We start from the raw sequence: 49,168 nt of genomic DNA, 5'->3' as shown, positions 1-49,168 counted from the left end.
GGGTGGTTTGACGCCGGCGGCCTACGCCAAATCACTCGCTGAGAAATCAGGTAAATTAGCCTCGGACTCTAATGCTCAGTGCTACTGAGAATGGGGGGACGTCGCCGCTGCCACGGGCTATGCAAGTCGGCAAAGTAGACGCGGATATACGACTGTGTTTATGACTCACACTAACAAATCTTCCACCACAGCCCTGGGGCCGGAGCGCCACCGTCGCTTGTCCGGCAAAGAAAACTGGCCATGGTCCGTTACAGCTTTGCCCCCAGCCAGACGGTGCCGCTGACGGCACTACGGCACGGCATCAACCCAAATCAACTTTTCACATTGACGCAAGCCCTATCAGGACGGCGACCTGCCGGAGCCTGCGAAGCCGTGTACCCGCGATGAAACAAATCTGCGAGCTGCAGCGCCTGCTGGGCAAAAAGGCTATGGAAGCGGAGCTGCTCAAGGAAGCGGTGGAGGTCGCCCACTCGCGCAAATGGACTGAGCGCTCGATTTTGTCACCTGGAGGGGCAATCAGTGGAGCTGGTTCAGTGACTGCCTTGGTGTCGCCGACCATCTAGCAATTTGAAACAAACGCGCTGCAGACTAGAGAGAAAGTCATCAGGTCATGAAGCTGTTTGGCTGACTATCGAATCGCCAAGTGAAGTCTCCTGAAGAGGAGACACGTCAGCATTATAGTCGTGTAGCCATGGCTACTGGCTCTGCTGAGTGACAAAATCAGCCCACCTCTCCATCAAACGCCGCCTTTCATCAAGGTACTGCGCATGGTTGTAGGTAGCTTTCATCTTGTTTTCTTCAGCGTGCGCCAGTTGCATCTCGATGAGATGTGATGGATAACCCTGACCATGAAGGTGGGTGGAAAAAGTAGCGCGAAGCCCGTGAGGGCTGGTGGGAGCCTCCAGCGCGATCATCACCTTGCGGAGCGTTGCCTCTGACATGGCCTCACCAGGGCTACGCTGATTTGGGAAAACATACGACCCATCACCACTCCAGTCGATGGCCGTCTGAATCAGCGTTATAGCCCGGTCAGGCAATGGTACGACGTGAGTACGTCTCTTCTTCATTTTCGCCGCTGGAATAGTCCACAGTTTTTTCTCCAGATCAAGCTCGCTTTTTTCCATGCGCCGCAGTTCATTGGTCCGCACGGCCAGTAGCATCAGCAGTTGTAAAGCAATGCGAGTAGTGCCGGTACCGCGATAGGTCTGAATCTTACGCCACAATGCCTGCGGATCCTCTACAGGTTGATGATGTTTGACTGGAGGGGCAACAATGGCACGCTTGATGGAAGCCGTAGGGTCAACATCACAACGCAGGGTAGCAACACCATATCGGAATACTTGGCCGCACACATGGCGAAAACGGGATGCCGTATTGGCAACCCCGCGCGCCTCCAACTGTTTCATGATGTTAAGAATGATGATTGGCTTGATGCTGGCAAGCGGCAAGTTACCGAACTTGGGAAAGCCATATAGCTCCAGTAGCCGAATAGATTGAGACGCGGTGGTTTCCTTGCCCTGTAATCTCACCCGCCCATAAAACTCACGTGCGACAGCTTCAAAGGTCGACAAACCTTGCTCAATGTTCTCCAGCCTTTCCGCTTGCCGAACAGCTACAGGGGATCGGCCTTCCGTGATCAACAGCTTTGCTTCATCTCGTGCCTGGCGCGCAGCGGACAAAGAGACCTGCGGGTATTGGCCAATGGCGTAGAGTTTTTCCTTACCGGCGAGTCGATACTTAAGGCGCCAAAGTTTGGCTCCGTTCTTCTTCACCAGCAGGTACAGGCCGCCCATGTCGGCGAGCTTGTAATCCTTGTCTTCGGTCTTAGCATTGCGTACTTTGGCATCGGTGAGAGGCATGGCGATATCGCTAATGTTTTTGTAGCAGATGTTGATAATAGCGATTTGATACCCCCAACGATACCCCCAAATCGACTGGATGCTTAAGGACCCGCATGGACATCGATAGATTTTTAATTCAACAAAATCATAAAGTTACATAAATCTCAAAGATGCACATAGATGCCGATGGAGCAGCTTACCGCTACATGAACTTTGACCAGATTCAGGAGTACAAGGAAGTTGCTGCAGGCGTAAACGCATAAGTGAATCGGCAACTTAATTCGCTGTAGTTTTGGCTAGCCAGTGAGGGCGCCATGACCGACATCCTCACTGGTCACCAAAACGCTCCGATGCCCTGCTCATGCAGGGCATTTTTCGTTGTACGGATGGCAGCCGCGACCTGCCACTAGCGACAACCTATACTGGCCGCATGTGCATCAACTTCACCCCAACCACCCGGCAACAACTCGAAGATCAGTTTCTGGTAGCTGTGCCTGACTGCGAGTGGAAGGCCGAGACGTGGCAAGACTATCCAGCCCCAGCCATCATCGACACGGGCGATAGCCCCTTTGCCTTCATGGCAAGCTATGGGTTCGTGCCGAAGCGCCACATGTCCGCTGGCAAGCGATTCACCACCATGAATGCCAGGGCAGAAACCATCGGCCAGCTTCCTACCTATAAGCAAGCATGGCATCAGTCCCAGCTGTGTCTGATCCCGATGCAGGCACTCCATGAGCCATGCTACGAAACAGGGAAGGCAGTGCGGACACGTATCGAGATGGCGTCAGGAGAACCCTTTGCCGTCGCCGGGATGTGGCGCGGGTGGCAAGAGCAGGATGGCTCCACAAGCTACAGCTTCACCCAGATCACCATCAATGCGGACCACCACGCACTCATGGAGCGAATGCACAAGCCAGGGGAAGAGAAACGCAGCCTGGTAATCATTCCGCGTGACCAGTACCACGCATGGCTGAACTGCAAGAATCCTGAGCTGGCCCGCAGCTGGCTGGTGAATTACCCGGCCGAATTGATGATGGCCAGCCCTGCCCCATTGCGCGCCTAGCGCGGAGCTTCAGGTTGCTGACAATCTATTCAGAGATGGATTACCGTGCTCGACAAAGCCAGGCTGCCCCGGCCAAGTGTTTGAATCGGCAGCCCTCCTCCCTAAAAAAACAAAGTCCTTCCGCGTAGCGAAAGGACTTTGCCAATACTCTCAAGCTCCGCGTCCAGCGCGAGCCTTACTGTGGGGGCAAGAACCAAACCCGGGTCACATCATCCCCAGGGCCCTGGGCAACCACAACGAGATAGTGGGCACATACGTCACCAGCCCCAGGAAGGCCAGCATGGTGAGCAGCCACGGCCATACCGCCACGGTGAGCTCGGTAATGCCCATCTTGGTGATGCCCGACGCCACGTACAGGTTGAGGCCAACCGGCGGGTGGCACATGCCCACTTCCATGTTCACCACGATCAGGATGCCGAAGTGCACCGGGTCGATACCCAGTGCGGTGGCCACCGGGAACAGGATGGGGGCAAAGATCAGCACGATGGACGACGGCTCCATCACGTTGCCAGCCAGCAGCAGGATCACGTTCACCACCAGCAGGAAGGCTACCGGGCCGAGGCCGGCGTCGATCAGCCAGCTGGCCATCGCCTGCGGCACACCTTCGCTGGTCATCAGGAAGGAGAACAGCACCGCGTTGGTGATGATGTACAGCAGCATCGCCGACATGCTGGCCGAATCCAGCAACACCTTGGGCACCTGCTTCAGCGTCAGATCCTTGTAAACGAACACCGCCACGATGAAGGCATACACCGCGGACATGGCAGCCGCTTCGGTGGGGGTGAAAATGCCGGTGTAAATACCACCGATCACCAGCACGATCAGGGACAGGCCCCAAAAGCTTTCGCGCAGTGCTTTCAGCCGCTGGGCAACACTGGCCTTGGGCAGACGCGGGTAGTCGAACTTGCGGGCACGGTACCAGGTGGTGAGACCAAGGAGTGCGGCCAACATCAGGCCCGGAATCACACCAGCCATGAACAGCTGACCCACCGAGGTATTGGTGGCTACCGAATACATCACCATGGCAATAGACGGCGGAATCAGGATGCCCAGTGCGCCGGAGGTGGTAATCACCCCCGCCCCGAAGCGTGGCGGAAAGCCCTGCTTGACCATGGCCGGCAACAAGATGGAGCCGATGGCAACCACACATGCCGGACTGGAGCCGGACACGGCGGCAAACAGTGCGCAGGCCAGTACGCCGGCCAGGCCCAAGCCTCCATGCCAATGCCCCACCATGCTGGTGGCAAAGTTGATCATCCGCCTGGCCACACCACCATGGGTGAGGAAGTTACCTGCCAGGATGAAGAACGGAATCGCCATGATCTCGAACTTCTCGATGCCGGTGAACAGCTTCAGCGCCACTGACTCGATTGGCACTTCGGTCATGGTGAACAGGAAGGTGAGTACCGTCAGGCCCAGCGAGATGGAGATCGGCATGCCGGTGAGCATCAGCGCGATCAGCAGGCCAAAAATAATCAGGGTGCTCATTAATGGTGTCCTCCGCGATTGACGTCGTGCGGATGCAGGTTGTCATCCATGGCATACCAGTTGCTGTCGGCGCTCACGTCGTCCATGCCCTCCACATGGGTGTGGTCGTGCTTGGGCAGGGTGCCGGTCTTCAGGAACGCCACGGTGACTTGCAGGAAACGGAAGCACATCAGGTAGGAGCCTAGCGGCACTGCCAGATATACCAGCCACATCGGAATTTCCAGGTCGACCGAGGTCTGGTCGGTATGGGCAATTTCCCACACGAAGCTGGCGCCAAGGGTGCCGACGATGCCGGTGAACAGCGCGCCGGACAACAGGCCGATGACGATGAACTTGGCACGATTACGATCCGACAGCTTGTTGATCAGCACATCCACGCCGACGTGGATGCCGGTACGCACACCGTAGGCGGCACCGAACTTGGCCATCCACACAAACAGGTAGATGGTGAGTTCTTGTGCCCAGCTCAGGTGAAAGCCGGACAACAAGGGGTTGAGCAAGGCAACACCGCTACCGTAACGGTGCAGCACAGCCACAAAAGTGATGAGCGTAGCTGCGCCCATCAGGATGGCAATCAGCCATTCCTCCAGATGATCCAGGAATTTCACGACAACCTCGCGGGATGCAGGTAGGAAGCGGGGAGCAGGAGACTCCCCACCCGGAACAACTTACTTGCCGATGGCGCCGCGAACGGCGTTGATGGTAGCCATGCCGATACGCGGGGCAATATCGTTGAAGGCGGGCTGCATGGCTTTTACCCATTCGCCCTTCTCTGCCGCAGTGGGTACATAAATCTGGGTCTTGCCACTGGCCTTGATACGTTCGTAGGCAAGGTTGGTATCTTTTTCCGCCATCTGGTCGTTGTACACGGTCGCATCACGCATCGCGCCTTCCAGCGTGGTACGGATAGCCGGTGGCAGCTTGTCCCAGAACGGTTTATTCACCACCACGGCGTAGCCACTGTAGGAGTGACGGGTATCCACCATGTACTTCTGCACCTCGTACTGCTTTTGCGTGTACAGGTTCGAAACGTTGCCATCCGCCCCGTCCACTACCCCCGTCTGCATGGCCTGATATACCTCCGACAGCGCCATGGTCTGCGGCAGCGCGCCTACCGCCTGGATGATGGCCTGGTTTACCTTGGACGAGTTGATGCGGATCTTCTGGCCCTTGATGTCGGCCGGCACCTTCAGTGGCTTGTTGGCGCTGAACACGCGGAAACCGTTATCCCAGAACGCCAGCCCCTTGATGCCACGGGTTTCCAGCCGCTGCAGCAGGCTGGCGCCCACCGGGCCGCGCGTCACCTTGTGCACCTGATCTTCGTTCATGAACACATAAGGCATGTCGAAGACCTCGAATTCCTTGAAGCCCATCGGACCAAACTTGCTGGTGGTCGGCGCCAGCATCTGTACCGAACCCATCTGCAGCGCCTCCAGCTCTTCCTTGTCCTTGTACAGCTGGCTGTTGGGGTAGATCTGTACCTTCACCTGGCCCTTGGTGCGTTCCTCCACCAGTTTCTTGAAGTACTCGGCCGCCTGCCCCTTGGGCGTATCGGTGGCAACTACGTGGCTGAATTTGATCACGATGGGTTCTGCCGCCAGTACCGCCTGGGAACCCAGCAGCAAAGTCACCATTACCAGGGGGGATGTCAGTTTGTTCATGGTGCCGTCTCTCCGTATTGTGTTTACCTTGCAGCGTAAGCGGTTGCCAGCTGCTTGTGCTGCATTGTGGTGGCGTCTTTTTGTTTTGTTAAATGCATTGTTTTCTATGATTATTGCTAAAAGCTGATAAATATCACGTGAAAAAAATTGGCCACCCATCACGGTGGCCAACACAAGGGAGTACCTGTCACTGCCCTGTTGCTGCAGCTGCCGCTGAGTGTGCAAAGCCGTGCAGCCAGTAGTAAAGTAAATTTATCTGCCTGATTATTGAGCTAAACGCATGAAAATCGACACCATCGGCGTACAGGCCTTCATCGCCATTGCCGAAAGCGGCAGCTTCCAGACTGCGGCGGAGAGCCTGTTCCTGTCGCAGGCCGGCATTACCCGCCGCCTGCAGAACCTGGAAGACTACCTGGGGGTAAAACTGATAGAACGCACCACGCGCTCGGTGGCCCTTACCCGCGTAGGCGAGGAATTCCTGCCACACGCCAAGCGCCTGCTGGGAGAGCTGGCCGGCTCGCTGAGCGAGATCCGCGATAGCGGTCGCCTCAAGCGCGGCAGCGTCACCATTGCCTGCGTGCCCACCGTGGGCGTGCGTTTCCTGCCACGCATCATCCAGGCCTACTCAGCGCAGTACCCGGACAACCACATCAAGATTCTGGACCACACCTCGGCCGGGGTTTCCAGTGCGGTGCTGCAGCGTGAGGCCGAGTTCGGCATCACCATTGCCGGCAGCCACCACGCCGAGTTGCTGGGGGTACCACTGATCGAGGACGAGTTTGTGCTGGTCTGCCGCGATGACCACCCACTGGCGGCGCTGACCGAGTTGCGATGGCGCGATCTGGAACCCTACCCGCTGATTTCCATCGGCCAGTTCAGCGGCAACCGCCCGCTGCTGGACCGCGCGCTGCAGGAAAACCAGGTCACCCTGCAGTCGCTGTACGAGGTGCAGCGCGTGTCCACCGCCCTGGGACTGGTGGCCGAAGGGGTTGGCGCAGCCGTGCTGCCCGGCCTTGCGCTGCAGCGAGACGCCTACCCGCACATCCGAGTGATGCGGTTGCAGAACCCGGTGGTATCGCGCGGTCTGGTGCTGATTACCCGCAAGAGCGCCGAGCTATCACCGGCGGCGCAGGCGCTATACAAGATGGTGAAGGCCTACCCGGCCCAGGAAGAATAATTTACAAAAACGCATCAATTGCAGAAATAAATTCATTTCTCTTGCGACATGGCTGTGCCGAGAATGCCCGGTAAGTGATCCATCTACCGAGGTAACAGCCATGTTGATCCCCATTCCCTGCGTCGTGATGCGCGGTGGCACATCCAAGGGACCGTTCTTCCTGCAAAGCGATCTGCCGCAGGACGAGGCGCGCCGCAACCAGGTGCTGCTGGCAGTAATGGGCTCTCCCGACCGCCGCCAGATTGATGGCCTGGGCGGCGGCGACTCGCTGTCCAGCAAGGTGGTGATGGTGTCGGCCTCCAGCCGCCCCGGCATCGACGTGGAATATCTTTTTGCCCAGGTCTCGGTAGACAGCGCCACGGTGGACACCTCACCCAACTGCGGAAACATGCTGGCCGGGGTGGCGCCGTTTGCACTGGAACATGGCTTGGTAGCCATCGACAAGCCGCAAACCTCGGTACGCATCTACAACCAGAACACCGGCAAAGTGGTGGAAGCCGTGGTGCAAACGCCCGGCGGCAAGGTGAACTACGAAGGCGAGGCGCACATCGATGGCGTACCCGGCAGCGGTGCTCCCATCTTGCTGAACTTCATGGATGCCGCCGGCGCCAAGACCGGCAAGCTGATGCCAACCGGTCAGGCCATCGACCTGATTGACGGCGTAGAAGTGTCTTGCGTGGATTTTTCCTCCCCCATCGTGTTTATCGCCGCCTCGGCCTTGGGCAAGACAGGTTATGAAAGCAAGGCGGAGCTGGATGCGGACAAGGCCTTGATCGCCCGTATCGAAGACCTTCGCCGCCAGGCTGCGCTGCGCATGGGGCTGGGCGATGTCGCAGGCAAGGTGCTGCCCAAGGTGGTACTGCTGGCCCCGCCGGTGCAGGGAGGCCAGATCAGCTCCCGCTACTTTGTCCCCTGGAACTGCCATGCCGCTCATGCCGTAACCGGCGCCCTGTGCGTGGCCGCCGCCTGCCACATCCCCGGCACGCTGGCACAACGCTTGGTACAGTTGGATGCGGCCGCACCACAGCATGTCACCATCGAGCACCCAAGCGGCCAGCTACACACCCAAATCACCCAGGAAGGCATGGATGCCGAAGGTTGGCCGCAAATCACCAAGGCTGGGGTGATACGCACCGCACGGCCATTGGTGGCGGGCGTCACATATATACAAAGCAGTGCCTGGGACTAGGTTTGATTGGACGGTTTGGACGCTAATCCTCATTGCCTCTGAGAATGGGCAGGCGTCGCTTACGACCCTTGTTTCACCTAGCAACAAGAAAGCCCCGACCAGCGGGGCTTTTTGTCGCCATCTTCAAGCTACCAAGAGCTTGCTGAGGCTGTGCTAAATGCTTGTCTTTATATTGGCGGAAGCTCAGGGATTCGAACCCTGGAACCCTTGCGGGTTGCCGGTTTTCAAGACCGGTGCAATCGACCACTCTGCCAAGCTTCCGAATTCATTTCATGGAGGCTTCAAGACCGCTGCCTTAAACCACTCGGCCGCGCTTCCACTTGAAAAATATGCAGTCCGCACCATTTGTGCGGCTGGAGGGGTGGTGCGAAAGGAGAGACTCGAACTCTCACGCCTTGCGGCGCTGGAACCTAAATCCAGTGCGTCTACCAATTCCGCCACTTTCGCCTGGCCGGAGCTTGCATCCGGCAGGAAACGAATAGTAGCTTGAGGCTACGCGATTGGCAAGTACTTGCCAGCAGCGCTGGCAACATGGAAACTTATGTAACAGAATGTAGTCGTATCGCTGCACAACCACACTAATCAGCGCGAGGAGTTACGTCGCCATGCAACAACAATTTCAACCCGCTTATCAGAACACTGCCTACGCAGCCAGCCGTAACAAGGTGCTGCGCAATACTTATGGCCTGTTGGGCCTCTCCATGGTGCCCACCGTCATTGGCGCTGCCGTTGGCACCAATATGAGCTTTGCCTTCCTGGCGGGCAGCCCGATCATGGGTTCACTGGCCATCATGGCGGTGTTCTATGGCCTGGTGTTTGCCATCCAGGCCAACCGCAACAATGCACTGGGCGTGCCGCTGATGCTCGGCTTCACTTTCCTGATGGGCCTGCTGCTTGGGCCGTTGCTGCAATATGCACTCAAGTTTGCCAACGGTTCGCAGCTGATCATGGTGGCCGGCGGCGCCACCGCGGCGGTATTCGCGGTAATGGCAGGCATTGCCACCACCACCAAGCGCGACCTGTCCGGCATGGGTAAATTCCTCACGGTAGGCGCCATCGTGCTGATGGTGGCCGTGGTAGCCAACCTGTTCCTGCAACTGCCCGCGCTGCATCTGACCATCGCTGCAGGCTTTGCGCTGTTCAGCTCGATGATGATCCTGTGGGAAGTGAAGAACGTGGTGGATGGCGGCGAAACCAGCTACATCTCTGCCGCACTCGGCATCTACATCAGCATCTACAACCTGTTCACAAGCCTGCTGCAGCTGCTGCTGGCCTTCGCAGGTGATCGCGACTAGCTGTGCAAGCAGTCATAACAGAACGCCGACCAGCTGGTCGGCGTTTTTTATTGCACGCATGCGGCCAACGTTGGCCGGATGGCATCAGTCGCGGAAGTTGTTGAACTGCAGCGGGAAGCCGTTTTCCATGTCGGAAACGATATCCTTGCGCAGCATGGCAATCACTTCCTGCAGGTTGTCGCGCTTGGGGCCGGTAACGCGCACCGCCTCGCCCTGAATCGCTGCCTGCACCTTGATCTTGGCATCCTTGATCATCTTGACGATCTTCTTGGCCAGCTCGCTGTCCAGCCCTTCCTTCACCGTTACCACTTTCTTGACCTTGTTGCCGCTGACCTTTTCCAGCTTGCCATAGTCCATGCAGCGCACGTCGATGCCACGCTTGGACAGTTTACCTACCAGGATGTCATTCACCTGGTCGAGCTGGAATTCGCTGTCTGCGTAAAGAGTCAGCGTCTTGTCCTTGGTTTCGATGCGGGCGTCGGTACCCTTGAAGTCGTAACGGGTCGACACTTCCTTGTTGGATTGATCGATGGCGTTATGCAGCTCGACCTTATCGATCTCAGACACGATGTCAAACGACGGCATGTAAAGCTTCCTTTCCCTGGCAGCCAACCGGCTACCTGACAACGTGGTGGCGATCCCTTACGGAATCAGGAACTCCACCAGAATATTCTTGAATACAAACCCGCCCACCCCCAGGCCCAGCACCAGGAACAGCACGAACATGCCGAACTTGCCGGCCTGCGATTTCTTGCCCAGGTCCCAGACGATGAAACCCATGAAAATGATCAGGCCAGTCAGCAGGATACCCATCGACCAGTTGGTAAATTGCTCTTCACTCATGACACCAGCTCTGCAGGATTGCGGTTGACCCGCGATTATACGGCGCACAAACAAAAACCGCACCCCGAGGGGTGCGGTTTGGCTTGATCAAAGACAGCTTACTTGCCGTGCAGACGGCCGGCAATGCGCATGCGCAGTGCATTCAGCTTGATGAAGCCGCCGGCGTCAGCCTGGTTGTAGGCACCGCCGTCATCGTCGAAGGTGGCAATGTTCATGTCGAACAGCGAATCGGTCTTGGAGTCGCGGCTCACCACGATCACATTGCCCTTGTACAGCTTCAGGCGCACCCAGCCGTTTACGGTCTGCTGAGTGGCGTCGATCAGTGCCTGCAGCGCCTTGCGCTCCGGCGCCCACCAGTAGCCGTTGTAGATGATGCTGGCGTAGCGCGGCATCAGGTCATCCTTCAGGTGCGCTACTTCGCGATCCAGAGTGATGGATTCGATGGCGCGGTGGGCCTTCAGGATGATGGTGCCGCCCGGGGTTTCGTAGCAGCCGCGGGACTTCATGCCTACGTAGCGGTTTTCCACCAGGTCGAGGCGGCCGATGCCGTGCTTGCCGCCCAGCTCATTCAGCTTGGTCAGCACTTCGTGGGCTTTCATGCGCACGCCGTTCAGTGCCACGATGTCACCCTTCTCGAATTCCACGTCCAGGTATTCCGGCGCATCCGGAGCAGCTTCCGGCGACACGGTCCAGCGCCACATGGCTTCCTCGGCCTCGGCGGACGGGTTTTCCAGGTGACGGCCTTCGAAGGAGATGTGCAGCAGGTTGGCGTCCATGGAGTACGGCGCGCCGCCGCCCTTGTGCTTGGCTTCCACCGGAATGCCGTTCTTCTCGGCATAGGCCAGCAGTTTTTCGCGGGACAGCAGATCCCACTCGCGCCACGGGGCGATCACTTTCACATCCGGCTTCAGGCCGTAGTAGCCCAGCTCGAAGCGCACCTGGTCGTTACCCTTGCCGGTAGCACCGTGCGATACCGCGTCGGCGCCGGTGAGGTTGGCGATCTCGATCTGGCGCTTGGCGATCAGCGGACGGGCGATGGAGGTACCCAGCAGGTATTCGCCTTCGTACACGGTGTTGGCGCGGAACATCGGGAACACGAAGTCGCGCACGAATTCTTCGCGCAGGTCGTCGATGAAGATGTTTTCCGGCTTGATGCCGAATTGCAGTGCCTTCTGGCGTGCCGGTTCCAGTTCTTCGCCCTGGCCCAGGTCGGCAGTGAAGGTCACTACTTCACACTGATAGGTGTCTTGCAACCACTTCAGGATCACCGAAGTATCCAGGCCACCGGAATAGGCCAGTACCACTTTATTGATGTCAGCCATCGTTTTCTCTTTCCACAGGTGTGAGTTTGCGCCGGTTCAGTCGTTAACCTGACCCAGCAACAGATATTCGATCAGCGCCTTCTGGCCGTGCATGCGGTTTTCCGCTTCGTCCCAGACCACGCTTTGCGGGCCGTCAATCACTTCGGCCGCCACTTCTTCACCGCGATGTGCCGGCAGGCAGTGCATGAACAGCGCATCCGGGTTGGCCGCACGCATCAGCTCGGCGGTCACCATGTAACCGTCGAACGCCTGACGCCGTGCCTCGGCTTCGGCTTCGTAGCCCATGCTGGTGAACACATCGGTAGTCACCAGGTCGGCACCTTCCACTGCGGACAGCGGATTATGGAATGCCTCGAAGCAGTCGCTGCCATAGTGCTGGCCATCCAGCACCGTCAGCTCGTAACCCACCGGAGTGGCCACCTTGAGCTTGAAGCCCAGCAGTTTGGCCGCCTGCAGCCAGGTACGCGCCATATTGTTGCCATCGCCAATCCAGGCCACGGTCTTGCCGCGAATATCCCCGCGATGCTCAATATAGGTCAGGATGTCGGCCAGAATCTGGCAGGGATGATACTCGTTGGTCAGGCCGTTGATCACCGGCACGCGGGAGAACGCAGCCAGGCGCTCCACCATGCTCTGCTCGAAGGTGCGGATCATGATGATATCGCTCATGCGCGACAGTACGCGGGCGGTGTCTTCCACCGGCTCGCCGCGGCCGATCTGCGAGCTCTTGCCATCCAGGAACATGGCGTGGCCGCCAAGCTGCGCCATGCCGGCCTCGAACGACACGCGGGTACGCGTGGAGTTCTTCTCGAAGATCATCGACATCACCTTGCCCTGCAGCGGCTGGTATAGCTGGCCGGATACCTGTCGTCGCTTCATTACCTGGGCGCGCTGAAACAGGTATTGGTATTCCGTCGCGGTAAGGTCGCTGAACTGCAGGTAATGTCTGGCTTGGCTCATGATGAATTCCGAAAAAATTAATGCCACCGCAGCGTGAAAACATGGCGTTTTCATGCGCAGTGGCACATTACTACACGCAAATCATCCGTCATTAGGTATGAGGGAACACAATTTCGCCAATCATGGATCGTCGATTTACAAAATTGCGACATGGTTATATGTATCCGAAATCCAGTGCGCTGACAACCCCGCCAGCCCTGCCCGCCCTGCACCGCATGGCAAGCGGCAACAGCAAATCCATATAAAACAGTCAGTTAGAAAACCACCTCCTGTTTAGTATTATTAACAAGCATGTCAATGACCACACCACCCTGCCCACACCCCGTACCAAAGATCAGTTGAACCATGCCGAACTTGGCAATGCGGCCAACTCTTCCGGCCGCAACACCCGCAGGCAATATTCGGTTTCCTCCAGCAGGCCGTGCATTTCTATCGACTTCTGCGTTTTCAGCAGGCGCACCAGGTAGGCAATAATGGGCGCGGCTATCACCTGCCCCGGCACCAGCACCGGGATGCCCGGAGGGTACGGCACGATCTGGTCGCAACACACCCTGCCGTACAGCGCGGCATTGGGCAGGCCGTCGTCATCCAGCAGCGGCAGCCGCTCGCCGGCTTCGTAAAAAGCATCGCGTGGCAGGCAGGCCAGCCGTGAAAACCCGGGGATCTCCGGCAGCCGGTGGTAATGCCGTGGCGGGCGTAGCTCCTTGGCCAGCCGCAACAGCGCATCGAACAGCCGCGACACCTTGCTGCGCGTCGCACCCAGCGTCAGCAGCAGGGTAATGGTGTTGAAGGTGGACTTCTCCACCTGGATGTTGAAGCGCGCAAACAGCGCCTGCTGCAGCTCGTCACTGCTGTAGCCCGACTGCGAAATGTCCACCGTGATCTTGGTCGGGTCCAGCTGCACGCCATCGCCACTCACTTCGGGTGGCAGCAGGTCGTCCAGCTCCAGCGCGCGGAAGGCACCGGTGGAGTTGATCTTGCCGCGCAACTCCTGTGCCAGCCGCAGCGCGCGGCTGAGCAGCCGGTAGCCTTCGGTTACCGCCTGCTTGCGCGCCACGTCCAGCGAAGCGATCAGGTTGTACTGCGGGCTGGTGGAGGTGTGCATATTGAAGTTTTCGCGGAACAGATGTTCGTCGAACGCTGGGTCGTTGACGTGAATCATGCTGGCCTGCGAGAACGCCGACAGCACCTTGTGCGTGCTCTGCGTCACGTAATCCGCCCCCGCCTCCAGCGCCGTGGGGCGGAAGGCGTGGTGAAAGCGCGCATGCGCGTACCAGGCCTCATCCACAATCACCTTGATGCCGGCGGCGTGCGCGGCGGCAACAATGGGCGCCAGGTCGTAGCGCAGGCCGTCGTAGGTGCAGGAGGTCAGGATCAGCACCCGCGCATCGGAGTTGGCCGCAATGGCGTCGAAGATCACCTGCTTGGGCACCGGTCCGAAGATGCCGTAATGGCGGTTCACCGAGGAATCCAGGTATACCGGCAGCGCGCCGGACAGGATCACGCCGTGATGCACCGACTTGTGGCAGTTGCGATCCAGCAGCAGCTTGTCACCGGGCGCCAGCAGGGTCTGGAAGATCACCTTGTTGGAGGTGGAGGTGCCGTTGGTGGCGAAGTAGGTCTTGCGCGCGCCGAAGGCCTTAGCGGCCAACCTTTGTGCCTCGGCGATCACCCCGGTGGGGTGCAGCAGCGAATCCAGCATTGGCACGGATACCGACAGGTCGGCGCGCAGCATTTCCTCGCCGACAAACTCGTAAAAGTCGCCCACCCACGGGCTGCCTTTCAGCGAATCGCCGCCGGAGTGCCCCGGCGTGTGCCAGGAATCCTTGGCCATCGCCACGTACTGCTTCAGGCGGTCATAGAACGGCGTGGCTGCTTTCTCCCCCATTTCCGCCGACAGGATGCGGAACCAGCCGCTGACATCCTGCTCGTCGCGGTAGAAATAGCCGTCGATAGCATGACTGGCCAGCTCCTCCATCAGCAGTTTCTCGTCATCGTCCTGCAGCAGGATGTACAGCGACAGCTCGGGCCGCAGCTGGTTGATGTGATTGGCCAGCGCCACCGCCGGCTGCGGCTCGCCATTCTCGCGCAGGCCCTTGTCGATCAGCACGATCTGCACCTCGCCGTCGGCCAGTACGCGCTGCTCGGCCTCCCGGCTGCCGGCCACGCCTTCCACGCACAGGCCGTACGGGTTATCCAGCAAGCCGGCGGCACGCTGCAGCCCGGCCACCACCTCTCCCTGCCACGCGGCGTCATTGCTGACTACCAGCACTCTGCTCACCGGATGCATATTCCCCCCTCCGCCGCATGACGCAGCACTGACTTCATCCTATGCACCGCCCGCGCGGCATGCCAAGTTGGCCGCAGGCGGCGCGGCGCAGGTGAATCCGCTACAATGCGCGCCATGCTGACCGATGCCGAAAAAGACCTGCTGCGCGACCACTACCGCGCCATTGCCGACAACCTGCCGGGATTCCGCCCGCGTGCCGCCCAGCGCCGCATGCTGGCGGAAATCGCCAACGCCTTTGGCCGTGCCCTGCCGGTGAATGCCGAAGGCGAAGCAGTGGAGCGCAATGGCGAGAGCATCGCCGTGGTGGAAGGCCCCACCGGCGTCGGCAAGAGCCTGGCCTACCTGCTGGCCGGCGGCGTAATGGCCAAGTGCCGCGCCAAGAAACTGGTGGTCACCAGTGCCACCATCGCGCTGCAGGAACAGCTGGTCAACCGCGACCTGCCGTTCCTGATCGAAAAAAGCGGGCTGGAGCTGACCTTCGCGCTGGCCAAGGGCCGCGGCCGCTACCTGTGCCCGTACCGCCTGTACCAACTGACGTCGGATCACGCCCAGGGCGAGCTGCTGGCGCCCGACCCGACACTGGCACTGTGGGAGCGGAAACCGGAGCAGGCCGAGATCGACGCGCTACGCCAACTGTCGGACGCCTTCTACTATCGCCGCTGGAATGGTGACCGCGACACCTGGTCGGAAAACATCGAAGACGATCTGTGGCGCCGCGTCACCAACGACCGCCATGGCTGCCTGAAAGCCGGTTGCCCCAACCGTGCCGAATGCCCGTTCTACCTGGCACGGGAAACGCTGGAAACCGTGGATGTGGTGGTGGCCAACCACGACCTGCTGCTGGCCGACGTAACCATGGGCGGCGGCGTGATCCTGCCGGCACCGGAGCACAGCTTCTACTGCATCGACGAGGCGCACCATCTGGCCAAGAAGGCAGTGAACCAGTTTGCCGCCGAGCACAGCGTGGCACAGGCCATGGGCTGGCTGGACAAAGTGGCGGCGCTGGCCACCCGCGTGGATGCGCTGATCGACAAGCCTGAGCTGTCCAGCAATGCCATCGACGCTGCCGGCGCCTGCATGGAAAGCCTCACCGAATGGTTGTGGCTGTTGCAGGGCGAACCGTCGCTGGAGGCTGCCAGCGACAATATGGAGCCGTCGTGGCTGGTAGAAGACGGCGTGCTGCCGGAATACATGAAGATTCCTGCGGCCAACATGGCGCTATCGGCACGCAGCCTATACAAGAACCTGTCCGGCATGGCCGACGCGCTGGGTGCGCTGCGCAAGGACAAGCAGCAGGATGCACTGCTGCTGGACAAAACCAATGCCGACGCGGGCTTCTTTGTCGGCAAGTGCGAACAGCTGGTGGCGCTGTGGGACTTGTTCGAGAAAGAGCCGGACGAAGCCGCGCCACCAATCGCCAAATGGGTGACACGTCGCCTGGATGGCAAGGGTGATTACGTGTTTTCCGCCTCGCCGGTGAGCGCCGCCGCCAGCCTGGCCGCCACGCTGTGGCGCCGCGCCGCCGGCGCCCTGCTCACCTCCGCCACGCTGCGCTCGCTGGGGAACTTTGACCTGCTGCTGTCGCAGACTGGGCTGAAATGGCTGCCGGACACCACCTGCGTGGCGCTGGATTCGCCGTTCAACTTCAGCGAACAGGGCGAGCTGTACCTGCCGCCGCTGGCCGCCACCCCCAAGGACCCGTCGGCACATACCCGCGAGATCATCGACTGGCTGCCGCGACTGATCGACAGCAGCGAGGCGGTGGGCACTCTGGTGCTGTTCACCTCGCGCAAGCAGATGCAGGAAGTGGCCGAAGGCCTGGACGCCACGCTGCGCGAGCGGGTGCTGGTACAGGGCGAGCTGCCCAAATCGGTACTACTGGAGCGACACTACACCGCACTGAAAGACGGCCGCGCCAGCGTGCTGTTCGGGCTGGACTCCTTCTCCGAAGGGCTGGATCTGCCAGGCGAAGCCTGCGTGCATGTGATCATCGCCAAGCTGCCGTTTGCCATGCCGGACGACCCGGTTGGCCGCACGCTGGCACGCTGGATCGAAAAACGCGGCGGCAACCCCTTCGTGGAGCTAACCGTGCCGGAAGCCTCGATCAAGCTGGTACAGGCGGTTGGCCGCCTGATCCGCACCGAAAGCGATTATGGCCGTGTCACCATCCTCGACAACCGCATCGTGCGCCAGAGCTATGGCAAGAAGCTGCTGGCCTCGCTGCCGGCCTTCCGCCGTATCTGACAATGGGCCATTAGGGAAATCCGCCTTTTTTGCAGGTGTCTCGATAACCGTTTTCGGTTAAAATTGAGGGATAACCCGCAAACCTGTCGGCCTACAATTACAAAACAGCGCCCCGCATAATAAACAGACAGGACACGGTCAAAGATCACACCCCACAAGAACAAGCGCCCGGTTACGTCAATGATCTGCAACCCCTACGAAATTGTTATCCAAGGTGTTACCTCCGAAGGTCGTACCTTCCGCCCCAGCGACTGGGCCGAACGTCTGGCCGGCATCCTGTCCTCGTTCGGAGACGACCAGAAACTGGCCTATCACCAGTTCGTGCGGCCGATGCTGCTGGACGGCATCCGCTGTGTTGCCGTCGACAAGAAAATGGAAAAGCTGCACCCGCCGGTGTTCCGTTTCCTGATGGACTTTGCCAAGGACAACGACCTGCGCATCGTCGATTGCCGCACGCTGATCGACGAGGTCTACCCCAACCAGTTCCTGGCCTGATCACCCTGCCAGCACGAGAGGCATCTCATCCGGCAAGGCTCTTCACGCACTGCGAAAGCACTTTGCCAATACGGCTACGGGCGCTCCATGCGCCCGTAACTACTTGATATTTGCTATCATTACCCGTTCACACATCAAGCGATTACAGCATGGCCATCGTCATCAAGACTCAGGAAGACATCGAGAAAATGCGCATCGCCGGCCGCCTGGCCGCCGAAGTGCTGGACTACATCACCCCGTTCGTGAAACCGGGCGTGACCACCGAAGAACTGGACAAGCTCTGCCACGACTACATGGTCAACGTGCAGGGCACCATCCCGGCGCCGCTGAACTACGCGCCGGACGGCACCAACCCGTACCCGAAGTCGATCTGCACCTCGATCAACCACGTGATCTGCCACGGCATTCCGGATGGCAAGCCGCTGAAAAAGGGTGACATCGTCAACCTGGACATCACCGTGATCAAGGATGGCTACCACGGCGACAACAGCCGCATGTACTACGTGGGTGAGGTTGCCGATTTTGCCCGCCGCCTGTGCAAGATCACCTACGAGTGCATGTGGAAAGGCATCGAGAAGGTAAAACCGGGCGCGCGCCTGGGCGATATCGGCTACGCCATCCAGCGCCACGCCGAAGCCGCCGGCTACAGCGTGGTGCAGGAATTCTGCGGCCACGGCATCGGCAAGAAATTCCACGAAGAGCCGCAGGTACTGCACTACGGCCAGCCCGGCACCGGCCTGGAGCTGAAAGCCGGCATGATCTTCACCATCGAACCGATGATCAACCAGGGCAAGCGCCACCTGCGCATCCTGGGCGATGGCTGGACGGTAGTAACCAAGGATCGCAGCCTGTCCGCACAGTGGGAACACACCGTGCTGGTTACCGAAGCCGGCTACGAAATCCTGACTACCTCGGACGGCACCCCGCCCAAACCGGTGTTCAAAAACTGAACCATCCGCCCAGACGGGTGTCCCTCAAACAGGCGTGGCTTCTGCCACGCCTTTTGTTTTTGCTGCCGCTACCCGTCAAGAGGAACCAGCCATGAGCACCCTGCCCGGCATTACCATTTCCACCCTGGACTACGAACGCCTGAGCGCCCTGCTTGCCGGCGAAGCCGGTCACAGCCCTGTTGGCCGCGCCCTGGAGGCCGAGCTGGACCGCGCTGACATTGTGGAGCCGGAACAGCTGCCGTCCAATGTGGTAACCATGAACAGCCGGGTGCGCTTCCATCTGGGCAACGGCGTGATGCGCGAGCTGACCCTGGTGTTCCCGCGCGATGCCGACGGCAGCGCCGATCGCATCTCCATCCTGGCGCCGGTAGGCTGCAGCCTGCTTGGCCTGTCGGTTGGCCAGAGCATGGACTGGCCGCTACCGGGTGGCGGCCATACCGTGGTCACCATCGACGGCATCAGCTACCAGCCGGAGGCCGCCGGCGAACTGCATCGCTGAGCGGAAGCACCCACCTTGCGGCCAACGTTGGCCGCAGACGCAAAACGGGCTGCCAATGGCAGCCCGTTGCTTTACGTCCCATGTACCTACCAGCAGCGCTTGATCATCGCCGCCAACTGCACCAGTCGGCCGTGGAAAAAGTGCCCGGCCTCCGGAAACACCACCACCGGCAGGTGCTGCGGCCGCGCCCAGTCCAGCACTGCGGACAGCGGAATCACCTCGTCCGCCTCGCCATGGATCACCAGCGTGTCCGCCGGCACATGCGGCGTCGGGATCACGTACTTGCCTACCGCCACCCCCATCAGCAGCAGCTTGTCGGCTTCCACCCGCTCGCGCACCCGCGCGGCGACAAAGCCGCCAAACGAAAAACCAGCCAGCGCCAGCGGCAGCTCGCCCTGCTCTGTCTTGGCATGCGCGATTACCGCCAGCACGTCGTCCACTTCGCCATTGCCGTGGTCGTGTACGCCTTCACTATCGCCCACACCGCGCAGATTAGGCAGGTAGCACACATAACCGAGCTGCGACAGCGCCTTGGCGGCGGTCTGCACCACCTTGTTGGTGTTGGTGCCGCCCTGGGTGGGGTTGGGGTGGCAGATCACCGCGATGCCGCTGGTGTCACCCACAGCCGGAATCACGATGGTCTCCAGCTTGCCCACCGGGCCGGCGATATCGATTTTCTGCAGTGCCTTCAACATCAGATCTTCAGCCTTTCCACCACCTCGCCGCCCACCATGTGGCGCTCGATGATTTCATCGATATCTTCCTTGTCGATGAAGGTGTACCAGGTCTCCTGCGGGTAGACCACCATCACCGGGCCATCGTCGCAGCGCCCCAGGCAACCGGCCTTGTTGACGCGGATCTTGCCGTCACCAGCCAGGCCGCGAGCCTTGATCTGGTCCTTCATATAGCCCAGCAGTTCGCTGGAGCCATGGTTATTGCAGCAGGCCTCGCCCGGAGCGCGCTGGTTGCAACAGATGAATACGTGTTTGTCGAAAAAGCTCATCGCCATTCCTTGCTTCTGCAGCGGCCAACGTTGGCCGCATACTCATTAACCTTAACCGTCCGCGTCCGCCCAGCCGGTAATGCCGTGCACTGCCGCGTTGTCGAACTTGGCGTACATGCCGATGAAGGCCAGCCGCACCCGGCCCACCGGGCCGTTACGGTGCTTACCGATAATCGCCTCGGCCACGCCCTTATCCGGGGTATCCGGGTTGTAGTACTCGTCGCGGTACATGAAGATGATCAAGTCGGCATCCTGCTCGATGGCACCGGATTCCCGCAAGTCGGACATCATCGGCCGCTTGTCGGTACGCTGCTCCACCGCACGCGACAGCTGCGACAGCGCAATCACCGGCACCTGCAGCTCCTTGGCCAGGCCCTTCAGGCCCCGCGAGATTTCGCCCAGCTCGGCAGTACGGTTGTCGCCACGACCGGAGCCGGACATCAGCTGCAGGTAGTCGATCACGATCAGCCCCAGCTTGCCGCCGTGCTGGCGCGCCAGGCGACGGGCACGGGCGCGCAGCTCCAGCGCGGTCAGGCCAGGGGTTTCGTCGATATACATCGGCGCCTCGGACAGTTTGCCGATGGCGTAGGTCAGCTTCTGCCAGTCCTCGTCACCCAGCTTGCCGGTACGCAGCACGTGCTGATCCAGCCGCCCCACCGAACCCAGCATACGCATCACCAGCTGCGTGCCGCCCATTTCCATGGAGAACACCGCCACCGGCAGGTGCGCCTCCACCGCCACGTGCTCGGCGATGTTCATCGAGAACGCGGTCTTACCCATGGACGGGCGGCCGGCCACGATGATCAGGTCGCCTGGCTGCAGGCCGGAGGTCTTGGCATCCAGATCGGTAAAGCCGGTCGGTACGCCGGTGACTTCGTCCGGGTTCTCGCGGCTATAGAGCATGTCGATGCGCTCCACCACCTCTTTCAGCAGTGCCGGCATCTCCAGGAAGCCCTGCTTGGATTTGGCGGTGGATTCGGCAATCTGGAACACCTTGCCCTCGGCATCGTCCAGCAGCTGCGCCGCATCGCGCCCCTGCGGGTTGTAGGCTGCCTCGGCGATCTCGGTACCCACCTGCGCCAGCGCCCGCATGATGGAGCGCTCGCGCACGATCTCGGCATAGCGGCGGATGTTGGCCGCGGACGGCGTGTTCTGCGCCAGCGAGGCCAGGTAGGCAATGCCGCCGATACTGGCCAGCTCATTGCTCTTGTCCAGGCTTTCGGACACCGTCACCACGTCGGCCGGACGCGCCATGTCCACCATGCGCGCCATGTGCTTGAAGATCAGCCGGTGGTCATGGCGATAAAAATCCGCCTCGGTCAGCAGGTCGGCGATTTTTTCCCACGAGCTATTGTCCAGCAGCAGGCCGCCCAGCACCGATTGTTCGGCCTCGATGGAGTGCGGCGGTGTGCGGATGGCGGCGACGCTTGCGTCGTTGATATCGAATTCGCTCATAACACCTGGAATCAGAACAGGGTTGGCCGCGGCCAACCCTGAAGGGAGAAACTGAAGAAGCGTGATTCTAGCAGTTTTTGCCGGCAACAAAGCCGGAAGACCACGCCCACTGGAAGTTGTAGCCACCCAGCCAGCCGGTAATGTCCACCACCTCGCCAATGAAGAACAGCCCCGGCACATCGTTGGCCATCATGGTCTTGGACGACAGCGCCCGGGTGGACACGCCGCCGCGCGTCACTTCGGCCTTTTTATAACCCTGGGTGCCATTGGGCAGCACGCGCCAGTTGTGCAGTGCTTCGGCCAGCTGGCGCCGCTTCTTCGGCGCCAGATCCTTGCCACGCACGTTGGCACCCTGCGCTGCCAGCCAGGCCTCGGCAAAACGCTTGGGCCAGGCCAGCTCGCCCATGGCATTGGCCAGCAGCTGCTCGCTGCCGGCACGCTCCTCCAGCCAGGCCTCGGCATCGATATCCGGCAGCAGGTCGATGACGATCTCCTGCCCCGGCTGCCAGTAGCTGGAAATCTGCAAAATCGCCGGCCCGGACAGACCCTTGTGGGTGAACAACACATTCTCGCGGAAGCGCACCTTGCCGCTGCGCACTTCCACATCCAGCGACACCCCGGCCAGCGGCGCAAAGCGCTCGGCATCGTCCAGGTGGAAAGTCAGCGGCACCAGTGCCGGTGACAGCGGCGTCAGCGGCAGGCCGAACTGCTCGGCAATCTGGTAACCCAGCGGCGTGGCGCCGATCTGCGGGATGGACAGCCCGCCCGTGGCCACCACCAGCGACCCGGCCTCGAACACGCCCAGCGAGGTATGCACCACGAACGACTCACCGTTGCGGCCAACCTGCTGCACTGCTACCCCCATACGCCGGTCGACCTTGGCCGCACGGCATTCGGAATCCAGCATATCGATAATTTGCTGGCTGCTATCATCACAAAACAGCTGGCCAAGCTTCTTCTCGTGGTAGGCAATGCCGTAACGCTCCACCAGCGCGATGAAGTCGCGCGGCGTGTACTGCGCCAGTGCCGAGCGACAGAAGTTCGGGTTATCCGACACATAGCAGTCATGTCGCGCCTGCAGATTAGTGAAATTGCAGCGCCCACCACCAGAGATGCGGATCTTTTCCGCCAGCTTGTCGGCATGATCCAGCAGCAGCACCCGACGACCGCGTTGGCCGGCGGTAGCTGCACACATCATACCGGCAGCCCCGGCACCCAGAACAATGACATCGAATTGCACAACACAAACCTTTAGTCTAGTGATTTAGTCAACAATTGGCGCATTCGCCCAATTACAGTAAACTTCAACGGTCTAGCAGCACATGCTGTTTTGCTTATCAACTCTGGAGAGCACGATGGAACACAAACTGCCCGAACTGCCGTACGGCCTGGACGCCCTGGCGCCGATCATTTCCAAGGAAACCCTGGAATTCCACTACGGCAAGCATCACCAGACCTACGTTACCAACCTGAACAATCTGATCAAGGGCACCGAGTTCGAGAACGCCTCCCTGGAAGAAATCGTGAAGAAATCTTCCGGTGGCATCTTCAATAACGCCGCCCAGGTATGGAACCACACCTTCTACTGGTTCGGTCTGGCACCGAACGCTTCCGGCGAAGAGCGCAAGCCGGCTGGCGCACTGGCCGACGCCATCAACGCCAAGTGGGGCTCCTTCGACGAGTTCAAGAAAGCCTTCGCCGCCTGTGCCGTTGGTACCTTCGGCTCCGGCTGGGCCTGGCTGGTGAAGAACACCGATGGCAGCCTGGACCTGGTTTCCACCAGCAATGCCGCCACCCCGCTGACCACCGACAAGAAAGCCCTGCTGACTTGCGACGTGTGGGAACACGCTTACTACATCGACTACCGCAACAGCCGCCCGAACTACATGGAAGGCTTCTGGAAGCTGGTGAACTGGGACTTCGTCGCCCAGAACTTCGCCTGATCCGGCAACAGCAGCACATGAAAAAGGCCCCTTACGGGGCCTTTTTCATTCTTCCGCAGCCTGATTGATCAGCACCTTGTGCTTCTGGCGCAATTGCTCCAGATAGGCACCCATCACACTATTGGCCGACAACTCGGACAACAGGCCACGCAACTGGGCAGATTCTTCCGGTGCCAGCGCAGCAGCAGCCTGCACCTTGTCCACGCGATAAATGACAAACTCGCCATTATCGCGCTTCAGCCCGGCAAAACCGGGCACCGACTTGCCGGCTACGGCAAAGATGGCACGCACCTCGGCCGCAGGCACCTGCCCCGGATTGCGGCGCGACAGCGACTGCGCTGCCAGCCAGGCTTGTGCATCCACACCCTTGCCTGCCTTCAGTTCCGCCAGCAGCGCCTCGCCACGCTGCGCGGCCAGCTTGCCGCCTTCGCGCGCCAGCAACTCCGCCTTCACCTGGGCAGCCACTTCGGCCAGCGGCTTCTGCCGTGCCGGCTGATGCTCGGCCACTCGCAACACCACCAGGGTGTTATTGCCCAGATCGATCGGCTCGCTGTTGTGCTTGCCTTTCAGCACGTCGTCACTGAAAGCGGCGTCCAATACCTTGCGGTTGCCCAACAGGGCATCGCCAGCCTTGCCGGCACGCGGCAACGCTTCGCTACGCTGTACCGTCAGCCCCAATGCCTGCAGGCCCTTCAGCGAGTCACCTTGCTGATAAGCAATCTCGGCCAGCTTTTCCGCCTTGCTGCGGAATTCCGCAGCCGCCTTCTGCAGCTGCAGCTTGGCAATCACGTCGGCCTTCTGTGCAGCAAAGTCGGCGCCCTTGATCTCATTCAGCTTCAGGATGTGGTAACCGAATTCGGTTTCCACCACTTCGCTGATCTGTCCCTTCTGCATGCGGAAGGCCACGTCCTCGAACGGCTTGGTCATGGTGCCACGACCAAACGCACCCAGGTCACCACCGTTGGCCGCAGAGCCAGGATCCTGCGATTTGGCCTTGGCCAGCTCGGCAAATCTGGCCGGGTTGGCACGCACTTCCTTGAGAATGGCTTCAGCCTCGGCCTTTACCTTGGCCTTATCGGCAGCCGAGGCACCCTTGGCCACGGTCAGCAAGATGTGCGACACGTCGCGCTGCTCGCCACCAAACTCGCCGATGTTCTTGTCGAAGTAAGCACGGGCTTCGTCATCCGATACCTGAATACCTTGTGCCAGCTGTGCCTGCGACAGCTGTACATAGTCCAGCGCCACGGTTTCCTCGGCCTTGAAGCGCTTCAGATTGGCATCGTAATAGGCCTTCAGCACCGCATCGTCCAGCTTGACGCTGGCGGCAAACTGCTCCGGCTTCAGCACCAGGGCGCGCACGTCGCGGGTCTCGGTCATCATGGCGGACAATCGCGTCTGCAAGGTGCGCGACACAAACTGTGCGTTCAGATACGGCGCCGCCTGCGCCTGAAGCAGCAAGTCACGACTGACCTGCGACTCGAAGGTGGCGGCATCCATATTGCGCGCGGCCAGGAATTCGCGGTAACGGGCTGCACTGAACTTGCCGCCATCCTGGAATGCCGGGATGCCGGCAATCACTGCCCGCAACTGCGTCGGTGCCACTGCCAGACGCGAAGCCCCTGCCTCGGCCAGCAGCATTTCCTGGCGGATCAGGTTTTCCAGCACCGCCTGACGCGAAGCGGCGTTGGCAGGCTGATCCTGCAGCTGGCGCTCGACGTCACGCTTGTAGATCTTGGCATCCCCCACCTTGGCCAGGTACGGGTCATCCACGGCTGCGCTGTAACTGCCAACACCGAAGCCAACAAAGGTCAGCGCCACCGCCCCCAGAATGATCTTGATGGCGGTATTGTTGTTATGAACGAAATCAAACATGACGGAATGAGGTCTTGCAAAAAAACAAGGTGAACGGCGGGCCGTTCACCTTGATGTTATCTGAGGGGCCTTGTAAGCCATGCGCCCCGGCCAGACGGTCAGACAGACTGGCTGTCTGCTGGTTTCCAGGCAGGCAGATTACAGGGCGTCTTTCAGAGCCTTGCCAGCGCGGAACTTCGGAGACTTGGCAGCGGCAATGGTAATGGTCTCGCCGGTTTTCGGATTGCGGCCACTACGCTCAGCGCGTTCGCCAACATAGAAAGTACCAAAGCCTACAACGGTGACGGTATCGCCAGTTTTCAGCGCTTCAGCCACGGCATCAATCATGCCATCCAGAGCCTTGCCGGCTGCTGCTTTGGAAATGTCTGCCTTGGCGGCGATCGCGTCAATCAGTTCAGACTTGTTCACGTTAAGTCCCCTTTCGTCGTTCTCGGTGTACGGAGTACTGAATAAAACCGCTAGCTTTATAGCAAGGCCAAAATCCTTGTGTCAAGCGGCTTCCAGCGGGGTATTGGTAGGTTCCCACCCCCTCTGGAAGCCGATGCTAGCGCGCTTTCTCCAGCAAATCAAAACAATGCGTCATTAATGCGTCATTTGCACTGGTGCTGTCGCCGGTTCGGCAACAGATGCAGCAACGGCGGGCATTTCCGCCGGCAAAGCCTCTGGCTGACGCTCCAGCGCCAATGCCAAAACTTCATCAATCCACTTTACCGGAATAATTTCCAGCTTGTTCTTGATATTTGCCGGTATTTCGACCAGGTCCTTGACGTTGCCTTTCGGAATCAGCACCCGCTTGATACCGCCACGCTGTGCGGCCAGCAGCTTTTCCTTCAGGCCGCCAATCGGCAGTACCTCGCCACGCAAGGTAATCTCGCCGGTCATCGCCACGTCGGCACGCACCGGGTTGCCAGTCAGCACCGATACCAGCGCGGTGGTCATGGCAATACCCGCCGACGGGCCATCCTTGGGCGTGGCCCCTTCCGGCACGTGGATGTGCATGTCGTGCTTCTCGTAGAAGTCCGGCTTGATGCCAAGCTGGCTGGCACGGCTGCGCACCACGCTCATGGCTGCGGTAATCGACTCCTGCATCACCTCGCCCAGCTGGCCGGTACGGATGATATTACCCTTGCCAGGCAGCGCCACCGCCTCGATCGTGAGCAGGTCGCCACCCACCTCGGTCCAAGCAAGACCGGTTACTTGGCCGATGCGGTTTTCTTCTTCGGCCAGGCCAAAGTCGAAACGCTGCACACCCAGGTATTTCTCCAGATTCCGGCTGTTCACCGTAGTCTTGCCGGCACCAGCCTTTTTCTTGGACTGCACCGTCACGACCTTGCGGCAGATCTTGGCGATCTCGCGATCCAGGCTACGCACGCCCGCCTCGCGGGTGTAGTAGCGCACAATGTCACGCAGCGCGGACTCGTGGATCTGCAGCTCGCCTTCCACCACACCGTTGGCCTTGATCTGCTTCGGCACCAGGTACTTGGTGGCGATATTGACCTTCTCGTCCTCGGTGTAGCCGGACAAGCGGATGATCTCCATGCGATCCAGCAGTGCAGGCGGGATATTCATCGAGTTGGCGGTGGCCACGAACATCACGTCGGAGAGATCGAAATCCACCTCGGCGTAATGATCGACAAAGGCATGGTTCTGTTCCGGATCCAGCACTTCCAGCAGTGCGGAGGACGGGTCGCCACGGAAGTCGGCCCCCATCTTGTCCACTTCATCCAGCAGGAACAGCGGGTTTTTCACCCCCACCTTGCTCATGTTCTGCAGCACCTTGCCCGGCATGGAGCCGATGTAGGTACGGCGATGGCCGCGAATCTCGGATTCGTCGCGCACGCCGCCCAGTGCCATGCGCACGAACTTGCGATTGGTAGCGCGGGCAATCGACTGCCCCAGCGAGGTCTTGCCCACGCCCGGCGGCCCTACCAGGCACAGGATCGGCGCCTTCAGACGATCGACACGCTGCTGCACCGCCAGGTACTCCAGAATGCGTTCCTTGACCTTTTCCAGACCGAAGTGATCCTCTTCCAGCACCTCTTCGGCCACATCGATATCCTTGCTGATCTTGGTCTTCTTCTTCCACGGCAGATCAGTCAGGGTTTCGATGTAGTTGCGCACCACGGTAGCCTCGGCCGACATCGGCGACATCATGCGCAGCTTCTTCAGCTCGGCCATGGCCTTGTCCTTGCCTTCCTTGGACATGCCGGCCAGCTTGATCTTTTTCTCCAGCTCGTCGAAGTCGTTACCTTCCTCGCCTTCGCCCAGCTCTTTCTGGATCGCCTTAACCTGCTCGTTCAGGTAGTACTCGCGCTGGCTCTTCTCCATCTGGCGCTTGACGCGACCACGGATGCGCTTTTCCACCTGCAGGATGTCGATCTCCGACTCCATCAGCGACAGCAGATATTCGATACGCTCCTTGATATCGAACATCTCCAGCACCTGCTGCTTGCTTTCCAGCTTCAGCGGCAGATGCACCACCACGGAGTCGGCTAGGCGACCGGCCTTGTCGATACCACCCAGCGACGACAGGACTTCGCTGGGGATCTTCTTGTTCAGCTTCACGAACTGCTCGAACTGCGCCAGCAATGCACGGCGCAGCGCCTCGACTTCGCGATTGTCCTCGGCGTCCGGCGCCAGCGGGTCCACTTCGGCGGAGAAATAATCGCCGTGATCATTCACCTGCGACACTCGGGCGCGCTGGCGACCTTCCACCAGCACCTTCACGGTACCGTCCGGCAGTTTCAGCATCTGCAGAATGGTGGCAACGGCGCCAATCTCATGCAGATCATCGACAGCCGGCTCGTCCTTATCGGCCGAGCGTTGTGCCACCAGCAGAATCTGCTTGTTCTCGTCCATGGCCAGCTCCAGCGCCTTGATGGATTTGGCGCGGCCAACGAACAGTGGGATTACCATGTGCGGGAAGACCACCACGTCACGCAGCGGCAGCAATGGCAGCGTGGTCTTTTCTTTCAAATCGGCGGGTTGTGGCATATCACCTAACCTTGCTCTTGGGGATTACAGTTAGCTGGACAGATTAGGGCAATTCCGTCCTTATCAAGCATGCTAAAGCAGTTCCAGCAACGCTGGAAATAAAAAACCGCCCTTGCGGGCGGCTTGTTCTGGCCGGATCAGGCAGACTGCGCCGCATCCGTTCGCGCATCGCCACCCTGGTAGATGAAGGTGGGTTTGTCACCCTTTTCGATAACCTTTTCATCTACAACGACTTTGCACACATCCTGCAGCGACGGCAGCTCGTACATGGTATCGAGCAAGGCACGCTCCAGAATGGAGCGCAGGCCGCGAGCGCCGGTCTTGCGGATCAGCGCCTGCTTGGCGATGACACGCAAGGCGGACGGCAATACGTCCAGCTCCACGTTCTCCAGCGAGAACAGGCGCTGGTACTGCTTGATCAGCGCGTTCCTCGGCTGGGTCAGGATGCTCACCAGCGCTTCTTCGTCCAACTCTTCCAGCGTGGTCACCACCGGCAGACGGCCGATCAGCTCCGGGATCAAGCCAAACTTGATCAGGTCTTCCGGCTCCACCTCGCTGAACAGCGTGGTGATCGACTTGCCGTCTTCCTTGGAACTGATGCTGGCGCCAAAACCGATGCCGCCCTTTTCCGAACGACGGCGAATGATTTTTTCCAGACCGTCGAAAGCGCCACCGCAGATGAACAGGATATTGGTGGTATCCACCTGAATGAATTCCTGGTTCGGGTGCTTGCGACCACCCTGCGGCGGCACCGAAGCCACGGTGCCTTCGATCAGCTTCAGCAGTGCCTGCTGCACGCCTTCGCCGGACACGTCACGGGTAATGGACGGGTTTTCCGACTTGCGCGAGATCTTGTCGATTTCGTCGAGGTAGACAATGCCACGCTGGGCCTTCTCCACGTCGTAATCGCACTTCTGCAGCAGTTTCTGGATGATGTGCTCGACATCCTCGCCCACGTAACCGGCTTCGGTCAGCGTGGTGGCGTCGGCAATCACGAACGGCACATCCAGCAGCTTGGCCAGCGTCTGTGCCAGCNTCCTTGCTGCTCGGGGTGTACAACCGCTTGTAGTGGTTGTACACCGCCACCGCCAGCGCCTTCTTGGCGTGTTCCTGGCCAATGATGTGCTGATCCAGCGAGGTGCGAATCTCCTGCGGCGTCGGCAGCGGCGGCGTGCCGGCGGCATTGCTGTCGCCGCCCACCTTGGCCTCCACTTCCTCGCGGATGATGTCGCCGCACAGATCGACGCACTCGTTGCAGATGTATACCTGCGGGCCTGCAATCAGGCGCTGCACTTCATGCTGGCTCTTGCCGCAAAAAGAGCAGTACAGCAGTTTTTCGTTACCGCCTTTTTCTGCCATCTGATCGACGTCCTATTAAGCCGCCACGTCGGCGCGCGAGCTCAGCACCTTGTCGATGAGACCGTATACACGGGCATCTTCGGCAGACATGAAATTGTCGCGTTCGGTGTCGGCTTGTACTTGTTCCACACTCTGGCCAGCATGCTTGGCCAAGAGTTCGTTCATCTGCGCCTTGGTTTTCACCAGTTCGCGGGCGTGAATCTCGATATCGGTAACCTGGCCGGTCAGACCACCGCCGTACAGCAGCGGCTGGTGGATCATCACGCGGCTATGCGGCAGCGCAAAGCGCTTGCCCTGGGCACCGGCGGACAGCAGGAACGCGCCCATGCTGGCCGCCTGGCCAATGCAGAGGGTGGACACGTCCGGCTTGATGAAATTCATCGTGTCGTAGATCGACATGCCGGCCGTGATCGAGCCCCCCGGGGAATTGATGTACAGGTAGATGTCCTTGTCCGGGTTTTCCGATTCCAGGAACAGCAGCTGTGCCACCACCAGATTGGCCGACTCGTCGGTAACCGGACCGACCAGGAACACAATGCGTTCCTTCAACAGGCGAGAGAAGATGTCGTAGGCGCGTTCGCCACGACCACTCTGCTCTACCACCATGGGCACCAGGCCCAGACCTTGCGGTTCAATCATCGATTTCATCGACCTCTCCGGTTATTCAACAAATCAGGCGTTCTGGCCCATTAGGGTTTCGAAGGAAACTTCCTTCTCGACAACATTGGCCTTAGCCAGCACAAATTCAACCACGTTGTCTTCCAGCACCATGGAGGTCGGGCCTTCCAGGCGTTCCTGGCTGGCGTAGTACCACTGGATCACGTCTTCCGGCTGCTCGTAGCTTTCGGCGAACTCTTCCACCAGTGCCTTCACCTGTTCCGGCTTGGCTTCCAGCTGGTTGGCTTCCACCACGGCGGACAGGATCAGACCCAGGGCCACGCGGCGCTCGGCTTGCTGGGTGAACAGGTCTGCCGGCAGCGGCATATCCTTCACCTGCATGCCACGCTGCGCCAGATCCTGGCGAGCCTGTTCCATCAGGCGGCCAACTTCCAGATCCACCAGCGCCTTCGGCAGCTCCATCGGGGTCACGTCGATCAGCGCCTGCATCACGTTTTCCTTGATCTGCGCAGTCAGGCGGCGCTTCACTTCGCGCTCCACGTTCTTGCGGATCTCGGCACGCATCTTGGCCACGTCGCCATCGGCGATGCCCAGTTGCTTGGCGAACTCTTCGTTCACTTCCGGCAGCTGCGCTTCGGCCACGTTCTTCACCATGATCTCGAACACGGCGGTTTTACCGGCCACGTCCTTGCCATGGTAGTCAGCCGGGAAGCTCACTTCCACGCTCTTGATCTCGCCTTCCTTCATGCCGATGATGCCGGCTTCGAATTCCGGCAGCATTTGGCCCTGACCCAGCATGAACGGGAAGTTCTCGGAGGAACCGCCTTCGAAGGCTACGCCGTCGATGGCGCCCTTGAAGTCGATGATCACGCGGTCGCCGTTGGCGGCTTCGCGCTCAACGCGGTTGAAGCGGGTGCGCTGCTTGCGCAGGATGTCGACAGTCTTGTCGATCTCGCCGTCGGTCACTTCGGTCTTCGGCTTTTCGATTTCCTTGCCGGCCAGATCGCCAACAACCACTTCCGGGAACACTTCGAAAGCAGCCGCGAACTTGAAGCTCTCGGCATCGCCCTGGGCTGGTTCGAAACGCGGGTAGCCGGCAACGCGCAGCTTCTGCTCGGCGGCGGCCTTGTAGAAAGCTTGCTGAACCTGTTCGCCCAGCACTTCTTCGCGCACTTGTGCGCCGTAGTTCATTTCAACGATCTTAGCCGGAGCCTTGCCCGGGCGGAAACCCTGAATCTTTGCGGTGCGAGCCACGCGCTTGAGGCGCTCATTCACTTGCGCATCGATAGCAGCCAGCGGCAGGGCGATGCTCATGCGACGCTCAAGGCCGCTCAACGTTTCCAGTTGTACTTGCATTTCCAATCCTTAGTCTTGAAAGGTGTGGGGTTGAAGCCAGAAGCGGGAAAGTCCTAGGCCTAGCGTAATGCTGGAGGAACCTTGCAGATGATGCTTTCCTGCGCCATGAAATCAGAACTTAAACCAGTTCGCCCACCCGCAGCGCGGGCAAGCCTAGCAGGCCAAAGCAAAGGGCGAGTATAGCATGCAGTGTCGAATTGAACAGTGCAGCCAGCCTGCCCTCACGGGCAAGACAGCACGCGCTGCGCCAGCGTCATGCGGCCTTGCCGGCAGACGACAGCCACGCGCTGACAGCCGCCACTACCCCTTCTGACGGATTGTGCCGCGGCAGCCGCCGCGCTATGGTGACGCCATCCCCGTAATTTCGATATCACGCCATGAGCCAACTCACCCATTTTGATGCTGCCGGCCAGGCCCACATGGTAGATGTGGGCGCCAAGGCGGAAACCCGCCGCGTGGCCCGCGCCGGTGGCCATATCGACATGGCGCCGGCCACCTTTGCCCTGCTGCGGGCCGGCAACAACAAGAAAGGCGATGTAGTGGGCATCGCGCGCCTGGCCGCTATCCAGGGCACCAAGCGCACCGCCGACCTGATTCCGCTATGCCACCCGCTGGCACTCACCCGCGTGGCGGTGGAGTTCAGCGCCGACGCTGCGGCCAACCGCCTGTATATCGAAGTCACCACCGAGACCGTTGGCCGCACCGGCGTGGAAATGGAAGCGCTCAGCGGTGTGATGGCCGGTCTGCTAACCGTGTACGACATGCTGAAAGCCGTGGACAAGGGCATGACAATTGCCGGCGTGCAGCTACTGGAGAAACAGGGCGGCAAGAGCGGCCACTGGCTGGCAGGCAAGCAGCAGGCCGAATAAACAGCGGGCGGCGATAGATACAGGGCTGCGTCGGCAGCCCTTATATCACGCCAGCGTTAACCCATAATTGAATAGCGAAGAATAGCGATGAACGACCCATGGCAACTATTCGCCGGCCACGGCGCCAGCCAGCGCCTGGCGCTACTACGCGCCATTGCCGCCGAAGGCTCGATCAGCGCGGCGGCCCGCAGCTGCGGCATCAGCTACAAGGCCGCGTGGCAGCAGGTGGACAACATGAACCGGCAAAGCGACAGCCCACTGGTGGAACGCCTGACCGGCGGCCGTGGTGGTGGCGGCACCCGCCTCACCGAGCTGGGCGCGCAACTGCTGCACGCCTGGGACAACGCCGGCAGCGCCCTGCAGGCCGCCACCGGCGCATCGCCCGCACTATCCGACATCAGCCGCCTGCCGCTGCGCACCTCCGCTCGCAACCAGCTGCCGGGCCGCATCACCCGGCTGGATGCCGGCGCAGTGAACGACACCGTGCATATCGCGCTTGCCGGCGGGCAGACGCTTACCGCCCAGGTTACCCGTGGCAGCAGCCTGGAACTGGGCCTGGCTGCCGGCCTCCAGGTGGTGGCGCTAATCAAGGCCTCCTGGCTGGCCCTGGCCACGCCGGACGCGGCCACCGGCATCGCTGTCGCCAACCGGCTGCAGGGCCAGATCCTGCGGCTGACCCCTGGCGCGGTGAATAGCGAAGTCATCGTGCAACTACCCGGCGGCAACACGCTGTGCGCCATGGTCGACAACGACAGCATCGCCAGCCTGCAGCTGCAGCCGGGCAGCGACGTCAGCGCCCTGTTTTCCGCCCAGAACGTGATTCTGGGCATCTTCGATTAAGCCACCGGCAGCACCTTCCACAGGACACCCCGATGAAAACCCTTCCTCACCTTCGCACCCTCCGCGCCATCATGCTGACCCTGCTCGCCCCGCTCGCCTTTGCCAGCCCGGTCAAGGTGGCGGTTGCGGCCAACGTGCAGTACGCCTTTGCCGACATCGCCACCGCCTTCAGCCGCGACACTGGCATTGCCGTGGAAGCGTCCTACGCTTCCTCCGGCAAGATCGCCACCCAGGTGTTGGCCGGCGCGCCGTTCGAGCTATTCCTGTCCGCCGATGACGAAACCCCGCGCAAGCTGGCCAGCGCCGGCCAGACGCTTGCCGCACCCAAGACCTACGCACTGGGCGCACTGGTCCTATGGACGAAAGACCCGAACTTTGACGGCAAACAGTGGCAGAGCTGGCTAAAGAACGCCAGCGGCAAGGTGGTGATCGCCAACCCGCAGACCGCCCCCTACGGCAGCGAGGCACTGCGGGTACTCGACTTCTACAAGCTAACCGACAGCGTGAAGCCACGGCTGGTACAGGGCGACAACATTGCCCAGGCGGCGCAGTTCGTGGACAGCGGCGCGGCGCAGGCCGGCTTTGTCGCCAAGGCGCTGGTGCTGGCACCGCAGATGCAGGGCAAGGGCCGCTGGGTGGACATGCCGGAACAAAGCCACCAGCCTATCGTGCAGAACATGGCACTACTGAAGCCGGCTGCGGCCAACCCCGATGCGCGCAAGCTGTTCGACTATCTAAGCTCGCCTGCCGCGCGCGCCATCCTGCAACGCTACGGCTACCGCCTGCCATGAACCGGCTGCCAGGTTTCGTGACCGGCGTACACAGCGCCGACGGCATCCACCTGCTGCAGGTCCGCGTGGGCGAGCAGCACTGCACCGCGCTGGCGCTGGGCGATGCCGCCCCAGCCGGCGTCGGCACCCCGGTTACGCTGGGTTTTCGCGAGCTGGACGTGGCGCTGGCGCGCGACCTGGTCGGCGACATCAGCATTCGCAACATCCTGCCCTGCGTGGTGGACGAGCTGACGCTGGGTGCGCTGATGGCACGGGTGGCGCTGCGCTGCGGCCAACTACGCTTTCACGCGCTGATCACCCGCCAGTCGGCACTGCGGCTGCAACTGGCTGCCGGCATGGCGGTGAGCGCGCTGATCAAGTCGCACGCCATGCTGCTACTACCGGGAGAGCACCATGATTGACCTGCAACCGCTATGGCTTACCGCCCGGCTGGCGGCCAGCACCACCGCCATCCTGCTGCTGCTCGGCGTGCCGCTGGCAGCCTGGCTGGCGCACAGCCGCCGCTGGTACAAGCCGCTGCTGGAAACCCTGGTGACCATGCCGCTGGTGCTGCCGCCCTCGGTACTGGGCTTCTACCTGCTGCTGGCTTTCGCACCCAACAGTTTGCTGGGGCAATGGCTGCAGCGCTTCGACATCCAGCTGCTGTTCTCTTTCCCAGGACTGGTGCTCGGCTCGGTACTGTTCAGCCTGCCGTTCATGGTGCAACCGGTAGCTGCCGCGCTATCGGCACTGCCGGACAGCCTGCGCGAGGCGTCCTACACGCTGGGCAAATCCCGGCTGCACACCTTTATGCATGTGGAGCTGCCGTGCATCAAACCGGCGCTGGTGGCCGGCATGGTGATGAGCTTTGCCCACACCGTGGGCGAGTTCGGCCTGGTGCTGATGCTGGGGGGCAACATCCCCGGCGTCACTCGCGTGGCGTCCATCGCCATCTACAACGAAGTGGAAGCGCTGAACTACGCCAGCGCCCACGTCTACGCTGCCGTGCTGTGCAGCTTCTCCTTTGCGGTGGTGCTGGCGGTAAACCTGCTGCGCCGCCACGGCGAAAGGTTGGCCGCATGATCCGCTTTCAACTGCAAAAAACCCTTTCTACACAGATGACACTGGATGTCGCCGCCACGCTACCGGCAGGGCAGATCACCGCCCTCACCGGCGAATCCGGTGCCGGCAAAACCACCCTACTGCGCCTGCTGGCCGGCCTCGTCAGCGCCGACAGCGGCCAGCTGGAAGTCGACGGTGAATGCTGGATAGACTGCCGCCGCAGCCTGCCACCGCAACAACGCGGCGTAGGCATGGTGTTTCAGGATTACGCGCTGTTTCCGCACCTGGACGTGCGCGGCAACGTGGCCTTCGGTGCTGCGGCCGGCGATGCAGCACTGGTGGAAGAACTGCTGGAGCTGACCGGCCTCGCCCCCCTGGCCGGGCAGAAGCCACGCCAGCTGTCCGGCGGCCAGCGGCAGCGAGTGGCACTGGCCCGCGCCCTCGCCCGCCGCCCGCGCCTGCTGCTGCTGGACGAACCGCTATCGGCGCTGGACCCGGCACTGCGCAGCCGGCTGCAGGACGAACTGCTGCAACTACAGCAACGCTTCGCCGTGACCACCGTGCTGGTGAGCCACGACATTCCGGAAGTGTTCAAACTGGCCAGCCAGGTGCTGCAACTGAAGCAAGGCCGCATCGTGCGCCAGGGCAGCCCGGCCGAGGTCTACCTGCACGGCAACGCCGCCGACCGGCTGCGGCTGAACGCTACCGTGCTAGCCATCCAGCCGGCAGACCTGCTGTGGCGGGTAACGGTACAGAGCGGCGGCAGCATGGTGGACATCCTGCTGGATGCCGAGGAAGTGGCAGGTCTGCGGGTGGGCAGCCAGTTGCCACTACTGGCGGGGAATCTGTGCCCGTTGCAGGCTAGCTAGGCCAGGCCAGGCGACGACTCTATTTCGTAGGGTGGGCATAGGCCACGGGCCGTGCCCACCGGCAACGCATCGCTGCTGGGCATATTGCGCCTTGCCCTTTGTAACCAATTCGCAGGGGATACCCGCCGCTTTCATCACGGCAAATACAGCTTGCCAAAGCGCGGAATGTCACCTTAAATTCGCACGGCATATACCAAGCAGGCAGGCAGGTTGCGACACTACCGCTGGATGGCCAGGTTTTGCCGCGCCCTGCGCTTGGTCTGACTGAAGATCACTGGCGCAACATAATCAGGAACGTTCGCCATGCTGAATTTATATTTCACCGGACAAACAACGAATTGCCGCATGCCACTCCAAATTCCACGGCATTCTTATTTTGATTACACGGTAAAAACGCCGTGTGCATTACGCTAGCCATCGCATGCCACAGTTCCTCCACAACTTCGCCTGCTTCGATTGCCAAGTTTCATTTAAGCGTCCTGCGACATCTGACTCCTCATCCGGAAGCGCACATCTTGCCGAGTCCGCTATCACTCACAACTGCCCGAACTGCGGTCACAGAATGGCGTTCATGGGACGCAATTTTGCGACACCACCTAGGCCGGATAACTCAGCCTGGTTCACAGCCAAATGCCTTTGGGAAGCAGGCTTCCGTTTTTCTGGAAGTGGATACCACAGCTATGATCCGCTTCCTCGAACAAAGCAAGCTGTCAAAGCCTTTATCGAAGAACATCCTAAACATGTTCAAAGAATTGGCCAGCCAAACAAGTGGAGTGACTATGTGTAGTGAAAAATTACGAATCCGGTGCGGCTCACCTTTCAGCAGCTGGACGCTGCGCGATAAAACCGCGCTGTGCCGCTTAGTTTTACGTTGAATAACATGAAGGCTCTTCACCTACAACCGCTAGTAGGGTTTGGCAATATCAAACTGGGCATGACGCGGACCGAGGTTCTGCTAATGCTTGGGCCCTGCAGCACCAGTTTTAAGAATTCACCCGCATCCCTTTATCCAACCGACGCCTGGCTAAACAACGGTTTGCGAGTGTTCTACTCTGGCACTGTGCCACGTGTTGAATACATTGAATTATCGCGCGGGGCCGGCTTCGAGGTAGAACTCTGGGGCCATCCGGTCTTTTCGACCAAAGCGTCTCTGTTAATCGAGTTCATTGAGCTGCATTCGTCGCTAGACCGCGAAGACCCCGAGCTCGGCTACAGCTACACCTTCCCATCTATCGAACTCAGCCTTTGGCGCCCCATAGTTGACAGTCCAGATGGCCAGTTTTTCTCAACTATTGGCATCGGCGTTCATGGCTACTACTCCGGTGTCAACTGAAATGATGCCCAACCCTACAATCAACCTAACCAGCGCGAACAGCCACGCAGTCCGGTTATTTTCACGTTTGGCGGTGCGGAATGCTTAAGTTTATTCGCGAACTCTTTGAGTCAAAACCGAAGATCAAGATCGTGCACCCGATCCTCGGTGAACTCCAACTAGAAAAGGGTGCCAAGGGTCCTTACTGGCTACGTGAAGCGCATCGAGACGGAGAACTAACCCTCTGTGTCGATACGATTGGCGAGGCTCCGCCATCAGAAGCTCAGGCTGAATTCTTTCTGTGGGTCACCGATAGTATTGACTCAATCTACCAGACGGTTAAGCCAGATTTAGCACTGCGGCACCAAAGCATGCAGCGCAAGCCAATAAATGCAGATTGGCAAAAAACATTTCGTCTCGCCAGTTTAGACGTACCACTGGAAGGCAACAAAAATCTCCCATGGGAACTGACATTTGAATGCCTAACGGATAATTCAGGCAATCTTTACACGTGCCACTTCGAGAATGGCTCGCTTATGCACGTGACTGTCGACACATGAGTATCCATCCTTCTCACACCCCGCTTAACCTGCTCGCCCACTCCGAACGTTATCCACACACATGATTAACCGTGACTCAATCACGCACGACCTACTCGACCGCGATGGCTCGTGCAGAGATATCAATTTTGGCGAGCGGATCAACAAAACTGGCGCGACTGGCATCATCGATTTCCTGGCATCGGAATGGACTCTCACACAAGCCATGAGCGGCGATGGGGAGGAGCTAGCACTTTTGGCGTTACCGAAATTCTTTGATCGAGCGCCAGGAACGCTGAGTACCATATGGCACGGAAACAAGGACCCGAATTACCTCCAAGTCTTTTTTAGCTGGAGCGTACCAGCCGAAATATTTTGTGAGCTTACGTTCTTTCCAGAGCATTTGAACGAAACCCAGTTCATGCTGGAAGACTTTCTGGCATTCGTTTCCAAGCTCGTTTGCGCATCGGGATCGAGTGAGTATTACGTTCGCTATGAGAACGCATCTTGGCGGCATGGGGATGTCAAAACGAATGCCGGAGTAATTTTTTCACACGAGAATTTCATGCTTCCAAATAGCTAACCCGTCACTCCCCCCACTCCCTTCGGTCGCTGGGCGCCAAGCGATAAAGCTGTGCAGCAGCTGTACCTTAGCACCCATCCATCAACCATGTGCGGCCAACGTTGGTCGCAAGATTGTGGAAGAACGAAATTCTCGGAAGGGAAAGATAGCAAGCCGCACCAGCAGCAAAGCACCACTGTGGCGCCGCAAGTAGGGCGGATGCCCAAAGGGCGATCCGCCACGATGGGCTAGTCTGAGTTGGTGGAACGCCCTGCGGGCTTCCACCCTACCCTTCAGGCTGGCGTGGCGGACAGGAACTGCGCTACCTTGGCGGCGGGAACTTTCTGCAGTTTGCACAGCAGTTCGTGCGCCGGGGCGATGCCGTGACGCTGGCGCAAGGTGGAGCCCAGATGCAGCAGCAGGTTGGCCGCCATCTCGGCATCGGCCAGGGCACGGTGGGCGCGGCCGGTGGCGGGTAGGCCGGCCCAGCGGGTGAGCGTGCCCAGCTTGTGATCCGGCGCCTGCGGCAGCAGGCGGCGCGACAGCAGCAGTGTGCAGGCGAAGGCCTGTGGCCGGCTGCGGCCCAGCTGGGCCAGCTCGTAATCCCAGAACTTGCTGTCGAAGCTGGCGTTGTGCGCCACCAGCGGCGTGCTGCCGACAAAATCGGCCGCCTCGCGCATCACCTGAGCTACCGGCGGCGCGCTGCGCAGCATGGCATTGCTGATACCGGTGAGCTGCTCGATCATCGCCGGCACACGCACGCCGGCATTCATCAGGCTCTGGTAGCGGTCGACGATCTGGCCGCCTTCCAGCAGCACGATGCCGATCTCGGTGGCGCGGCAACCTGGCCCCGGCGTGATGCCGGTGGTTTCGAAGTCGATAACCGCCAGGCGCTGCTTCATGCCAGCGCCTGCTTGGCGGCCTCGGCCGGGCTCAGTCCGTCATAGAACATGTCGGTGTACCACTCGGCCTGCTCTTCGATGTGGTCCTGCGCTTCTTCCGGGGTGGCGCCGGCGGCCACCAGGTGGGTTTCCACCTCCATGCACCAGGCCAGCAGCGCCAGGGTTTCGTCGTCCAGCTCGTCGTCGTGCTTCTGCTTCTTGGCCATGGTTTTTCCTTTGTGAATCAATGCAATATTAATGAGCCGCGCATTGTACGCGGCTGGCGGACAACTGCAAGCGCTGCACGGCTCAGCGCTGCAGCAGGTCGCCACACACGATGCCGGGACGCGGCTTGCGCGCCGCCGATGGCGCGTCGTACAGCACCAGCCAGCTGTCCTCGCCAGCCCAGTGCGCCGGCAGGCGGCAAATGGCCTCTGCCCGATCCTGCCCCTTGCCGTGCGGCAGCACCAGCAATTCCTGTACCCCGTCCCAGTGCAGGCTGGCCACATCCTGCGCCGGCTGTTGTGCCAGCGCGCGGCGGGCATCCTGCCAGCGGAACACCCGGATGGCACCATCCAGCACCATGGTGGGGCCGGCCAGAATCAGCAGGTCATCGCCATCGAAATGTAGATCACGCACGCCCAGCCCTGCCAGCGGCAGAAAGTGTTTGCGATACATGGGGCCATCATCTGCCAGCGGCACCAGCCGCAGCTGGCCCTGTCGCTCTTCCACACGAATCTCCAGCACGCAGGACCAGCCACGCAGCACCGGGCCGCGCAGACCAAGCAGCAGCCGCTGCTCACACACCGCCAGCCCTTCGATATCAAAGCCGTTATCCTTGCCGGGAATCGCCATGAACGGCGCCAGCTGCGCATCTTCGGCCAGCAAGGCGGTAAGTTCATTGCTTTTCTTCTTGCCCTTGAGCCGCGCCGCACTACGCCCATCCTGCGTCTGTCGCGCCAGCTGTGGCTGGCCGCTGGCATCGTCCTGTAGCGGAATGCGCGCCAACAGGCAGCGATTGCCATCACTGCCTACCGTGGCCAGCCGTGCCAGGTTGTCGGCCGTGCTGCGCTCCGGCTTGGGCGCCTTGCGTTTCAGACCATGTGAGCCAACCAGCCACAGATAACCGTCAGCAATCGCCAGGCCTTCGATATCGGCCTCGACGTTGGCCGCATCCGGCAAGTCCAGAAAATCGGCTAGCGGGTAGTGACCATCGGCCAGAAAGCGCAGCACGCCATCGTTGCTTTCTGGCTGGCGCAGCAGCCGATCCAGCCCGGCGGCCTCGTCGCCGGCCACCCACAGCACATCGCCGCAGGCGGCGGCGCCGGAAAGGTTGTCGTGCACCAGATGTTCACTGTCGAGCAGCAGCTGTACCGCGTTGTGCTGTAATTTGCGGGGCATGGTTTTCCTTGGATTCAGTTGTCGTCCGGCAGCAGCACTTGCCAGGCCATGTCTTCCAGCGGCAGATGGCAGGCCAGCCGTGGCGTGGCGTCGGTATCTGGCCAGCTCTCCAGCACCGCCGGCGCCGCGTCTATCAGGCCGGCGCGCAGCAGCACATTGCGCTCCTTGCGGCCAACCATCACCTCGCGCGGCTGTGCAGCGTGGCGGATGTGCACCGCGCAGGTGCCGCAGGTGCCCTGGCCGCAGCGCCAGTGCAGCGGCACCTCGTGAAAGCGGGCGACATCCAGCAACATGTCGCCAGGCTGGGCGTCGTCGATCTGCGCCAGCAGCGCGCCGCCGCGCCAGAAGCTCAGGCGAATCACAGCGGGTAGACCGCCACCATGTCGCCCGGCGCCACCCGCTGCCCCGGCTGCAGGCGCACCAGCGCATCGGCCCAGGCGCAGGAAGTTAGCACACCGGAACCCTGGTTCGGGTAGCGGTTCACCACCAGCTGGCCGTCCTGCTCGCGCAGCTGCACGCGCAGGAACTCCTCGCGCCTAGCATCCGGCTTGTTCCATTCGAACGCTGCCGGCAGCTGGCGTGCTTGCGGCCAAGCTTGCACCGCCTCGCCCATGCGCGCGCGCAGGAAGTCGCGCACCAGCACCGCGTAGGTCACGAAGCCGGACACCGGGTTGCCCGGCAGGCCGATGAAGTCGGCATCGCCCACCCGGCCGCTGGCCAGCGGCTTGCCCGGCTTGATGGCGATCTTCCACAGCTGCAGCTCGCCCTCGGCTTCCACCGCCGCTTTTACATGATCTTCCTCGCCCACCGACACGCCGCCGCAGGTCATCACCACGTCGGCGCTGGCAGCCGCTTCGCGCAGTGCGGCGCGGGTGGCATCCAGCGTATCCGCCACGATGCCCAGATCCAGTACCTGGCAGCCCAGGCGACGCAACGCCGGCACCAGCCAGTAGCGGTTGGAGTTGTAGATCTTGCCGGCGGTGAGCGGCTGGCCCGGCTCCACCAGTTCGTCGCCGGTAAAGAACACCGCCACGCGCAGGCTGCGCCACACCGGCAGCGCGGCCACGCCAATGGACGCCGCCAGGCCGATGTCGGCATCGCTCAGGCGGCGGCCAGCCTGCAGCACCACCTGGCCGCTGGAGATGTCCTCTCCACGGCGACGGATGTTCTGCCCGGCATTCACCGGTGCAGTGAAGCGTACGCTGCCGTCGTCCTGCAGCTCCGCCTGTTCCTGCATCACCACCGCATCGGCATCCGGCGGAATCGGCGCGCCGGTAAAGATGCGCGCGGCACTGCCAGTGGCCAGCGGCTGCGGCTGGCTGCCGGCGGGAATGCGCTGACTCACAGGCAGCACGTTGGCCGCATCGGCGGCGCGCACGGCGTAGCCATCCATGGCGCTGTTGTCGTGCGGCGGTACGTCCAGCGTGGCCACGATATCGGCGGCCAGCACGCAGCCGGCGGCATCCAGCAGGGAAACGGTTTCGGAGGTGTGCAGCGGACGGGCCTGGGACAGCAGCCAGTCGCGGGTCTGATCTACGCTTTGCATGGCAGGAATGGCAGCAAAAGGGAAAGCCGCATCATCGCACAGCTAGCGCTGGCGCGGCATACGCCATCGGCACTAGCCGCCGGCTCAGCCGTTGTATGCAGGATCTTCGAAGCGCTGCCAGTGGGTGATCATGATACGCGGCAGACGCAATTGCGCGGCCAGCTGCTGTTCGATGTCATCCAGCACCTGAGCACTATGTAGCGTGCCAGTTAAGCTCACCTCGGCACGGCGGGTGGCAGGGTCGTCAGCGGTAACAAACCAGATGCAGTAGCGATTCATGACAGAGTCCGTAAGCTGCGTTCAGCTGATATATCGGACCAATTGTCGCCATTCTTCAAGTTTTTTGTCGAAAGCCAATGTCAACGCCGGGCTGGACGAGGGCAGCACCAGCAGCTCCACGCCACAGCCAGCCAGCTGCACCTGCGCCTTGCCGGCGGTTTTGCCGTTGAACGCCACTGCCCGCAACGCCGGTAGGCTGGCAAGCAGCTCCTGCAGCGGGTTGTAGCGCGCCTCGCGAATATCGGCATCCAGACTACCGCGGCGCTGCGCGTCGGCCACCACATCCCACAAGCCGACGCCATGCGCCTGCAATGCGGCCAACCTTTGCGGGTAGTCCAGCGCCGGCAACTCGCTGCCGGTTACCGCCGACATCAGCCGCCAGAACTGGTTGCGCGGGTGGGCGTAGTACTGCCCGGCCTGCAGCGATGCCTCGCCCGGCAGTGAGCCGAGAATCAGCAAGCGGGTGTCCTGCGCCACCACCGGCGGAAAGCTGGATTTGCGTATCGTCATGGCATCGTATGTAACGGCAGCGCCGCTTAAGCCGCGTGTTGCAGTCTTGGAGAGGCGCGAAAGTACACCAGGCACGGCAACATGATCAACGCTGCCTATCGCAATATCTGCAGGCGTGGCATTGCGAGTTCATCATAATTGACTGTTTAAGCCATGAGCATGTTTTACCTTGCCTTCCTCGACATCAGCTTGCGGGGAACACACCATGGCCATCCAGGCATATCACCTGTCCATTCCAGGCGTGAAGGGGCCGGGTGGCCTGCCGCTGGCGCTGTCTGTCCGCACGCTCGATATCACCGAGGCCATCGGCCAACCCTACCGCCTCACCCTTACCGTTACCTGCCGTTCCCCGCTTGATCTGCTTGCCCTGCTCGACCGCCCCGCCCGCTTTACCGTCAGCCCGGTCAATGAAGCCGCGCTGGCCGATGGCATGCCGTTCGCCGAGGCCACCCGCGCGCCGGTGCGCGCCTGGGGCGGGGTGATCCGCCAGGCCACGCGGCTCAGCAGCAGCGTGGAGGAGTCGGTGTACCAGCTGGAGGTGGCGCCACGGTTGGCGCGGCTGGCGGATGTCACCGACAGCAAGCTGTACCAGAACCTGGACATTCCGGCGCTGATCAACCAGCTGCTGCGCGAGGACATCGGCCTCGCCGGCCAGGATTTCCAGATCCGCACCACGCGGTCTTACCCGCTGCTGGAGCACATCACCCGCTGGAACGAGACTGGCCTCGCCTTTCTGCAGCGCTGCTGCGAAGCCGCCGGGCTGTTCTATTACTTCACCCAGCAGGACGACCACGAAGTGGTGGTGTTCGCCGACGACCAAAGCCATTACCTGCCGGCGCAGAGCGTAGCGCTGTACCGCCCGGACGCCGGGCTGGAAAGTGGCCGGCAGGAGGCGGTGCACAGCCTGCAGGTCTGCGCCACGCCGGTCACCGGCAATATCCAGCGCCTGGATTACAACTACCGCAGCAGCGGCGGTGCCGATCTGCTGGGCAGCAAGCTGGCCAACCCCAAGCACGCGGGTCTGATCGGCAGCGATTACCGCTGGGGCACGCACCAGAAAGACCCGCAGCAGGGGCTGGACGCGGCGCGGCTGCAGCAGGAGATCAACCTCGCCCGCCAGGTAGTAGCCAGCGGTGCGGCCAACGTGTTGGCCTTCGCCCCGGCGCAGATCTTCCGCACCGACGGCGCCCCGGATCCGCAAGCCGAGTTCGGCTGGGTCATCACCCAGGTGCGCCACCGCGCAGCGCGCAATGCCGCCTGGCTGAGCGAATTCAGCGCCATCCCCGCCGAGCGCATCTACCGACTGCCACAGACCACGCCCAAGCCGACCATTAGCGGCACCATTCCGGCGCGCATCACCAGCCCCAGCCGCTACAGCAATGCCTATTTGAACGAACACGGCCTGTACCGCGTGCAGTATTTGTTCGACCAGCAGGCACGCAACGGCCAGTGGCCGCCGGCCGGCAGCAGCCGGCTGATGCGCCTGGCGCGGCCGTATGCCGGCGATACCTACGGCTTCCACTTCCCACTGATCGACGGCACCGAGGTGCAGGTGGCGTTCCAGGGCGGCGACATCGACCGCCCCTACCTGCTGACCTCGCTGCACGACCAGACCAAGCCGGACCTGGTCACCAACAAGAACCACACCCGCAATGTGATCCGCACCCCCAGCAACAACAAGATCCGGCTGGAGGACAAGGACAATCAGCAGCACATCAAGCTATCCACCGAATACGGCAAAACCCAGCTCAACCTCGGCCACCTGGTGGACGCGCAGCGCCAGCCGCGCGGCGAAGGCTTCGAGCTGCGCACGGACCACTGGGGCGCGCTGCGCGCGGGCAAGGGGGTTTTTATCTCGGCGGATGCACAGCCACGGGCCAATGGCAAAACCCTGGACATGACCGAAGCGCTGCGTCAGCTGGATGACGCGCAGCGCCTGGTGGCCAGCCTGCGCGACGCGGCACAGCAGGCGCGGGCCGAGCTGGCCGACCTGCACAGCCAGCAAACCTTGCTGCAACAGCAGCTGCAATCGCTGCAACAGGCCGCCATCCTGCTCTCCGCGCCGGCCGGCATTGCCTGCGTCACGCCAGACAGCATTCAGCACAGTGCCGGCAAGAACCTGATGTTTACTGCTGGCGGCCAGACCGATGTCGGCACCGGTAAAAACTTCACCGTGGCCGCCGGCGATGCCATCAGCCTGCTGGCCAACCGCCAGGGGCTGAAAGCCTATGCCGCCAAGGGCAAAGTGGATGTGCAGGCGCAGAACGATGCCATGAGCCTGGCCAGCGCCCACGACATGACCGTGGTCAGCACCGAGGGCAATGTCACTGTCAACGCCAAACAGCGTCTGCTGCTGTTATGCGGTGGCGCCTACATCAAGCTGGAAGGGGGCAGCATCGAGATCGGCGGCCCCGGCGACCTGCGCTTCAAGACGGCCTCGTTCGGCTATGCCGGGCCGGCGAGTCTGTCGGCAGAGATGCCCGTGCTACCACACAGTCAGTTCAACCCGAGCAGCCGGCACGGCTACTCCAGCTAAACCATTTGAATAGATGCAGACAAGGGAACCAGCATGCTGATCAGCCCACCTTTCCTGCCTCCACGGCAGGACAACGAAACCGAAGATGCCTGGCTGGATCGCTGCATGGGCGGCTATCAAGCTGGCCAGGGTGCATTTCCCATCGGCAACAACATGGCCTGGCATGGAGGCCTGCACCTGAGCGCGCCGCCACAGGGCGAGGGTTTCGAACCCGTGCGCGCCATTGCCGATGGCGTACTGCTTTATAAACAACAATCCACCGCCGTCAGCATCCTCGAGTTGAAAAACAGCAGCAACCGGGTCGATAGCGATAACGGCGTGGTCATCCTCAAGCACACCACCGATATCGGCACTGGAAACAATGCCACCAATATCACCTTCTACTCGCTGTACATGCACATGGACACCTTGGCCGACAAACTGCCCAACGTCGGCAAGATGGTGTATCGCAAGGATGTGCTCGGCATAGCCGGCAGCGTGGATAGCCGCCCGCGCACCATTCATTTCGAGATTGTCTGTGATGACGCCAATCTGAAAAAACTGCTGAATCTCGACGAGAGGCTTGCGCCGCAGCTAAGTGGCAACGGTCGCATCGACGCGGTGTATGGCGAAAATCATTACCTGCTGCCCGCCAACACCCCTATTTACGCCAGCAAACCGCCGCTCCATCAGCCTCTGCCCACTGGCATGACGCCCAAAACACATACGGCGGCGGGGGAAAGCCTGATCATCAGCCAGTTCTATGCCTGCGGTCCCGGCTATGCCCACCCCACCCAGCCCGGTACATTGGCCAAAGCGGGTAGCGCCTATTACACCACCCGCAAGCACGACGGCACAGTACTGGGCACCACAGAAGCGAAAGACGCCGAATACAGCCTGTACCAGGCCGCTACCGATATCAGCGATGCCTACGAAGCCCTGCACCTTCCTGCCGCGACCATCCCCGCGCCCAGCGCCGTCTATGAGTTATTGCGCTTTGGCCGAGTCATCAATACCGCGCATGAAACCCCGCTGCCAGCCAATGTGCCGAACTGGCAACAGCTACGCTACGGCAGCGGCGATAGCGACATCGGCTGGGTCAATCTGAACACCACCGGTACCCGCTTCTACAGCGATGCCGACTTTCCGGGTTGGCAGGGCTGGCAGCTGATCGACGACGGCAATACCGATGGCCGCTGTGAGTCCACGACACTGCAAGCGCTGCTGAAGATCACCCCTGACGAAACACTCACCTGGGATCTGGCACGTGCGCACTACAACACCTTGCTAGACAACAGCCAACCAGCCTCGCTCAAGTCACGGCAACTACGCCGCGCCATCTGCAAGCTGAACAGTGAGTGGGACAAAAGCAAAGTTGACCAGAATACCAAGTGGCGCCAAGAGCGTAGCGACTATAACCCGGAGCCAATGTCGGCCACCGATCTAGAGCAGTGCCAGAAGCGAGTACGGGCCTTGTATTTAATTACCCGGAATATTTTACGGCACAGTGGCACTTCAATCCGCGGGAGTTCATTTGCCACTTCAGGAAGTGTGGGTGGTTGAGTACTTCAGAGTTGGCTCAGTGTATTCCTCGAAAAAGTCTATCTGGAAACATAAGTTGGCAAACTGCACTTACCAGCACAAACACATACAACACCAGTTTAAACATACTCTTTAGAAAATTCATTGGAAATAACAAAATCAGAAAATCTCATATATTAGCGCAAATATACATTGAAACCGGAATGCTTAGGACAATTTCTGAAGATGGCAATGGAAATAACAAACCATATGATGCATTTTTTGGTAGAGGATATTTACAATTAACTTGGTTAAAAAACTACAAAGATTATGGCACATATAAAAAAATACCGAACATCACAAACCAAAACTACAACGACCATAGAATAAATCAAACATCGCATCACCTAACCGCCAATGGGGGCACCTCGGTAATTTGGTGGCCAAAATATGACCCATCCATAATTTCCACAGACCAAAACCATGCAGGAGAGGCAAGTGGATTTTACTGAATAACAAAATCATTTAGAGGCAAAAAAAAATATAAATAGAGCTAGTGATTTAGGTAGCAAAGAAACTATTGTTAGTTTCATAAACTGGCTAATAAATGGTGGATCTGCTGGCTTCGCTAATCGCCATCAGTTTTTTAGGTTTTTAAAAAACCAGCTACTTGACACAGAGCCTAAAACTGGCACGGAAAATTTTCAATATCCATCCCTGACACCACTTGTAAACTTGGGAACCCCACAAAAACCAAACTGGACACCACTTCTTTGCACAACATTCCCACCTCAAGAAATTTCTTACCAATCCAGTGGAGTTATAAATTATGAAAATCAGCGTCCATAGAATATTTTCACTACTACTAGTATCAGTATACTCAGAAATTATTTACAGCACCAACTTGCCAACCCATCTCAAAAATACAGCATGGGAAAACTCCCCCGTTGGCACATGCATGAAAAAATACCACCCTAAAAATAGCAACAACTTGGAAGGAATGATAAGTAAAATCGAAAAAAATAGGGATATATACGGCAATATATACACATGGCAAATAGAAGCCACACCATCATCCAGCCCGTTAAGACTTTTATATCAAACAAGAAAAAACGGTATAACCTGCATAATATTAATGGCGCCTTACTCAGAGACAGTTGATTTTAGTTTGAAAAATGGAAAACTACCCGAAACCATCATCACACAAGACAGAGCGCCTACATCTGAATTCACAGAAACAAGAATAATATACAAGAAAAAAAAGCATCTCCATTTTTTTGGCCATATCAATGTTTACACTACCGCAAAGATGGAACGTTTGTCGGGAAAATCGATTGCACCAGTGCATGGAAATAACCATTGAAAATGCATAGCATCGTGCAGTTCCAAAAACATAAAAAATACAAACCCCATCGCAGAATAAAAAACAACAACAAAATAAAAAACAACACTGAGCGACCAAAATAACCACAACATGACCATAAAAAACAACAACTATAAATACCGAATTCCACCCATAAAACTCTTAAGGAAAGAAAACTGAAACCAGTTGCGGCAATAATTATTTTAACTCTATCAGCACTCAGTTACTCCCATGAAAAAAATATCATGCCTTAAGAAAGCAGCATCCTTAGCCAAGGATAAATATCAATCAAACGAATAACCAGTATAAAAAAGGCTATGTCCCAATTACGAGTTGGTAGCCTCTCCCGAGAGCCTCCTGCAAACAATGCACCGGCTGAATCTGTCGACGGTAACGCTCCAGCATGCGCCGC

Annotated in this window: 46 protein-coding genes, 2 tRNA genes and 2 pseudogenes; 22 read left to right on the top strand and 28 right to left on the bottom strand. The window is 60.0% G+C overall.

Features of this window, described 5'->3' with window-relative positions; translation table 11 throughout:
* Positions 1-695 precede the first annotated feature (695 nt).
* The gene (locus ACFOKJ_RS12205; RefSeq protein ID WP_390279968.1) at positions 696-1,859 is read right to left on the bottom strand and encodes a tyrosine-type recombinase/integrase; all 1,164 of its coding nucleotides are present in this window, start codon (positions 1,857-1,859) and stop codon (positions 696-698) included.
* Positions 1,860-2,202: 343 nt separating this feature from the next.
* Between ACFOKJ_RS12205 and ACFOKJ_RS12200 the strand changes: the two genes are divergently transcribed.
* Complete coding sequence (locus tag ACFOKJ_RS12200; RefSeq protein WP_390279966.1) at positions 2,203-2,904, top strand: SOS response-associated peptidase; 702 nt, start codon at positions 2,203-2,205, stop codon at positions 2,902-2,904.
* Between the two features lie 204 nt (positions 2,905-3,108).
* Here the strand turns inward: ACFOKJ_RS12200 and ACFOKJ_RS12195 are convergent, their stop codons facing one another.
* The 3 genes from ACFOKJ_RS12195 to ACFOKJ_RS12185 are packed head-to-tail and all read right to left on the bottom strand — an operon-like array spanning position 3,109 to position 6,053.
* Entirely contained in the window at positions 3,109-4,392 is a 1,284-nt protein-coding gene (locus tag ACFOKJ_RS12195; RefSeq protein ID WP_390279964.1) for a TRAP transporter large permease, read from the bottom strand.
* A complete protein-coding gene (locus ACFOKJ_RS12190; protein ID WP_390279962.1) occupies positions 4,392-5,000 on the bottom strand; it encodes a TRAP transporter small permease in 609 nt (202 codons plus the stop codon). Before ACFOKJ_RS12190 ends, ACFOKJ_RS12195 begins: the two co-directional genes overlap by 1 nt.
* Positions 5,001-5,060: 60 nt before the next feature.
* On the bottom strand, positions 5,061-6,053 hold the full coding sequence (locus tag ACFOKJ_RS12185) for a DctP family TRAP transporter solute-binding subunit (RefSeq protein WP_390279960.1): 993 nt from the start codon (positions 6,051-6,053) through the stop codon (positions 5,061-5,063).
* A gap of 280 nt (positions 6,054-6,333) precedes the next feature.
* On the opposite strand from ACFOKJ_RS12185, the gene ACFOKJ_RS12180 reads away from it, so the two are divergent.
* Both ACFOKJ_RS12180 and ACFOKJ_RS12175 read left to right on the top strand, forming a co-directional pair.
* Complete coding sequence (locus ACFOKJ_RS12180; protein ID WP_390279958.1) at positions 6,334-7,230, top strand: LysR family transcriptional regulator; 897 nt, start codon at positions 6,334-6,336, stop codon at positions 7,228-7,230.
* A 100-nt stretch (positions 7,231-7,330) separates the two neighbouring features.
* Positions 7,331-8,419 carry a 4-oxalomesaconate tautomerase gene (locus ACFOKJ_RS12175; protein ID WP_390279956.1) on the top strand — a complete coding sequence of 363 codons (1,089 nt, stop codon included), beginning with the start codon at positions 7,331-7,333 and terminating at the stop codon, positions 8,417-8,419.
* A gap of 173 nt (positions 8,420-8,592) precedes the next feature.
* Here ACFOKJ_RS12175 and ACFOKJ_RS12170 read toward each other — a convergent pair.
* Positions 8,593-8,680, bottom strand: a tRNA-Ser gene (locus ACFOKJ_RS12170).
* Positions 8,681-8,781: 101 nt separating this feature from the next.
* Positions 8,782-8,866 (bottom strand) — tRNA-Leu (locus ACFOKJ_RS12165).
* 158 nt (positions 8,867-9,024) lie between these two features.
* Here ACFOKJ_RS12165 and ACFOKJ_RS12160 point away from each other — a divergent pair.
* Entirely contained in the window at positions 9,025-9,714 is a 690-nt protein-coding gene (locus tag ACFOKJ_RS12160; protein WP_390279954.1) for a Bax inhibitor-1/YccA family protein, read from the top strand.
* Between the two features lie 84 nt (positions 9,715-9,798).
* Here the strand turns inward: ACFOKJ_RS12160 and ACFOKJ_RS12155 are convergent, their stop codons facing one another.
* The 5 genes from ACFOKJ_RS12155 to ACFOKJ_RS12135 form a co-directional block, all read right to left on the bottom strand.
* Positions 9,799-10,299 (bottom strand): YajQ family cyclic di-GMP-binding protein, encoded by a 501-nt coding sequence (locus ACFOKJ_RS12155; protein WP_390279952.1) that lies wholly within the window; start codon positions 10,297-10,299, stop codon positions 9,799-9,801.
* A 57-nt stretch (positions 10,300-10,356) separates the two neighbouring features.
* Entirely contained in the window at positions 10,357-10,557 is a 201-nt protein-coding gene (locus ACFOKJ_RS12150; protein ID WP_174874016.1) for a DUF2788 domain-containing protein, read from the bottom strand.
* A 98-nt stretch (positions 10,558-10,655) separates the two neighbouring features.
* Complete coding sequence (locus ACFOKJ_RS12145; protein WP_390279950.1) at positions 10,656-11,879, bottom strand: argininosuccinate synthase; 1,224 nt, start codon at positions 11,877-11,879, stop codon at positions 10,656-10,658.
* Positions 11,880-11,915: 36 nt separating this feature from the next.
* Positions 11,916-12,839: an ornithine carbamoyltransferase gene (argF, locus tag ACFOKJ_RS12140; RefSeq protein ID WP_390279949.1), complete on the bottom strand. Its 924-nt coding sequence runs from the start codon at positions 12,837-12,839 to the stop codon at positions 11,916-11,918.
* Positions 12,840-13,173: 334 nt separating this feature from the next.
* Complete coding sequence (locus ACFOKJ_RS12135; RefSeq protein WP_390279947.1) at positions 13,174-15,129, bottom strand: aminotransferase class I/II-fold pyridoxal phosphate-dependent enzyme; 1,956 nt, start codon at positions 15,127-15,129, stop codon at positions 13,174-13,176.
* A gap of 114 nt (positions 15,130-15,243) precedes the next feature.
* On the opposite strand from ACFOKJ_RS12135, the gene dinG reads away from it, so the two are divergent.
* From dinG to rnk, 4 genes and pseudogenes are all read left to right on the top strand, one after another.
* On the top strand, positions 15,244-17,373 hold the full coding sequence (dinG, locus tag ACFOKJ_RS12130; protein ID WP_390279970.1) for an ATP-dependent DNA helicase DinG: 2,130 nt from the start codon (positions 15,244-15,246) through the stop codon (positions 17,371-17,373).
* 180 nt (positions 17,374-17,553) lie between these two features.
* Positions 17,554-17,841, top strand: a pseudogene (locus ACFOKJ_RS12125) (DUF3579 domain-containing protein); the annotation flags it as partial.
* 176 nt (positions 17,842-18,017) lie between these two features.
* Positions 18,018-18,818 (top strand): type I methionyl aminopeptidase, encoded by an 801-nt coding sequence (gene map / locus ACFOKJ_RS12120; RefSeq protein ID WP_390279945.1) that lies wholly within the window; start codon positions 18,018-18,020, stop codon positions 18,816-18,818.
* Positions 18,819-18,909: 91 nt separating this feature from the next.
* Positions 18,910-19,317, top strand: coding sequence for a nucleoside diphosphate kinase regulator (gene rnk, locus ACFOKJ_RS12115; protein ID WP_390279943.1), 408 nt, complete (start codon positions 18,910-18,912; stop codon positions 19,315-19,317).
* An 86-nt stretch (positions 19,318-19,403) separates the two neighbouring features.
* Here rnk and ACFOKJ_RS12110 read toward each other — a convergent pair whose 3' ends face one another.
* From ACFOKJ_RS12110 to ACFOKJ_RS12095, 4 genes are all read right to left on the bottom strand, one after another.
* On the bottom strand, positions 19,404-20,012 hold the full coding sequence (locus ACFOKJ_RS12110; protein WP_390279941.1) for an alpha/beta hydrolase: 609 nt from the start codon (positions 20,010-20,012) through the stop codon (positions 19,404-19,406).
* On the bottom strand, positions 20,012-20,320 hold the full coding sequence (locus ACFOKJ_RS12105; protein ID WP_390279939.1) for a (2Fe-2S) ferredoxin domain-containing protein: 309 nt from the start codon (positions 20,318-20,320) through the stop codon (positions 20,012-20,014). Before ACFOKJ_RS12105 ends, ACFOKJ_RS12110 begins: the two co-directional genes overlap by 1 nt.
* A gap of 51 nt (positions 20,321-20,371) precedes the next feature.
* Positions 20,372-21,775 (bottom strand): replicative DNA helicase, encoded by a 1,404-nt coding sequence (gene dnaB / locus ACFOKJ_RS12100; protein ID WP_390279937.1) that lies wholly within the window; start codon positions 21,773-21,775, stop codon positions 20,372-20,374.
* A gap of 67 nt (positions 21,776-21,842) precedes the next feature.
* The gene (locus tag ACFOKJ_RS12095; RefSeq protein ID WP_390279935.1) at positions 21,843-23,015 is read right to left on the bottom strand and encodes a BaiN/RdsA family NAD(P)/FAD-dependent oxidoreductase; all 1,173 of its coding nucleotides are present in this window, start codon (positions 23,013-23,015) and stop codon (positions 21,843-21,845) included.
* A gap of 115 nt (positions 23,016-23,130) precedes the next feature.
* Between ACFOKJ_RS12095 and ACFOKJ_RS12090 the strand changes: the two genes are divergently transcribed.
* A complete protein-coding gene (locus ACFOKJ_RS12090; RefSeq protein ID WP_390279933.1) occupies positions 23,131-23,718 on the top strand; it encodes a superoxide dismutase in 588 nt (195 codons plus the stop codon).
* Between the two features lie 45 nt (positions 23,719-23,763).
* On the opposite strand, the gene ACFOKJ_RS12085 is transcribed toward ACFOKJ_RS12090, so the two are convergent.
* The 6 genes and pseudogenes from ACFOKJ_RS12085 to tig form a co-directional block, all read right to left on the bottom strand.
* Entirely contained in the window at positions 23,764-25,590 is a 1,827-nt protein-coding gene (locus ACFOKJ_RS12085; protein ID WP_390279931.1) for a SurA N-terminal domain-containing protein, read from the bottom strand.
* 138 nt (positions 25,591-25,728) lie between these two features.
* On the bottom strand, positions 25,729-25,998 hold the full coding sequence (locus ACFOKJ_RS12080) for an HU family DNA-binding protein (RefSeq protein ID WP_088967408.1): 270 nt from the start codon (positions 25,996-25,998) through the stop codon (positions 25,729-25,731).
* A gap of 174 nt (positions 25,999-26,172) precedes the next feature.
* Positions 26,173-28,584, bottom strand: coding sequence for an endopeptidase La (gene lon / locus ACFOKJ_RS12075; RefSeq protein WP_390279928.1), 2,412 nt, complete (start codon positions 28,582-28,584; stop codon positions 26,173-26,175).
* A gap of 137 nt (positions 28,585-28,721) precedes the next feature.
* A pseudogene (gene clpX / locus ACFOKJ_RS12070) lies at positions 28,722-29,943 on the bottom strand (ATP-dependent Clp protease ATP-binding subunit ClpX).
* 15 nt (positions 29,944-29,958) lie between these two features.
* Positions 29,959-30,591: an ATP-dependent Clp endopeptidase proteolytic subunit ClpP gene (gene clpP, locus ACFOKJ_RS12065; RefSeq protein WP_390279926.1), complete on the bottom strand. Its 633-nt coding sequence runs from the start codon at positions 30,589-30,591 to the stop codon at positions 29,959-29,961.
* Between the two features lie 24 nt (positions 30,592-30,615).
* Entirely contained in the window at positions 30,616-31,917 is a 1,302-nt protein-coding gene (tig, locus tag ACFOKJ_RS12060; RefSeq protein WP_390279924.1) for a trigger factor, read from the bottom strand.
* A 377-nt stretch (positions 31,918-32,294) separates the two neighbouring features.
* Here tig and moaC point away from each other — a divergent pair, with 377 nt between their 5' ends.
* The 9 genes from moaC to ACFOKJ_RS12015 all read left to right on the top strand — a co-directional run bounded on the left by moaC (position 32,295) and on the right by ACFOKJ_RS12015 (position 38,761).
* Positions 32,295-32,786: a cyclic pyranopterin monophosphate synthase MoaC gene (gene moaC / locus ACFOKJ_RS12055; protein ID WP_390279922.1), complete on the top strand. Its 492-nt coding sequence runs from the start codon at positions 32,295-32,297 to the stop codon at positions 32,784-32,786.
* Positions 32,787-32,873: 87 nt separating this feature from the next.
* Positions 32,874-33,626, top strand: a complete 753-nt coding sequence (locus tag ACFOKJ_RS12050; protein WP_390279920.1) for a TOBE domain-containing protein — start codon at positions 32,874-32,876, stop codon at positions 33,624-33,626.
* A gap of 32 nt (positions 33,627-33,658) precedes the next feature.
* Positions 33,659-34,417, top strand: coding sequence for a molybdate ABC transporter substrate-binding protein (gene modA / locus ACFOKJ_RS12045; protein WP_390279918.1), 759 nt, complete (start codon positions 33,659-33,661; stop codon positions 34,415-34,417).
* The gene (locus ACFOKJ_RS12040; RefSeq protein WP_390279916.1) at positions 34,414-34,818 is read left to right on the top strand and encodes a TOBE domain-containing protein; all 405 of its coding nucleotides are present in this window, start codon (positions 34,414-34,416) and stop codon (positions 34,816-34,818) included. The genes modA and ACFOKJ_RS12040 overlap by 4 nt, the downstream gene beginning before the upstream one ends.
* Positions 34,811-35,479, top strand: coding sequence for a molybdate ABC transporter permease subunit (gene modB / locus ACFOKJ_RS12035; RefSeq protein WP_390279915.1), 669 nt, complete (start codon positions 34,811-34,813; stop codon positions 35,477-35,479). The genes ACFOKJ_RS12040 and modB overlap by 8 nt, the downstream gene beginning before the upstream one ends.
* On the top strand, positions 35,476-36,327 hold the full coding sequence (locus ACFOKJ_RS12030; protein ID WP_390279913.1) for an ATP-binding cassette domain-containing protein: 852 nt from the start codon (positions 35,476-35,478) through the stop codon (positions 36,325-36,327). Before modB ends, ACFOKJ_RS12030 begins: the two co-directional genes overlap by 4 nt.
* Positions 36,328-37,207: 880 nt before the next feature.
* The gene (locus ACFOKJ_RS12025; protein WP_390279911.1) at positions 37,208-37,660 is read left to right on the top strand and encodes a hypothetical protein; all 453 of its coding nucleotides are present in this window, start codon (positions 37,208-37,210) and stop codon (positions 37,658-37,660) included.
* Between the two features lie 80 nt (positions 37,661-37,740).
* Positions 37,741-38,199 (top strand): hypothetical protein, encoded by a 459-nt coding sequence (locus ACFOKJ_RS12020; RefSeq protein WP_390279908.1) that lies wholly within the window; start codon positions 37,741-37,743, stop codon positions 38,197-38,199.
* A gap of 61 nt (positions 38,200-38,260) precedes the next feature.
* Entirely contained in the window at positions 38,261-38,761 is a 501-nt protein-coding gene (locus ACFOKJ_RS12015; RefSeq protein ID WP_390279906.1) for a hypothetical protein, read from the top strand.
* 272 nt (positions 38,762-39,033) lie between these two features.
* Here the strand turns inward: ACFOKJ_RS12015 and ACFOKJ_RS12010 are convergent, their stop codons facing one another.
* From ACFOKJ_RS12010 to ACFOKJ_RS11980, 7 genes are all read right to left on the bottom strand, one after another.
* Entirely contained in the window at positions 39,034-39,642 is a 609-nt protein-coding gene (locus ACFOKJ_RS12010) for a 3'-5' exonuclease (protein ID WP_390279904.1), read from the bottom strand.
* Positions 39,639-39,848: a hypothetical protein gene (locus ACFOKJ_RS12005; RefSeq protein ID WP_390279902.1), complete on the bottom strand. Its 210-nt coding sequence runs from the start codon at positions 39,846-39,848 to the stop codon at positions 39,639-39,641. The genes ACFOKJ_RS12010 and ACFOKJ_RS12005 overlap by 4 nt, the downstream gene beginning before the upstream one ends.
* A gap of 82 nt (positions 39,849-39,930) precedes the next feature.
* On the bottom strand, positions 39,931-41,022 hold the full coding sequence (locus ACFOKJ_RS12000; RefSeq protein ID WP_390279900.1) for a DUF3616 domain-containing protein: 1,092 nt from the start codon (positions 41,020-41,022) through the stop codon (positions 39,931-39,933).
* A gap of 14 nt (positions 41,023-41,036) precedes the next feature.
* Entirely contained in the window at positions 41,037-41,384 is a 348-nt protein-coding gene (locus ACFOKJ_RS11995) for a 2Fe-2S iron-sulfur cluster binding domain-containing protein (protein ID WP_390279898.1), read from the bottom strand.
* On the bottom strand, positions 41,381-42,568 hold the full coding sequence (locus ACFOKJ_RS11990) for a molybdopterin molybdotransferase MoeA (RefSeq protein ID WP_390279896.1): 1,188 nt from the start codon (positions 42,566-42,568) through the stop codon (positions 41,381-41,383). Before ACFOKJ_RS11990 ends, ACFOKJ_RS11995 begins: the two co-directional genes overlap by 4 nt.
* Before the next feature lie 84 nt (positions 42,569-42,652).
* Entirely contained in the window at positions 42,653-42,847 is a 195-nt protein-coding gene (locus ACFOKJ_RS11985; protein WP_390279893.1) for a hypothetical protein, read from the bottom strand.
* Between the two features lie 21 nt (positions 42,848-42,868).
* Entirely contained in the window at positions 42,869-43,357 is a 489-nt protein-coding gene (locus ACFOKJ_RS11980) for a DNA-deoxyinosine glycosylase (RefSeq protein WP_390279891.1), read from the bottom strand.
* Between the two features lie 205 nt (positions 43,358-43,562).
* On the opposite strand from ACFOKJ_RS11980, the gene ACFOKJ_RS11975 reads away from it, so the two are divergent.
* The 4 genes from ACFOKJ_RS11975 (at position 43,563) to ACFOKJ_RS11960 (ending at position 48,756) form a co-directional block, all read left to right on the top strand.
* Positions 43,563-45,893: a type VI secretion system Vgr family protein gene (locus ACFOKJ_RS11975; protein WP_390279889.1), complete on the top strand. Its 2,331-nt coding sequence runs from the start codon at positions 43,563-43,565 to the stop codon at positions 45,891-45,893.
* 33 nt (positions 45,894-45,926) lie between these two features.
* Entirely contained in the window at positions 45,927-47,435 is a 1,509-nt protein-coding gene (locus ACFOKJ_RS11970) for a M23 family metallopeptidase (RefSeq protein ID WP_390279887.1), read from the top strand.
* Positions 47,432-47,905: a hypothetical protein gene (locus tag ACFOKJ_RS11965; RefSeq protein WP_390279884.1), complete on the top strand. Its 474-nt coding sequence runs from the start codon at positions 47,432-47,434 to the stop codon at positions 47,903-47,905. The genes ACFOKJ_RS11970 and ACFOKJ_RS11965 overlap by 4 nt, the downstream gene beginning before the upstream one ends.
* Positions 47,906-48,222: 317 nt before the next feature.
* Positions 48,223-48,756: a hypothetical protein gene (locus tag ACFOKJ_RS11960; RefSeq protein WP_390279881.1), complete on the top strand. Its 534-nt coding sequence runs from the start codon at positions 48,223-48,225 to the stop codon at positions 48,754-48,756.
* The last annotated feature ends 412 nt before the right edge of the window (positions 48,757-49,168 follow it).

Source organism: Vogesella amnigena (assembly GCF_042648905.1).
Taxonomy (GTDB): domain Bacteria; phylum Pseudomonadota; class Gammaproteobacteria; order Burkholderiales; family Chromobacteriaceae; genus Vogesella; species Vogesella amnigena.
This window is presented reverse-complemented; position numbering and strand designations above follow the sequence as displayed.

Bases quoted from the DNA above. Each gene is read 5' to 3' on its own strand.
- ACFOKJ_RS12205 (WP_390279968.1), bottom strand. From the start codon at position 1,859: ATGCCTCTCACCGATGCCAAAGTACGCAATGCTAAGACCGAAGACAAG.
- ACFOKJ_RS12200 (WP_390279966.1), top strand. From the start codon at position 2,203: ATGCAGGGCATTTTTCGTTGTACGGATGGCAGCCGCGACCTGCCACTA.
- ACFOKJ_RS12195 (WP_390279964.1), bottom strand. From the start codon at position 4,392: ATGAGCACCCTGATTATTTTTGGCCTGCTGATCGCGCTGATGCTCACC.
- ACFOKJ_RS12185 (WP_390279960.1), bottom strand. From the start codon at position 6,053: ATGAACAAACTGACATCCCCCCTGGTAATGGTGACTTTGCTGCTGGGT.
- ACFOKJ_RS12180 (WP_390279958.1), top strand. From the start codon at position 6,334: ATGAAAATCGACACCATCGGCGTACAGGCCTTCATCGCCATTGCCGAA.
- ACFOKJ_RS12175 (WP_390279956.1), top strand. From the start codon at position 7,331: ATGTTGATCCCCATTCCCTGCGTCGTGATGCGCGGTGGCACATCCAAG.
- ACFOKJ_RS12160 (WP_390279954.1), top strand. From the start codon at position 9,025: ATGCAACAACAATTTCAACCCGCTTATCAGAACACTGCCTACGCAGCC.
- ACFOKJ_RS12155 (WP_390279952.1), bottom strand. From the start codon at position 10,299: ATGCCGTCGTTTGACATCGTGTCTGAGATCGATAAGGTCGAGCTGCAT.
- ACFOKJ_RS12150 (WP_174874016.1), bottom strand. From the start codon at position 10,557: ATGAGTGAAGAGCAATTTACCAACTGGTCGATGGGTATCCTGCTGACT.
- ACFOKJ_RS12145 (WP_390279950.1), bottom strand. From the start codon at position 11,879: ATGGCTGACATCAATAAAGTGGTACTGGCCTATTCCGGTGGCCTGGAT.
- argF (WP_390279949.1), bottom strand. From the start codon at position 12,839: ATGAGCCAAGCCAGACATTACCTGCAGTTCAGCGACCTTACCGCGACG.
- ACFOKJ_RS12135 (WP_390279947.1), bottom strand. From the start codon at position 15,129: ATGCATCCGGTGAGCAGAGTGCTGGTAGTCAGCAATGACGCCGCGTGG.
- dinG (WP_390279970.1), top strand. From the start codon at position 15,244: ATGCTGACCGATGCCGAAAAAGACCTGCTGCGCGACCACTACCGCGCC.
- map (WP_390279945.1), top strand. From the start codon at position 18,018: ATGGCCATCGTCATCAAGACTCAGGAAGACATCGAGAAAATGCGCATC.
- rnk (WP_390279943.1), top strand. From the start codon at position 18,910: ATGAGCACCCTGCCCGGCATTACCATTTCCACCCTGGACTACGAACGC.
- ACFOKJ_RS12110 (WP_390279941.1), bottom strand. From the start codon at position 20,012: ATGTTGAAGGCACTGCAGAAAATCGATATCGCCGGCCCGGTGGGCAAG.
- ACFOKJ_RS12105 (WP_390279939.1), bottom strand. From the start codon at position 20,320: ATGAGCTTTTTCGACAAACACGTATTCATCTGTTGCAACCAGCGCGCT.
- dnaB (WP_390279937.1), bottom strand. From the start codon at position 21,775: ATGAGCGAATTCGATATCAACGACGCAAGCGTCGCCGCCATCCGCACA.
- ACFOKJ_RS12090 (WP_390279933.1), top strand. From the start codon at position 23,131: ATGGAACACAAACTGCCCGAACTGCCGTACGGCCTGGACGCCCTGGCG.
- ACFOKJ_RS12085 (WP_390279931.1), bottom strand. From the start codon at position 25,590: ATGTTTGATTTCGTTCATAACAACAATACCGCCATCAAGATCATTCTG.
- lon (WP_390279928.1), bottom strand. From the start codon at position 28,584: ATGCCACAACCCGCCGATTTGAAAGAAAAGACCACGCTGCCATTGCTG.
- clpP (WP_390279926.1), bottom strand. From the start codon at position 30,591: ATGAAATCGATGATTGAACCGCAAGGTCTGGGCCTGGTGCCCATGGTG.
- tig (WP_390279924.1), bottom strand. From the start codon at position 31,917: ATGCAAGTACAACTGGAAACGTTGAGCGGCCTTGAGCGTCGCATGAGC.
- moaC (WP_390279922.1), top strand. From the start codon at position 32,295: ATGAGCCAACTCACCCATTTTGATGCTGCCGGCCAGGCCCACATGGTA.
- ACFOKJ_RS12050 (WP_390279920.1), top strand. From the start codon at position 32,874: ATGAACGACCCATGGCAACTATTCGCCGGCCACGGCGCCAGCCAGCGC.
- modA (WP_390279918.1), top strand. From the start codon at position 33,659: ATGAAAACCCTTCCTCACCTTCGCACCCTCCGCGCCATCATGCTGACC.
- ACFOKJ_RS12040 (WP_390279916.1), top strand. From the start codon at position 34,414: ATGAACCGGCTGCCAGGTTTCGTGACCGGCGTACACAGCGCCGACGGC.
- modB (WP_390279915.1), top strand. From the start codon at position 34,811: ATGATTGACCTGCAACCGCTATGGCTTACCGCCCGGCTGGCGGCCAGC.
- ACFOKJ_RS12030 (WP_390279913.1), top strand. From the start codon at position 35,476: ATGATCCGCTTTCAACTGCAAAAAACCCTTTCTACACAGATGACACTG.
- ACFOKJ_RS12025 (WP_390279911.1), top strand. From the start codon at position 37,208: ATGAAGGCTCTTCACCTACAACCGCTAGTAGGGTTTGGCAATATCAAA.
- ACFOKJ_RS12020 (WP_390279908.1), top strand. From the start codon at position 37,741: ATGCTTAAGTTTATTCGCGAACTCTTTGAGTCAAAACCGAAGATCAAG.
- ACFOKJ_RS12015 (WP_390279906.1), top strand. From the start codon at position 38,261: ATGATTAACCGTGACTCAATCACGCACGACCTACTCGACCGCGATGGC.
- ACFOKJ_RS12010 (WP_390279904.1), bottom strand. From the start codon at position 39,642: ATGAAGCAGCGCCTGGCGGTTATCGACTTCGAAACCACCGGCATCACG.
- ACFOKJ_RS12005 (WP_390279902.1), bottom strand. From the start codon at position 39,848: ATGGCCAAGAAGCAGAAGCACGACGACGAGCTGGACGACGAAACCCTG.
- ACFOKJ_RS12000 (WP_390279900.1), bottom strand. From the start codon at position 41,022: ATGCCCCGCAAATTACAGCACAACGCGGTACAGCTGCTGCTCGACAGT.
- ACFOKJ_RS11990 (WP_390279896.1), bottom strand. From the start codon at position 42,568: ATGCAAAGCGTAGATCAGACCCGCGACTGGCTGCTGTCCCAGGCCCGT.
- ACFOKJ_RS11985 (WP_390279893.1), bottom strand. From the start codon at position 42,847: ATGAATCGCTACTGCATCTGGTTTGTTACCGCTGACGACCCTGCCACC.
- ACFOKJ_RS11980 (WP_390279891.1), bottom strand. From the start codon at position 43,357: ATGACGATACGCAAATCCAGCTTTCCGCCGGTGGTGGCGCAGGACACC.
- ACFOKJ_RS11975 (WP_390279889.1), top strand. From the start codon at position 43,563: ATGGCCATCCAGGCATATCACCTGTCCATTCCAGGCGTGAAGGGGCCG.
- ACFOKJ_RS11970 (WP_390279887.1), top strand. From the start codon at position 45,927: ATGCTGATCAGCCCACCTTTCCTGCCTCCACGGCAGGACAACGAAACC.
- ACFOKJ_RS11960 (WP_390279881.1), top strand. From the start codon at position 48,223: ATGAAAATCAGCGTCCATAGAATATTTTCACTACTACTAGTATCAGTA.